Raw genomic sequence first — 57,671 nt, 5'->3', positions numbered from 1 at the left:
GTCAAGGTCACCGGCGGCACGGTCGCCAAGCGTGACCCGCGGCTCGACAAGGCCGTCGCCGCCTACCGCTCGTACGCGCAGGCACAGGCCGACGAGACGCTGCCCAAGGTCAAGGTCTTCACCGACGCCGTCAAGGCCGGCGATCTGGAGGCCGCGAAGAAAGCGTACGCGCCCTCGCGCATCGGCTGGGAGCGCACCGAGCCGGTCGCCGAGTCCTTCGGTGACATCGACCCGAAGGTCGACGTCCGCGCGAACGGCCTGGAGGACGGCCAGAAGTGGACCGGCTGGCACCGCCTGGAGAAGTCCCTCTGGCAGGACAAGAAGATCACCGCCGAGGACAAGACCCTCGCCGACCAGTTGGTCACGGACCTCACCGACTGGCAGAAGCGCGTCGGCAAGGCCGACATCACCCCGACCTCCATGGCCAACGGCGCCAAGGAACTCCTCGACGAGGTCGCCACCGGCAAGGTCACCGGCGAGGAGGAGCGCTACTCGCACACCGACCTGGTCGACTTCAAGGCCAACGTCGAGGGCGCGCAGGAGTCGTACACCCTCCTCAAGCCGGTCGCCACCGAGAACGACGCGGCGCTGACGAAGGAACTGGACAAGCAGTTCGCTGCGTTGAACACGCTGCTCGACAAGTACCGCGCGGACAAGACCTCCTACGAGTTCACCTCGTACGACAAGGTCGCCGACGCCGACCGCAAGGAGCTCTCGGACGCGGTCAACGCGCTCGCCGAGCCCCTGTCCAAGCTCGCCGCCGCCGTCGTCGTGAAGTAGTCGGGGGACCACCATGACGGACACCTCCACCGGTCCCACCCCCTCCCGGCGCTCGCTGATCGGCTGGGGCGGCGCGGGTCTCGCGCTCGGTGCCGCCGCTGCCGGTGGCGCGGTGGCGATGACCCGTACGGGCAGTGATGTGGAACCGGCCGCCGAGTCCGGCGCCGCGATCACCTTCCACGGAGCGAACCAGGCCGGCATCGCGACACCCGTGCAGGACCGGCTGCACTTCGCCGCGTTCGACGTGAAGACGGACGACCGCGCCGAGTTCGTCCAGCTCCTGAAGGACTGGACCGAGGCGGCGCGGCGGGTCACCACCGGGCAGGCGGTCGGCGAGGGTGCGTACGGCGGTCTCGCCGAGGCGCCGCCGGACGACACCGGTGAGGCGCTGGGCCTCAGTCCCTCGCGACTGACGCTGACGATCGGCTTCGGGCCTTCCCTGTTCGAGAAGTTCGACCTGGCGGACCAGCGTCCGGAAGCCCTCGTCGACCTGCCGAAGTTCGCGGGCGAGAACCTGGACAGGAACCGCAGCGGCGGCGACCTGTGTGTCCAGGCGTGCGCGGACGACCCGCAGGTCGCGGTGCACGCGATCCGCAACCTCGCCCGGATCGGCTTCGGCAAGGTCGTGATGCGCTGGTCCCAGCTGGGCTTCGGCAAGACCTCGTCGACGACGCCGGACGCGCAGACCCCTCGTAACCTCATGGGCTTCAAGGACGGCACCCGCAACATCGCGGGGACGGAGACCGACCGGCTGAAGAAGTTCGTGTGGGTGAGTGAGGGGGACGCGAAGGACGGTGCGGCCTGGATGACCGGGGGCTCGTACCTCGTCGCCCGGCGGATCCGGATGAACATCGAGACCTGGGACCGGACTTCGCTCCAGGAGCAGGAGGACATCTTCGGCCGCGACAAGGCCGAGGGCGCCCCCGTCGGCAAGGCGAAGGAGCGCGACGAGCCGTTCCTGAAGGCGATGAAGCCCGACGCGCACGTACGGCTCGCGCACCCCGACTCCAACCACGGGGCGACGCTCCTGCGCCGCGGCTACTCCTTCACCGACGGCACGGACAGCCTCGGCCGTCTGGAGGCGGGCCTGTTCTTCCTCGCGTACCAGCGCGATGTGCGCACCGGCTTCATCCCGGTGCAGCGCAGCCTGTCCATCGACACGCTCAACGAGTACATCCAGCACGTGGGTTCGGCGATCTTCGCGATCCCACCGGGCGTCCGGGACAAGGACGACTGGTGGGGCCGGGCGCTGTTCTCCAAGGAGGCGTAGCCGTGTTCGCGAACTATCTGATCGGCCTGCGCGAGGGTCTCGAAGCCAGCCTGGTCGTCTGCATCCTCATCGCCTACCTGGTGAAGACCGAGCACCGCGAGGCTCTGCGGCCGATCTGGATCGGCATCTCCGTCGCGGTGCTGATCTCGCTCGGCTTCGGCTTCGGCCTGGAGTTCGGCTCGCAGGAGATGACGTTCAAGGCGCAGGAGGCGCTCGGCGGTTCGCTGTCGATCGTGGCCGTGGGCCTGGTGACCTGGATGGTCTTCTGGATGCGCCGCACGGCACGGCATCTGAAGGCGGAGCTGCACGGCAAGCTGGACTCGGCGCTGCTCATGGGCACGGGGGCGCTGGTGGCCACGGCGTTCCTGGCGGTCGGCCGGGAGGGCCTGGAGACCTCGCTGTTCGTGTGGACGTCGGTGCACGCGGCCGGTTCCGAGGACGGCACGTTCAAGCCGCTGCTCGGCGCGCTGCTCGGTCTGGCCACGGCGGTGGTGCTCGGCTGGCTGTTCTACCGGGGCGCGCTGCGCATCAACCTGGCCAAGTTCTTCACCTGGACCGGCGGCATGCTGGTCGTCGTCGCCGCGGGCGTGCTGGCGTACGGCTTCCATGATCTCCAGGAGGCCGACTTCCTGCCGGGCCTGACGAACAAGGCGTTCGACATCAGCGGCGCCATCCCGCCGGACAGTTGGTACGGCACACTCCTCAAGGGAGTCTTCAACTTCCAGCCCGACCCGACCGTCCTCCAGGTCACGGTGTGGGCGCTGTATCTGATCCCGACGCTCGCGATTTTCCTTGCCCCGGTAGGGTTCGCCTCCGGGAAGGGGAAGGTGAAGACGCCTGATGAGCAGGGATCGCAGGGTTCGCGGGGATCGCAGCACTCGAAGACTCCGTAGTCGCAGTCAATTCGCCCTGGCAACGGGTGCGGTGACGGTTCTGTCCATGACGGCGAGCGGCTGCATGGTGGTGCACGGGGAGCGGGAGATCGTGCCGGCGGCGACCCGGACGGAGGCCGCCCGCGCGCTCAACGACTTCACCACCGCGTACAACAAGGCGGACAAGGCGTACGACCGCTCGCTGGACGCCGGCCTTGTCACCGGCCCGCTCGCCGACATCGACGGCGCGAAGCTGGACGCCGGGCACGAGAACAGCCCGGCCGGCAACCCGGCGCATGCTCCGCTGGAGCTGACCGACGCGAAGTTCACCATCCCCGAGAAGGCGGGCTGGCCGCGCTGGTTCCTGGCCGACGCCCAGGCCAACAAGGGCGCGGACGACACCCGTTGGCTGCTGGTGTTCACCCGGGGCAGCGCGAACGACGTGTGGGAGACCTCGTATCTGACCGTCCTCGCCACCGACGACGTACCGGAGTTCGAGACGGACAGGGACGGCTGGGCGCAGCCGGTCGGCGCGGACGACGCGGCCCTCGCGGTCGAGCCGGACAAACTGGGCCAGGCGTACACGACTTACCTGGCGAGCGGCGGCAACACCTTCGCGCCCGGTGCGCACACCACCGAGTGGCGGGCCCTGCGCGAGAAGAATGCCAGCAAGCCGGGCCTCGCCCGGCAGTACGTCGACGAGCCGCTCAACTCCGGCGACTACGCCCCCGTCGGGCTGCGCACCAAGGACGGCAACGCGCTGGTGTTCTTCACCACCCGCCACTACGAGAAGCAGACCGTCGCTCAGGGCGTCGACATCAACGTCACCGACGTGAACATCAAGGCCTTGATGACCGGCGAGGTGAAGCAGTCCCTCACGCTGGAGTTCGTCTCCAACGAGGCGGTCCTCGACCCGGCGAAGGGGTCGGGGGACCAGCAGGTGGAGTTCCTGAGCCGGGTGCAGGGGCTGACAGGGGCGAAGGGCGAGTAGTCCCAGTCCCTTGTGGGGGTTCAGCCCCGGTGGGGCCAGGCCGCCAACTGGTCCGAACCGTCTCCCACGTAGCGGGCACAGGCGTCGGTCAGCATTTCGAGGATGGTGAGCGGATCCGGCAGGGGATGCTCGGGGCCTCGTACCCAGTCGACCGTCAGGTCACCGGGGAGCTGGGCCGGCGGCACGAGGACGTACGACCCGCGACAGTGCCAGCGCAGTCCCGGGTGCTCGTCCATCGTCTCGGGGTGGCAGTCCAGCTCGCAGGGCCACCACTCGTCCGGGTCCTCGGGCGTGCCGCGGGTGGCCGTGAAGAAGAGCATGCGGTCGGCGCCGGACTGGGCGACGGGTCCGACCTCGATCCCGGAGGCCAGCAGCCGCTCCAGTGCCTCGCGGCCTGCTTCGAGCGGCACGTCGAGGACGTCGTGCACCATGCCGGTCGCGGTGATGAAGTTGGCCTGCGGCTGGTGCCGGGCCCATCGCTCGATCTGGGCGCGGTCGGTGGTGGACTGGGTCTGCCAGGCGAAGGAGATGGGGTGGCGCGCGGGGGTGGGACAGCCGACGCGGTCACAGGAACACCGGTACCCGGAGGGGTACGCGGCCTGCGCGAGCGGCAGTCCTGCGGCGGCAGCGGCGAGCAGCAGGGCCTCACGCCCGCTGCCGTCGTCGGCGGTCTCCTTGGGGCGGCGGCCACGCAGCCACTGGGAGATCCTGCCCTGCGCGCCGGAGCGGCTGCCGAACTCTGCGCTCATGTATCGCCTCGCCTAGCCGTAGTGGCCACATCTTGCGGCTCGCCCTATGGTCCCACCATCCTGCGCCCCGGGTGGCCAGAGCTGACATCCGGGGTGGGTGGGGGCGATGCGCCTGCGGCAGGAATCAGGGACCTTCGCGTATTTTGGTGTGATTTATCTCGCCGTCCCGGTGGCTGTTCAACGCGGAACTAGGCCATGGAGGGCGTATTCGACGAGGGCGTCCGTGTAGGCGTAGGTGATCGGGCCGGTGCGCTGGAGCCAGCGCTGGGCGAGCGGGGAGACCCAGAGTTCCAGGGCGATGCGCGGGTCGATGTCCTGGCGGACCTGACCGACGTCCTGGGCGGAGCGCAGCCGCTTCACGTACAGCTGGAGCTGGGGTTCGAGGAGCTTGGTCACGAACTCGACGCCCACCTCCTTGTTGACGACACCCTCGGCGGCCAGCGCGCGCGAGGGGATCTCGAACTTGGGGTCGAGGAGCTCGTCGACGGTGGCCCGCAGGACCAGCTTGAGGTCGGCCTCCAGATCACCGGTGTCCGGAATCTCGTACGCCGCCTGCTCCCCCAGGATCTCGGGCCGGGCCGCGGCCTCCGCCGCCTGGGCGCTGAGGTCGATGAACGCCTCGAGCAGCACCTCGGCCTTCGACGACCACCAGCGGTAGATCGTCTGCTTGCCGACGCCCGCGCGGGCGGCGATGCCCTCGATGGTGGTCTTCGGGTAACCGACCTCGCTGACGAGGGCGAGGGCGGCATCGTAGATCGCGCGGCGGGACCTCTCGCTGCGGCGGGTGGAGTCGGGGGTGGGCTTACCCGAGGGCGGGGTGGGCTTTCCCGGGGACCCGGGGGGCTTCTGGACCATGGGGCGAATTTACCAGGTTGACAAGACGATGCGTCTCGCTGGACAGTGGTAGGGGTATAGCGAGACGAATCGTCTCGCCGTGAACCGAAGAGGGAGACCCGAGATGAGCCGAGGCGGAAACATGCTGGGCGTCGGCGGAGGCCGCAGCAACCTGGGCCGCAAGGCGCTGCGCGGCGGAGGCCGCGGCAACCAGGTCGGCGTGGGCCAGGACCCGCAGGCCCAGAAGCGTGAACTGCTGCGCAAGCTGCAGGAAGACCGCCGCAGGGCGGAGGAGGAGGGGAGTTAGCCCTCCTGGGTCGCCGGCGAAGCGGAGTCAGTCCCCCTGGGACGGCGGCCAGGCGTCGCCCCAGTCCGCGTCGCGGGCCGCCTTGTACAGGAGCCCGTGGCGCTTGGTGACCGTTTCCCGGCGGAGGGCGGGCTCGGTCTCGCACAGGTCCAGAAGCACCTGCCCCTTGCGGATCTGCGGCTTGCGGACGACGCGGGACGGGGCCGGTACCGGCGGGAAGCGGGTCGCGGCGACATAGCTGAACTTCTCGTCCTCGTACGGCAGGGAGCCGCCCTTGACCTGGCGGTGCAGGGAGGAACGGCTGACCCGGGCCGAGAAGTGGCACCAGTCCTCGCCGGGGACGATGGGGCAGCCCGCGCTGTGCGGACAGGGTGCGGCGATCCGGAACCCGGCGCCGGTCAGGCGGTCGCGGGCCTCGATGACACGGGCGTAGCCGTCGGGGGTGCCCGGCTCGATGATCACGACGGCCTGGGCGGCGGACGCGGCGGCGTCGACGACGCGGGTCCGGTCGGCGTCGGTCAGTTCACCCAGGACATAGGAGACGGTGACGAGATCAGTGCTCTCGATGGTGAGCGCTGCTCCGATACGAGAGCGGTGCCACTCGGCGGACTTCAACTCCGGGTTCGCCGCGGCGATTTCCCGGCCCAGCGCGAGCGCCGGTTCCGCCCAGTCGAGCACCGTGACCGGACGCGTGCCCTCCCAGGTCGCGTTCACCGCCCAGGTCGCCGCGCCGGTGCCGCCGCCGACGTCCACGTGGCTGTTCGGCGCCCACCCCGGGGCCGCGTCCGCGAACGCGTCCAGGGCCGTGCGTACCGCCTCGAACGTCGCGGGCATCCGGTACGCGGCGTACGCGACCACGTCCGAGCGGTCGCGGAGGATCGGGGTGTGTGTCGGGGTGCGACCCCGGTAGTTCGCGATCAGTCGCTCCACCGACTGCGCGGCCACCTTCGGGGGGAGGCCGTCGAGAAGGCCGGCGAGGGCGGTGCGGAGGGTATCGGCGGGGGCGGTCACGTCGTGATTCTACGGTTGGCGGGGCAGGGGGTCGGTTTCTCGCCCCCTCCGCCCAGTTTCAGCCCGTCCGGCGTTTGAGGACGAGGCCGTTCAGGCCGAAGCGGGGGTCTGGGGGCGCAGCCCCCAGGAACGGGACGGGCAGGGGCGGAGGGGGCGAAGAACTACCCGCCCCCAGCCCCCCGAACCGCCCGGGCCACCCGGCTCCCCGCCGCCGCCCGCGGCCCGTTGTCGGCCGGCCGGCGCCGGGGATGGACCGTGTTCGCCAGCAGCACCAGGAAGGTGTCAGTCGCCTGGTCGAGTACCAGCGACGTCCCCGTGAACCCCGTATGGCCCGCGGCCCCGCGCCCCGCAAGGTCACCCATGAACCAGGACTGGTCGAGGGCGAAGCCGAGGCCGGGCGGCGTGAGCATGAGCTCGACGAAGTCGGGGCCGAGGATGCGGGCGGGGCCGTAGGAACCGCCCGCGAGGAGGGTCCGGCAGAAGATGGCGAGGTCGCGGCCCGTGGAGAAGAGGCCTGCGTGGCCCGCCACACCACCGAGGGCCCAGGCGTTCTCGTCGTGGACGACACCCCGCAGCATGCCCCGATCGGCCTTGGCCCACGGCCACCGCTGATCCTCGGTGGCCGCCGCGCCGGGACAGGGCCCGAAGCACGTGGACGTCATCCCGAGCGGCCGGGTGATCCCGTCGCGCACGAGGACGTCCAGCGTGCGCCCCGTGATGCGCTCAAGGACGTGCTGGAGGAGGAGCAGGTTCACGTCCGAGTAGACGTACTCCCCCGGCTCCGACTCGGGCGCCTCCGCACGGAGCATCGCGAGCCGCGCCCGGTCGTCCGCGCAGTCGTACAGCGGGACTTCGGGCCGCATCCCGGAGGTGTGGGTGAGCAACTGCCTTACGGTCACGCCGTGTTCGACGGCCGCCCGGAAGTCCGGCAGATACGCGCCGACGCGCGCGTCGATGCCGAGCGTGCCCCGCTCCAGCTGCTGCACGGCGGCGACCGCGGTGAACAGTTTGGTGAGGGAGGCCAGGTCGAAGGGTGTGTGGACGGTCGCGGGCACCCGTGTCCCGGGCGGCAGTTCGACCCCCGTCTCCGTCTCGCCGTCGTACGAGGCGTAGCGGACCGCCCACCCCGCCGCCTCCTCGACGGCGATGACCGGGCCGCGCCCGGCGACCAGGACGAGGCCCGCCGCCCAGGGGTCCGCCCCGCTGGTGAGCGCGCGGACCTCCCGTACGAGGTGCTTCAGTTCTCCGGAGTCGAGCCCGGCCCGTTCCGGTGAGTCGATGCGCAGTCTCGGCGCGCTCAGCTGTCCCCCGCCTTTCCGTCCGATGTACGTCATCCCCCGCTCTCGGCTCCGATCGAGCGGGGGGGCCGCCATTGCCAGGGACGGCACAGTCCCACGAAGCAGGCGGCGGCCACCAGTACCGCCGCCAGTTGGACGACGGCCATCGGGACGGCCGTGTGCTCCCCGGCGATGCCGACGAGGGGCGAGGCGATCGCGCCGATGAGGAAGGAGGAAGTACCCAGGAGCGCGGAAGCGGAACCCGCGGCGTGCCTGACCCGCATCAGGGCCATCGCCTGGGTGTTGGGCATGGCCACGCCCATCGCGGACATCAGCACGAACAGCGCGGCGGCGACCGGAACGAGCCCGGCCTCGCCGAAGACGCCCGTGGACATCAGCAGCAGCGCGGTCGCGGCGAGCGTGACGACCGCCAGGCCGACGGCGAGAACCTTTTCGAGACTGACGCGGCCGACCAGGATCCTGCCGTTGATCTGGCCGACGATCACCAGGCCGACGGAGTTGACGCCGAAGAGCAGGCTGAAGGTCTGCGGGGAGGCGCCGTAGATCTCCTGGATCACGAAGGGCGAGGCGGCGATGTACGCGAACAGCGCGGCGAAGGTGAACCCGCCCGTGAGCATGTAACCGGTGAAGACCCGGTCGGCCAGCAGTCCGCGCATCGCACGCAGCGCCTCGCCCACGCCGCCGCTGTGCCGCTCGGCGGGCGCGAGGGTCTCGGGCAGCCGGAACCAGACGACCGCCGTCAGCGCGATGCCGACCACCGTGAGGACCATGAAGACGCCCCGCCAGTCGGTGATCCGCAGGATCTGCCCGCCGATGAGCGGCGCGATGATCGGGGCGACGCCGGAGATCAGCATGAGCGAGGAGAAGAAGCGGGCCATCTCCACGCCGTCGTACAGATCGCGGACGACCGCCCGCGCGATGACGATTCCGGCCGCGCCCGCGAGGCCCTGGGCGAGGCGGAAGGTGACGAGGAGTTCGATGTTCGGGGCGGTGGCGCACACCGCGGTGGCCAGGATGTAGATGAGCAGGCCCACGAGCAGCGGCCTGCGCCGTCCCCACCGGTCGCTCATCGGACCGACGACCAGCTGCCCGAGCGCCATGCCCGCGAGGCAGGCGGTGAGGGTGAGCTGCACGGTCGCGGCCGGGGCGTGCAGGGACTTGGTGACCTCCGGCAGCGAGGGGAGGTACATGTCCATCGCCAGCGGGGGTGTGGCGGTGAGCCCGCCGAGGATCAGGGTGACGAGGAGTCCGGTGCGGCGGAGGGCGGCGGTGCCCCGTACGCCTGACGCCGCGGCGACGGGAGTCTTATCGGCGAGCGCTGTCTTCGCAGCGACCGCTGTGTTCGCGGCGACCGCTGTGTTCGGTATGTGCCCCGCCGGGCCTGCCTCGCGGCCCTCCCGGTCTTGCTGTCCCCGCGCGGTACGGCCACGCTCGGGCATGCGCCCCTCCCTCTCCGAGTGATCCGCCGCCTATGCTCTCAGTTCGAACAGCGTGTTCGGGGCCATAGAGGCCGCAGGGACCGCAGAGGTCGCAGAGGTCACAGAGCGAGGGGCCGGAGATGGCAGTGGATCGCGTGCGGTGGGGAATTCTGGCGACGGGCGGGATCGCCGCGGCGTTCACGGCGGACCTGGTGGACCTGCCGGACGCCGAGGTGGTGGCCGTGGCCTCGCGGACGGACGCCTCGGCGAAGGCGTTCGCGGAACGGTTCGGGATTCCGAAGGCGTACGGGGACTGGGCATCGCTCGCCGAGGACGCGGACGTGGACGTGGTGTACGTCGCCACTCCGCACTCGGCGCACCGGGCCGCGGCCGGGATGTGCCTGGAGGCGGGGCGCCATGTGCTGTGCGAGAAGGCGTTCACGCTGAACTCGCGGGAGGCGGAGGAGCTGGTCGCGCTCGCGCGTCGGCACGACCGTTTCCTGATGGAAGCCATGTGGACGTACTGCAATCCGCTGATCCGGCGCCTCAAGGCACTCGTCGAGGACGGTGTGGTCGGTGAAGTGCGCACCGTGCAGGCCGATTTCGGGATTTCCGGGCCCTTCCCGCCCTCGCACCGGCTGCGTGACCCGGCGCAGGGCGGTGGCGCGCTCCTCGATCTGGGTGTCTATCCGGTGTCGTTCGCGCAGCTGCTGCTCGGGGAGCCCTCGGATGTTGTCGCGAGTGCAGTGCTCTCCGACGAGGGCATTGATCTCCAGACCGGAGCAGTGCTCTCCTTCGAGAGCGGCGCTCTCGCTTCGGTGCACTGCTCTCTCACCGGCGGCACCCCCATCGCCGCCTCGGTCACCGGCTCCGAGGGCCGCATCGACATCCCGAACGGTTTCTTCTCCGCGGACCGCTTCGTCGTGCACCGCGACGGCCGCGACCCCGAGGAGTTCACGGCCGACCCGGCACACGGCCCCCGCAACAGCCTCAAGCACGAGGCCGCCGAGGTCATGCGCGCCCTGCGGGCCGGTGAGACCGAGTCCCCGCTGGTCCCCCTCGACGGCACCCTCGCCGTGATGCGGACGCTCGACGCGATCCGGGACCGCATCGGCGTCCGCTATCCCTCAGAGGCGAACTGACTCGGCACCGAGCCGAGCCGCAGCCGAACCGACCGGAGCCGAGCCGGCCGGATCCCAACCGACCGGAGATCAGGCGGGCTTCAACCCCTGCTCCCCCACCTCCGTGACGAACGAAGCGGCGGTGCCGATCGGCGCGCCCGGCGTCGTCACCGCGGACACCGTCTTGAAGTCCGCCCGCGCCGCGTCCCGCCCCAGCTCGACCGTCACATAGCCGCGCCGCCCGTTGTAGAACTTCATGTGCGGGTTCGCCCCGGTGTAGGTGTCCCAGGTGGACGGCTTGTCGGCGCCGTCCCTGCCGCTGGAGATCGACGTGGCGACGATCTCCGTGCCGAGCGTCGCCGACGCCGGGTCGTCGAAGTCGTCCTTGACGTCGTAGGCGTACGCCACGTGCACATCGCCGGTGAGCACCATCAGGTTCTCGATCCCGGCCGCCTTCGCCCCGTCGAGGATGCGCCGGCGTGAGGCGCGGTAGCCGTCCCAGGAGTCCATCGACAGTCTGGCGACCGGGGCGATGTCCAACTTCCGCTGGGCGAAGTTGACTTGCTGCGGGACGACGTTCCACAGCGCTCGCGAGCCGCGCCAGCCGTCGAGCAGCCACCGTTCCTGCGTCTCGCCGGTCATCGTGCGCGCCGGGTCGTCGATCTCGGGGCCGGGGAGGTCGAGTCCGTCGCCGTAGGCCTGGTCGGAGCGGTACTGGCGGGTGTCGAGGATGTCGAACTGGGCGAGCCGGCCCCAGTGCCGCCGCCGGTAGAGCTGCATGTCGGGCCCGGCCGGCTGCTGCGGGCGGCGCAGCGGCTGGTTCTCCCAGTAGGCGCGGTACGCGGCGGCGCGGCGCAGCAGGAACTCCTCCGGCGGTACGTCGTTCTCGGGGATGTCGTCGGCGTAGTTGTTCTCGGTCTCGTGGTCGTCCCAGGTGACGACGAAGGGGTGCGCGGCGTGCGCGGCGCGCAGGTCCGGGTCGGACTTGTAGAGGGCGTACCGCAGGCGGTAGTCCTCCAGAGTCAGGGTCTCGTGGTTGAAGACGGCGGGGACGACCCGGTCGGTGTAGTTGCGGTAGCCGCCGACGGAGTTGACCGCGTACTCGTACAGATAGTCGCCGAGGTGGAAGACCATATCGACGTCGTCCTCGGCGAGATGGCCGTACGCGGTGAAGTAGCCGTCGGTGTAGGCCTGGCAGGAGACGGCGGCGAACTTGAGGCCGGACACCTGGGCGTGGGTGGCGGGCGCCGTGCGTGTGCGGCCCGTCTCGCTGATCCAACTGCCGGTCCGGAAGCGGTAGTAGAAGACCCGGTCGGCGGCGAGGTTGCCGACCTCGACGTGCACGGTGTGGTCGAACTCGGGGTGTGCGGTGGCCGTGCCACGTCTGACGATCCGGCGGAAGCGGTCGTCGTGGGCCAACTCCCAGTGCACGGTGACGCGTTCGGCCGGCAGACCGCCGTCGGGCTGGTACGGGGCGGGTGCGAGCCGCGTCCACAGGAGGACGGAGCCGGGCAGCGGGTCGCCCGAGGCGACCCCGAGTGTGAAGGGGTCTTCGGTGATCTTCGACGCGTCGAGTTCGGCGGCGCTCGCCACGCCCGCGGTCGGCAGGTTGACGGCGAACGCGACGGCGGCGGCCGCCGCGGTGTGGGTGAGGAAGCGGCGGCGGCCGATGTGGCGGGCGACGGCGCGGAGTTCGGGGGCGTGCTGAGACGGATGCTTGTGGGCTGCGGATGTCATCTGGCCCTCCCCTGACAGTGGTTGCCTGCCATTGGAGTGGCCGCGATCAACGTCAGCTTGGCGCGTACACAACAGGAGAGTGGCGGACGCGTGAGTTCCGCATGACGGACGCCGTCCGAAGCCTCCCGTACGCTGCGGGGCCATGAACGCCATGCAAACGAAGATCGCGGTGGTCACCGGAGCAGGATCCGGCATCGGCCGCGCCGTGGCCGTGGAACTGCTGCGCACCGGCTGGTCCGTGTCGCTCGCCGGACGCCGGCCACAGACCCTGGAGGAGACGGCCGCCCTCGTCCCCGGGGCGCCCTCGATCGCCGTACGGACCGACGTCGCACGGCCCGACGACGTCGCGGCCCTCTTCGCCGCCGTGCACGACCGCTTCGGAAGGCTCGATCTGCTCTTCAACAACGCCGGTACGTTCGGGCCCGGCGGCGTGCCGTTCGAAGAGCTGCCGTACGAGGCCTGGAAGCACGTCGTGGACACCAACCTCAACGGTGCGTTCCTGTGCGCGCAGGCGGCGTACCGGCAGATGAAGGGGCAGGACCCGCAGGGCGGCCGGATCATCAACAACGGTTCGATCTCCGCCCACACACCGCGCCCGCAGTCGGCGGCGTACACCGCGACCAAGCACGCGCTGACCGGACTCACCAAGTCGCTGTCCCTGGACGGGCGTCCGTACCGGATCGCCTGCGGTCAGATCGACATCGGCAACGCGGCGACCGACATGACCGAGCGGATGCGAACCGGAACCCTCCAGGCGAACGGGGAGACGGCGGTCGAACCGGTGATGGACGTGGCCGATGTGGCACGCACCGTGCGGCACATGGCGGAGCTGCCCCTGGAGGCGAACGTGCAGTTCGCGACGGTACTGGCGACGGCGATGCCGTACGTGGGGCGTGGCTGAGACGGCCGCCCGAGCCCCGCGCCCGCCTCGTCACCTCCTCAACCTGCACAAGCGGAAGCTGAACCTCCGGCCCATAAAGGCCGGTGGCGGGCTTATGCTCAGCATCTCCTCCATCAGAGCTTCACACTTGGAGCGCAAGACTTCGGTACGACCACGGTGCACACCACGGTCCACACCGAGGGGGGAGGAGCAGCCGTCTGCGGCCCGGGTGGGGGCGGATCTCGCGCGGGACCGCGGGGTATGCACCGGGCCGCAGACGGCTGCACCGCACATACGCTGGTCAGCGGCGGCGGCTAGCGCCCCCGGATCGCACACGTGCCCGGTCAGCGGCAGTGGTCGCCACCCCCGACCACACATGTGCCGGTCAACGGCAGTGGTTACAGCCCCCGCACCGCACACGTGCCGATCAGCGACGGTGGTCGCCGCCCCCGGACCCGCGTCCACGGTTACGCAGGGCGAACGCGCCGCCCGCGAGCAGCACCACCGCTCCCCCGGCCTCGCCCGCCATCCCCCACGACGATTTTTTCGCGGCACCGGTACGGGAACCGGAAGCGCCTGCCGCCCCCTGCCGCGCGGGCGTCGCGCTCGCGCCGCCCGCGCCGAGCGGCTCGACCAGCGTCCCCACGGACTTGGCGTTCGCGCCCTCCCCGAACCCCCAGTCGAGCAGCGCGGCCGTCTCCTCGTAGACGCCACCGCCGCCGCTCTTCGGATGCAGAACGGTGACGAGGAGGGTCCGCCCGTCGCGGGTCGCCGCGCCGGTGAAGGTGTTTCCGGCGTTGCTCGTGTATCCGTTCTTGACACCGATCAGGCCGTCGTACGCCGCCACGCCGTCCGCGCCCGTCAGCAGCCGGTCGGTGTTCTGGATCTGGAAGGTCTTCTTGCCACCGGCCGGGAAGTCGGCGGTCTTCGTCGAGCAGTAGGCGCGGAAGTCGGCGTCGGCGAGGCCGTGCCGGGCGAAGAGCGTCAGGTCGTACGCCGACGACAGCTGACCCTCGTGGTCGAAGCCGTCGGGGCTGACCACCTTGGTGTCCAGGGCCTGCAGGTCCTCGGCCTTGGCCTGCATCTGCGCGACCGTCTCGTCGACGCCGCCGTTCATGTGGCTGAGCACGTGCACCGCGTCGTTGCCCGAGCGCAGGAAGACGCCGAGCCACAACTCCTCGACGGTGTACGTGATTCCGGCCCGGACGCCGACGAGGCTGGAGCCGGAGGGGATGCCCGCCAGGTCGGCGGCGGTCACCGTGTGCTTCTCGGTCCGCTCGAATCTGTCCAGCACCGTGCCGGCGAACAGCATCTTCAGGGTGGACGCGGGCGCGAGGCGCCGGTGCGCGTTGTACGAGGCGAGCACCTCGCCGCTGTCGTGGTCCGCGACGAGCCAGGCGCGGGCGGTGAGCCGCTCGGGCAGGCCCGAGGCGCCGCTCACCTGGACGCCGCCGCGGGCGAGCCGCTCACCGCCGATCGTGGTCGCGGCAGAAGCCGGGGCGGCCGCGGCAAGCGGGACGGCTGCCGCGGCGAGGCCGAGGGCGGCGCGACGGGAGAGCCGGGAGGAAGCACGCATCCTGGGACCGTACAAAGGCGGTCTGTGACACCGCACGGCGGGGTGACAAAGGAAATCCACCGCGCTTCCAAAGGGAGCGCAAAGGCGGCACGCGGGAGCGCGGCGGCGGCATGTGCGCGACATGCCGAAAAAGGCGCGGACCCGCCCCGTACACCCATCCACCGTCCCACCGGGAGATACATACCGGGCGGGCCCGCCGTTCTTCACCAAGAACCCACTCAACAGGCACTACCTGGCAGTGAGCCCTAGGGAACTTAGGAATCAGCTGTCTGATGAAATATTGATATCGGGCTTCATATTCTCAGCTCTTACACATCCCTTACTCAGCATGACTCAAAGCTTCCGTCCATAGCTTGTGGCCGCGCCCACAGCGGGCGCCAAGAACCTTTGAGGAACGGGATGTTTGGCATCTATCTCAAGCGTGAGCTGAGCCGGCGCAAGAAGGCGGCCATGGTCATCGCCCTGGGTCTGGCGCTCGGTATTGCGCTGGTCATCACCGTCAACTCGGTGTCGGCCGGCATGACGCAGGCCCAGGACAAGGTCCTGACGTCGCTGTACGGGCTCGGCACCGACATGACCGTCACCAAGGCCCAGGCAGCACCCACGGACAGCGCGTCGGGCAGGCCCCGGTTCGAGTTCGACGCGGGCTCCGACAGCAGCGACACCCAGAGTTCGGACCGCGTGATGCCGCAGGGCGGGCAGGCGCTCAAGGCCTCCCTCGTCACCGAGGTCGCCGGTCAGACAGGCGTGGCCGACGCGGTCGGCGCGCTCAGCCTGAACGTCACCAAGGTCGACGGCTCCTTCACCCAGGGCACGGCGGAGTCGGCAGCGCCGGCACCCTCGGGCCAGGGCCAGGGCGGCGGCGGGGGCGGCGGCACCGGCCGCGTCCAGGGCGGCGGCGCCAACTTCGACGTGAACTCGTACTCCGTCGCGGGCGTCGACGTCACCAACCAGGACCTCGGTCCGCTCGCCACGTCGAAGATCACCTCGGGCACCACCTTCACGACGGCGCAGACCAACTCGAAGGTCGCGGTGGTCAGCGCGTCGTACGCCAAGGAGAACGAGCTCACAACCGCCAAGACGATCACGATCTCCGACACCAAGTACGACATCATCGGCATCGCGACGCCTGACAGCAGCGAGAGCACGACCGACGTCTACCTGCCGCTGAAGCAGGCACAGACGCTGGGCGACTCGGCCGACGAGGTCACCACCATCTACGTCACCGCGACCGACTCGAAGCAGATCGACACGGTCAAGGCGACCATCCAGAAGAACATCTCGGGTACGACGGTCACCACCTCCGCCGACCTCGCGGACACCGTCTCGGGTTCGCTGTCCACGGCCTCCAACCTCGCGACCAGCGTGGGCAAGTGGCTCTCCATCGCGGTGCTCATCGCCGCGTTCCTGGTGGCGGCTCTGCTCACCTCCTCCGCCGTCTCCCGCCGGGTACGTGAGTTCGGCACCCTCAAGGCGCTCGGCTGGCCGTCCCGCAAGGTGACCCGGCAGGTCGTCGGCGAGTCCATCGTGAACGGTCTGATCGGCGGCGCGCTCGGCATCGCCATCGGCGTCGGCGCGGCGTACGCGGTGACGGCGATCAGCCCGACGCTGACCGCGGAGCTCGGCTCCACGGGCGGCGCGGGTGGCGGCGGTGGTCGCGGTGGCGGCGGCGCCCAGCAGGCGGCGTCCAACACCATGGAGATCGCGCTCTCCGCGCCGGTCTCGCTGACCACCATCGCGCTCGCGGCGGGCCTGGCCATCGCCGGCGGTCTGATCGCCGGTGCGATGGGCGGCTGGCGCGCCTCCCGGATGCGGCCGGCGGACGCGCTGCGCAGCGTTCAGTAACAGGCCCTCGGGCAACCGGCCTTCGGGTCGGCCCCCTAGGCCCTGTCGTCAAATTCCCTCCCCCACTGCCTTAAGGGCGTGGGAGGTGCCCCCAGCCTCGCGACGCCATGCACGCAACTCTCGCCGCACCGGGCACAGACCCAAGTACATCCAGTACGAGGGCCAATGCCCGGCACGCCGAGAGCACGCACCTGACGCCGCCAGGCCCGCCCTCCGGGCGGACGACGGGAATTTGACGACAGGACCTAGAGCTGGGGCGCCGCGTCCGTTCCCCCGGGTCGCGGCGCCCCGCCCCCCTTTCCTCACCTCACCTGGCTGCTTCATCTTCGGAGAACTCATGTACAAGCTCACTGGCGTCACCAAGCGCTACACGCGGGGCAAGGACACGGTGGAGGCGCTGCGTGGCATCGACCTCACCATCGAGGACGGCGACCAGCTCGTCATCCAGGGCCCCACGGGCGGCGGCAAGTCGACACTGCTGCAGATGATCGGCGGTCTTGACCGCCCCACCTCCGGCAGCGTCGAGCTGGACGGCGTGGACCTCGCCTCCATCAGCGAGGCCAAGCTGACCCGGCTGCGCGCCGAGAAGATCGGCATCATCTTCCAGTCGTTCAACCTCATCCCGACGCTGACCGCGCAGGAGAACGTCGAGACGGCGCTCGTGCCGCTCGGCGTGAAGCCCAAGGAGCGGCGCGAGCGGGCCGCCGAGGCACTGACCTCCGTCGGTCTCGGCGACCGTCTGGCCCATGCGCCGTCGGAGCTGTCCGGCGGCCAGCAGCAGCGTGTCGCCATCGCGCGCGCCCTGGTCAAGAAGCCGAAGGTGCTCCTCGCCGACGAGCCGACCGGCAACCTCGACGAGGGCACCCGCGACGACATCATGGGCCTGCTCGACGGGCTGTGGCACGAGTACGGGCTGACCTTCATCATGGTCACCCACGACTCCTCCATCGCCCGCCGCGCGCCGCGCCTGGCGATCATCAAGAAGGGGCAGATCTCGCTGAAGGAGCAGGGCGGAAAGGACCAGGCCGGAAAGGCCCGGCATGCTGCTCCGGCTCCCGCTCCCGCCCCTCAGCAGTTCGCCCAGTAACGGTAGCCATACGGCGGTTCCTGGGGCCGTTCACCGTCCGAGAACCCGGTCGACCTCGGTCAACTGCTCGGCGGTGAGCGGCCCTTCGGCGATCGCGCCCGCGTTCTCCTCGGCCTGGGCGACCGAGCGGAAACCGGGGATCGGGACGGTGTGCGGGCTGCGCGCCCAGATCCAGGCGAGGGCGCCCTGCGCGAGCGTACGGCCGTTGCTGGTGAGGATGTCCCTGAGGGCGTCGACCCTGGCGAGCCAGTCCGGGTCGGCGCCGCTGCTCTCGTTGAAGCCCGGCAGCCAGGCGGGAGGCGCGTTGCGGATGTCGCCCGCTTCGAGGGTGCGCCCCGGCGCGTGCTTCCCGGTCAGCAGACCCATCGCGAGCGGACTCCGGTTGATGCTCGCGAGGTTCAACTCCTCGCAGAGCGCCAGGAGTTCGGGGGCGTCCTGGAGGATGTTCAGACAGTGCTGCACGGCCGCACAGTGCTCGCCCGCCGCGAAGACGGCCGCCCGCTCGGGGTCGTCGGTGCTCCAGGCGTACGCGCGGATCAGCCCCTCCCTCACGAACTCCTCGCAGGTGTCGCGGAGTTGGGCGGCGCGGTCCGGGTCGGCGTCGGAGATGTGCAGTTGGTAGAGGTCGACGTAGTCGGTGTTCAGGCGGCGCAGTGAGGCGGTCAGCGCGCGGCGGGCGTACGCCGGGGAGTCGTCGCTCCCGAGGGCGAGGCGGCGTTCCTCGTCGATCACGTTGCCCCACTTGGTGGCGACGACCACATCGGCGCGGCGCTTGCCGAGAGCGCGCGCGAGAACCCGCTCGCTGTGCCCGGTGCCGTACGCGTCGGCGGTGTCGAAGAACGTCACGCCGAGGTCGAGGGCGCGGCGTACGGCCCGTACGGACTCCTCGTCGTCGACCTTGCCCCAGCCCAGGGGCTGCCCGTCAGGGGTCGCCCACTCGCCGCCGATGGCCCAGCAGCCGAAGCCGAGGGGGCTGACCTCGATACCGCTGCGGCCCAGTGTCCTGTACTCGGTGGTCTCCATACCTGTGGACGCTAGGAGTTGGAGTGCACGCGAAGGCAAGACCCGGGCCGTGGGTTGTGACGGTCAAGCCCCAGTCCGCGGGTTATGACTGGCCCGTGGGTAGTGACGGTCAGGGCCGGAGAGGCCCTACGCCTGGCCCGTCTCGAAGCGGGAGATCCTGCCGCCGTCGTCGACGGTGAAGCTCCACCTCGTCTTCATCTCGCCCCAGGTGTCGTTGCTGTAGCGGGCGATGAGGGAACGGCCGCCCTTGGACTCGTTGTCGACGTCCATGTGGCCGCGCGAGGAGAAGATCTCCCGGTCGGTCCAGTCGGCGAGGTCACGGTCGGAACCGTCGTCGGACATGGTGGCGCCCGGGGCGAGGAGGGCCTGGAAGGCGTCGCGGTCGTGGGCGTTCACAGCGGTGACGAACGCCCGGACGGCCGGGTCGCTGAGTTTGGCTACCTGAATCGTCATGGCAGCCAGACTCACACCGCTGTCCGGGGGCCGCCACCCGAACGGCGGCGCGGGCGCGTCGGGTGAACGTGATCGGTGCGACGGTGGAAGCCCCTTTCCGTACTTTCCGTCCGTTCCGCTCGTTCGTCCGTTCCGCTCGTTCGTCCGTTCCGCTCGTTCGTCCGTTCCGGGAGTCATCGTGACCTGTCTCGACCGACGTGATCTAGGACTGCTGCTGCTCCGCCTGGGCACGGGCGGCGTGCTGGCCGCGCACGGGGCGCAGAAGCTGTTCGGCTGGTTCGGCGGGGGCGGGCTCGAAGGCACCGGGGCAGCCATGGAGTCCATGGGCTACACGCCGGGGAAGACGAGTGCGACGGCGGCGGGCCTCGCCGAGGCGGGCGGCGGCACCCTGCTGGCGCTGGGCCTCGCGACACCCGCCGCGGGGGCGGCGGCGGCCGGCGCGATGGCGGGCGCGGCGGCGGTGCACATGCCGAACGGGTTCTTCGCGTACGGCGGCGGCTACGAGTACGCGGCGAGCCTCGGCCTGACGGCGGCGGGCCTGGCCGTGACAGGACCCGGCAGGCTCTCCCTCGACCATGTGCTGGGGCACGCGGTGAACCGCGGCTGGATGGTGCCGACCGCGCTGGGCGTGACGGCGGCGGTCACCGCGGTGATCGTGGGCGCGCGGAACCACCGGGTGCGGAAGGCCGCGGAGGGCGAGCAGGAGACGCTGTTCGACGAGTAGGGGTCCGGCCGCGGCTCCCAGGATGGGAGGCTGCTCGCATGGCTGACCGCGCTGCTGAAGATGAAGACGACGTCGTCTGGGACTCGATCGACCGCCTGCACACCTGGCTTGACACCAACCAGGCCCTCGCCGGGCGGGAGTCGCTGCTTCTGCGGATGCTGAAACTCTCGGAGGAGGTCGGCGAGGTCGCGCAGGCGGTGATCGGCGTGACCGGGCAGAACCCCCGCAAGGGCACGAGCCACACCTGGGACGACGTACGGTCCGAACTCTGCGACGTGGTCATCACGGCCTTGGTGGCCCTGCGCACCCTGGCTCCGGACGCCCGCGAGGTCTTCACCGCCCACCTGGCCGAGGTCACGGAGCGCTCACTCGGCCCGACCCGAACGCCCTGATCCACGCAGCAGACCGTGCGAACGGTGCCCTGCCCGTGCGGCACCCGTGCGGCACACTGAGCCCCGTGCTGATCATCCTCGGCGGCCTCCCCGCCACCGGAAAGACCACGCTCGCCCGGCTCCTCGCCCGCCGCACGGGCGCCGTCCACGTCCGCGTCGACACCATCGAACAGGCGCTGGTCCGCTCGGGGTTGACCGCCCATCCGGTCGGCCCGGCGGGCTACGTCATCGCGTACGCCCTCGCCGAGGAGCACCTCCGGCAGGGTCACACCGTGATCGCCGAGTCGGTGAACCCGTTGCCCGTCACCCGGGCCGCCTGGCGCGAGGCGGCCGAGCGGGCCGGCGTACCCGCCGTCGAGGTGGAGGTGGTCTGCTCGGACCGCGCCGAACACCGCTATCGCGCGACCACCCGCGTCACAGACATCCCCGGCCTCCCGCTGCCCGACTGGCAGCAGATCTCGCGCATCGCCTACGAGCCTTGGGACGACGGGCAGTTGACCGTCGACACGGCAGGGCGGACCGAGGAGGAATCCCTGGCGGCGCTGCTCCGCGGTCTGCCGGACATCACGGCTTGAACTCGCCCTCCGCGCTCACGGTCACCCGGAGAACGAGCGGCTCGGTGCGGTCGGCCAGCCCGGGGCACAGCGCGTCGAGTGTCTCGCACAGGTCCTCGTAGGCGTCGATCCTGTGGACCTGGCAGCCGAAGGACTCGGCGAGGCCGGCCACGTCGATCTCCTCGAAGGCCGGCCACGGCGGCTTGCCCCCCTGCTGCTCCGCGAGCCGGTCCATCACCGCGTAGCGGCCGTTGGCGAGGACGACGAAGACGGCGCCCACGCCGTAATGGGCGGCGGTCCACAGGGACTGGACCTGGTAGAGCGAGGATCCGTCACCGATGACGGCGACCACCGGGCGGCGAGGCTGTCCCATACGTACGCCGATCGCGGCGGGCATCGCGAACCCGAGCCCGCCCATGGCGGCACTGAGGAAGCCGAGCGGCCGCCGGGCGGGCAGCAGGGCGTGCAGGTCCGGGCGGGAGGAGGGGGTCTCCTCGACTATGACCGTGTCCGCGGGCAGCCGCTGCGCAAGCGCCGCGAGGACGTGGGAGGGGCTCAACAGCTCCCCGGCGGCGGGGGGTTCGGGGTGCGGGGCCCGCACCACCGGCTCCGACGTCGCGGGGCGGGACGGGGTGCGGCGGGCGAGCCGGTCACAGAAGTCCGGCAGCGCGGCGACCACCGCGAGTTCGGCGGGCGCGCGGTGCGCCTCGGCCGGGTCGTCGGTGACGACCACCACTCGGGCGCCGGTCAACTCGCCGGGCGCGTACGGGTATTGGCGCAGGAACGGCGCGCCCACACAGACCAGCAGATCGTACGGGTCGAGCGCGGCGCGCAGCCGGGGCCGGTCGGAGGGCAGGTGCCCGGCGAACAGCCTGTGGTCCTGCGGGAATCCGGCGCGCGCTCCGAAGGGCTCCTGCCACACCGGGCAGTCGAGCCGCTCGGCCAGCGAGGTGAGCGCGGTCCAGGTCCCGTCGTCGTCCGCGCCCGCCCCCACGACGATGGCCGGCATGGTGGCCCCGGTCAGCAGTGCGGCGACCTCGGCGACGACCGACACGTCCGCCGACGCCGCCCTGCGCAGCACGGTGGGCGCGGGAACGGGCAGGTCCTCGGCCGGCTCCGCCCAGTCGTTCATGGGTACGAGGACCAGCGCGGGGCCTCTTCCCTCGCGGGCGGCGTGCACGGCCCGCCCGATCGCGCCGGGCACGTCCTGGGCGCGTACCGGTGACTCCACCCGGACCGGGTAGTCCCCGGCCAGTCCGTCCAACCGCCCTGCGAGGAACGGCTCCTGGGCGAGGTGCCGACGGTCCTGCTGGCCCACCAGGACCACGAGGGGTGCCCGGTTCGCGCGGGCGGTGGCCAGCGCGCCCACCGCGTTGCCGAGGCCCGCCGTGGTGTGCAGCAGTACCAGCGCGGGCTGCTCGCGGGCAATGGCCCAGCCGGTGGCCGCACCGACCACCGAGCCCTCGTGCAGGGCGAGTACGAACTCCAGGTCCTCCGGCAGATCGGCGAGCAGGGACACCTCCGTCGAGCCCGGGTTGGCGAACAGTGTGGTCAGCCCGTGCAGCCGCAGGACGTCGAAGGCGGCGTCGCGGACGGTGCGGATCGCGACCGCGCCCACCTCGGCCGCGCCCACCTCGGCCGTACTCGCCTCGGCAGTACTCGTGCCGGCCGTGGTCGTTCCGGCAGTACTCGTTCCGGCCGTGGTCGTCCCAGCCGTGGTCGTCTCCACTACGTGTGTCACGACAGCGTGCTCCTTCGGTTCGAGACCTGCCCGCCCAGCCCGACGTTGGCTCTCAGCCACGCGGTGAGGGCCTCGGTGAGCCCGACGTCGGATCCGGCGGTCTCGTCGCCCTTGCGGACGGAGATGATCCGCCCCACCGCGCTCTGGTGGTAGTCGCGGACCGCGGACGCGGCGACGGCGGGATCACGGCTCGCGATGGCGTCCACGATGCTCAGGCGCTCCGCCTGGAGGGCCCCCGCGACCCGCCCCCAGTCCCTGCCCTCGCCGCCGGCCAGCTTGACCGCGAGCCCGATCTGGACCTCGGTGATGAACCGGCACAGCGCGGCCAGCAGCGGGTTGTGGGAGATCTCGGAGAGGGTGACGAAGAACTGCTGGAGCGTGGCAGCGGACTCCTCGACACCCTCGGCCGCCGCGCTCGCCTCAGCCGCGGCCCGCAGGCCCGCGATCTCCTCGTCGGAGGCTTGTTCGGCGGCGAGTTCGGCGGCGTACGAGTTGAGCGCGCCGAGCAGGCCGAACACCTCACGGGCGCCGACCTTCTCGAACTGGACGACGGAGGCGATGGACATGGCGAGCAGGGTGTCGCCCTGCGCGTTGACCGTCGCCCGGCTGCCGTTGCGGGTGGTGACCAGGCCCATCGCGGTGAGTACGCGGATCGCCTCGCGGATGGTGGGCGCGCTGACGTCGTACGACGCGGCCAGTTCCCGTTCGGAGGGCAGCCGCGCGCCGTCCGGGAGGGCGCCGCTGAGGATCTGCTCGCGGAGGTCCTCGACGATCTGGTCGGCCACCCGGCCGCGGTAGATCTTCGCGGGGGTATGAGGCACGGACATGACACTCCCAAAGGGGTTCCTGGACCTCGCTCCCCGGACTGGCGTGCCCCAGGAACTTCGATGTCCTATCCAACCAGCAAGTTAACCTACCAGGTAGGTTCTTTCAAGAATTTCACAGATTTCAAGCCCTGCAAGCCCTGCAAGCCCTGCAAGCCTTGAAATCCCTGCAAGCCTTGAAGTGTTGCTCAACGCTCCGACTCGCTGGGGCGGATGAGCAGTTGACTCACCGCGGCGTGCGCGGGGCGCGTCACGACGTACTCGACGGAGTCGGCGACGTCCATGGCGCTCAGCCGTTCATAGGAGCCGACCTGGGAGGCCATCGCCTCCCGTACCTCGCGTGGGAACAGTTCGGTGGTCACAGCGGAGGGTTCGAGGACCGAGACGCGGACCCGGCGGCCCGCCACCTCCTGACGCAGCGCCTCGCTGTACGCGTTGAGCCCGAACTTGCTCGCGTTGTACACGCTCGTGGTCTTGTGAACGACGTGCCCCGCCACCGAGCTGACGTTGACCAGGTCGGCGACCCGACGGGGCTCGCTCGCGGCCGCCTCGACCAGGTGCGGCAGGGCGGCGTGCGCGCAGTACATGCTGCCGAGCAGATTCACCCCCACCACCCGCTCGAACTCGGCGGGCGAGGAGTCCATCAGCGGGCCCCGCTGGGGCACACCGGCGTTGTTGACGAGGATGTCGAGCCGCCCCCACTCCTCCACGGCGCGCTCCACCGCCGCGCGGGCCTGTTCCGGGTCGGTCACGTCGGCCTCCACGGGCAGGGCCCGCCCGCCCGCCGCCGTCAGCTCCTCGGCCAGCGCGACGAGCCGGTCCTCGCGCCTGGCCACCAGGGCCACGGCCGAACCTCGTGCCGCCAGGACGCGTGCCACGGCAGCGCCTATCCCGCTGGAAGCCCCGGTCACCACGGTGACGGTTCCCTTCAGATCCATGTCGGCCATCTCAGACTCCTTGCCCTCGGCACTTCGGCGCCCCTCGGCGCTTCGGCTTCGATGAAAAGCTCACCACCTACCTTGACACAAACCTACCAAGAAGGTTTCGTGGATACAGCGACAACCGGATGTCATCCGGACGAGTGCGCCGCGGTGGGATCCGTGGCAACGCTGCCCGGCCGGTCGCGAACAGTCATCAGGCCCCTCGCGAGAAGGCCGACCGGACCGGGTCACCGGACGCGCCGGCCCCGCAAGGACCATGCACCCGAATCTACGGAGGACCGCGATGAAGATCGCACCGTTCGACGAGAACGCGTTCAAGATGGACCACCCCCGAGGGACGGTCTCGTTCAACTACCTGCTCATGGGCGACCGGAGCAAGCCCATGGAGAACTACCGCTACATCCTGGGCCGCCAGGAAGCCGACTTCCGCATGCCCCGGCACTGCCACACCTTCGAGCAGATCCGGCTGCCCCTGGTGGGCGACATGAACCTCGGCGAGCAGGGGATCCTGCGCGAGGGCGAGGTCGGCTACTTCCCCGAGGGGCAGACGTACGGCCCCCAGGACGACCCGCTGACCGACCCCAAGCAGATCCAGCTCGTGCTGCAGTTCGGTGGCGCTTCCGCCCTCGGTATGAGCGCCGGCCGAGGCCGTGGCCCGGACAACAAGGAGGCCCAGGCCGAGCGCCGTCCGCGTCGGGAGCACAAGTTCCCCAAGCCGCGCTACAACGGCGTCGTGATCAGCAACCCGGACCACCTGAACTGGCTGCCGGTGTCCGGTTCACCGGGCGTCAAGCGCAAGCCCATCGGCACGTACACCGAGCGCGAGTTCTGGATCGAGTTCGTCAAGATCGAGGCCGGCGCCGAGTGGGTCTCCACCAGCGAGGAGGCCCGCCGCCTGACGGTGGTCCTGTCCGGCGCCGGCACGGTCGAGGACACCGAGGTCGGCAAGCTCGGCGCGGTGGAGGCCGACCCCGGGGAGAAGGTCCGCTACGCGGCCACCGAGGAGCTGGTCCTGTTCACCGTGGGCCTGCCCCCGATCCAGCAGCCGGTCGAGCCCGACGACGACAAGTTCGTCACCGTCGTCACCGACGGCGGCATCAGCTTCGAGAACGCGAAGGACGCCGCCGGCGGCTGAGCGAAGCCGGAGCCGGAGCCGTGGGGCCGACGTGGGCCGAGCGAGGACGGCCTACGCCGACACCGGCCGGGGCAGTGGCCACGGGCCACGGGCCACGGGCCGACAGAGCAGGCAGAGCAGGCAGGGGCTGCACGGGCAGAACCGGATCGGCAACGGATCGACACACCGATCCGGCCGAGCGCCGGCCGTACGCCGACACCGGCTCAGCTCGCTCCGGACCGACACGGTCGGGACATGGCCGCAGGCATGGACATGGGCCGTGCGCGAGTACGGGCGGCTGATCAGCGCCGTGCGCCACTGCGGGTTGATCGTCTCCGTACACCAGTACGGACTGATCACCGCTGTACGCCAATACGGCCAGACCACCTCGGCACGCCAGTCCGAGCCAGTCACCGCCCTACGCCACTACGGGCCGTCACCGCCGTACGCCTGAACCGGCCGGCCCGCAGCCGCGCGACCCCGCCCGCCGAGCGCGGCAGCTCGGCCCGCTCCCCGGCCCACCGGCCGACAGCACCCCGAACGGTCGGCCTCCGGCCCGGGCGGCTCCCCCACAGGCAACCCCGCTGCCCCCGTCGCGTACGGCCCCCGGCCCGAGCGGCTCAGAGGACAGGCGGGGCTCGGGGTGGCCCCCTTCCCGAGTCCCGCCGCCGGACCACCCCCGTCCCCGCGACCTCCCGGTCCGGTCCGGCACGGTCCAGCCGTCCAAGTCACCCCGACCCCGGACGGATCACCCCGGTGGACCCCTCCCTGTAAAGGGAGTGATCCACCCGCACCCACGGAGAGCACTGTGAAAATCGCCTCCCGGCGGACCCCCTTCGGAGACCGGCTCTGCTTCGCCGAAGTGATTCCCCACCACCTCATCGACATCCAGGCAGCGTTCGTGCGACGGCTGGAGAGCCTGGGCGTCCACCGGGACGACGCGGTGGCCCGGTCCCGCCTCGACGTGCCCGGTGACCTGCCCGCGCTCCTCCAGGCGGATCCCGAACTCACCGCCGTCCGGACGGCGTTCGACTGGGCCGTCGACAATGCCGACACCGGCGAGCTGTACGAGGACTGCCTCTGGTCCGACAAGCCCGAACGGCTCGGCCCGGCGGTCGGACGGCCACAGACCATCTGGTGCATGCTCGCCAACTACCCCCGTTCACCCGGCACTTCCGCACCGCCGCAGCCCCGGCGAGGTCTCCAGGGCTGTCTGAAGCCTCCCGGTTCCCTCGCGGGCCCGTACGACGCGCTCCGGTATCCGGCGATCAGCGAGAAGGTCGACCCGGAGATGGAGCTGGCGGCGGTCATCGGCCCCCGCTCACGGTTCCTCACGCCGGAGAACGCGCTGCGGGCGGTGGCCGGTTACGTCGCCTTCTGCGACACCGGCTCGCGGGACGTCTCCGATCTCGACAACAACCGCATGGACCGTGCCAAGGGCTTCGACACGTACGGGATCACCGGCCCCTGGTTCGTCACCGCCGACGAGATCCCCGACCCGCACCAGCTGCGCATCCGCTCCTGGGTCAACGGTGAACTGCGCCAGGACGGCAGCACCGCCGACATGTTCCACACCCTCCCCGAGCAACTGGCCTGGCTCACCGAGGCGCTCACCCTGGCGCCCGGCGACGTGCTCTCGACCGGAACACCCCTCGGCCACGGCAACGTGCTGCCGGGCGACGTGGTCCGCGGCGAGGTCGAAGGACTCGGAGTCATCGAGAACAAGGTCGTCCTCGACGACTGAGCCACGGAGCCCAAAGAGCCCACGCCCGCAGAGCCGCTGAGCAACCGGAGGTCAGTCATGTCCGCTCCACACCTGCAGATCATCGTCGGCAGTACCCGCCCGGGCCGGCGCGGCCATGCCGTCGGCACCTGGTTCCACAGCCTCGCGGTCCAACACGAGGGCTTCGGCGTGGAGTTCGTCGATCTCGCCGAGGTCGGCCTGCCACTCCTCGACGAGCCGCGTCCACCCCAGCGCGGCCAGTACGACCACGACCACACCCGGCGCTGGAGCGAGACCGTGCGCGCCGCCGACGCCTTTGTGTTCGTCGTCCCCGAGTACAACCACAGCTACAACGCGGCGACCAAGAACGCCCTGGACTTCCTGGCGAAGGAGTGGGCCGGCAAACCGGCCGCTTTCGTCGCCTACGGCGGTGTCTCCGCCGGCGCCAGAGCCGTCACCGCGCTGATCCCGGTCGTGTCCGCGCTGAAGATGGTGCCGCTCTCGCACTCCGTGCACATCCCGTCCATCCGGACGGCGGTGACACCCGGCGGGACCTTCGAGTCCTCCGCCGGGCTGGACGCGGACGCGTCGAGCATGCTGGACGAACTGCTCCGACTGACCGCCGCGCTCTCCGCCCTCCGGCTCGGCGACCCGGTCGGGTGAGCGGGGACCCGGTCGCGCAGTCCACCGGTGGCGAGCCGGACGGGCGGCGCGGCCCCCGGATCGTCATCAGCCAGAAGGTGGCCGTAGGCGTCGTCTACGTGGCCGGGCTCTTCCTGAGCACGCTGGACATGACCATCGTCAATGTCGCGCTGCCGTCGATCGGCCGTGCCTTCTCGGTGCCGTCCACCGGCGTCGACACGGTCTCGATCTCCTATCTGGTGAGCCTGGCCGTCTTCGTCCCGGCCTCCGGCTGGCTCGGCGACCGTTTCGGCGGCAAGCGCACCCTGCTGACCGCGGTCGGCGTCTTCACGCTCGGCTCGGCCCTTTGTGGGATGGCGACAAGCCTCGGCGAACTGGTCGCGTTCCGGATCCTGCAGGGCGCGGGCGGCGGCATGCTCGCCTCGGTCGGCATGGCGATGCTGCTGCGCGCCTTCGCCCCCGGGGAACGGGTGCGGGCCTCGGCGATCCTGAGCATCGCCAACGGCCTCGCACCGACTCTCGGCCCGGTGGTCGGCGGTCTGCTGGTCACCTCGGTCTCCTGGCGGGCGATCTTCTACGTCAATGTGCCGGTCGGCGTCTTCGCGACCGTGTTCGGCCTGCTGTACCTGCGCAACGAGCCCGCGCGGCCCGCCGAACACTTCGACCTCACCGGGTTCCTGCTGTCGGCGACCGGCCTCGGTCTGCTGATGTACGGCGTCTCTGAGGGGCCCGAGCGGGGCTGGACCTCGGCTCCCATCGCCGCCTGCGTGGCAAGTGGCGCCGCGCTGCTCGCCGCGATGATCGTCGTGGAACTCCGCAAGGCGTCCCCGATGATGGACGTACGCCTGCTGACGAACCGTCTGTTCGCCTCCGGCACCGCGGTCATGACCGTGCAGTCGGTGGCCTTCCTCGGCACCCTTTTCACCCTCACGCTCTACCTCCAGGACGAGCGGGGAATGACCCCGCTGGCCGCGGGACTGACCATCTTCGCCGAGGCCATGGGCGTGGTCATCGGCTCGCAGCTGGCCAGCCGGTTCCTCTACCGCAGGCTCCGCCCCCGCCGGCACCTGATGCTCGGCGCGGCGGGAACGAGCACGGCCATCGCGCTGATGAGCCTGTGGCACGAGGACACCGGCCTGTGGTGGATCCGGCTGCTGCTCTTCTGCATGGGGCTCGCCGTCGGCCAGGTGTTCGTGGGCACCCAGTCCGCGTCCTTCGCCACGGTCACCTCGGCCTCCTCCGGCCGGGCCTCGACCCTGTTCAACGTCGGCCGCAGGCTCGGCGGCGCCACCGGCGTCGCGGTGGCCACCAGCGTCCTCGTGTCGGCCACCGGCAGCGCGTCCGGCGCCGGGAGCGCCCCGGACATGTCCGGCTACCGGGCCGCCTTCCTCACCGCCGCCGCGCTCAATCTGCTGGGCCTTTACGCGGCCACGCGGGTCAGCGACGCCGACGCGGCGAGCACGATCCCCGCTGCCCGCACCGGTCGGCGGAAGCATCAACTCCGCCACAGAAGGAGACCGCCTGCCGTCACCCGACCCGTTGACCACACTCCAGAAAACGCATAACACCCTGAACAGCAAGAAAGCAGAGGAGCCACAGACATGACCGGTCTGAGCCTGACCCAGGCATCCGAGATCGTCGACGCCGCGCTGAGCCACGCACGCGAGCTGGGACTGCGACCGCTGACGATCACCGTGCTCGACCCGGGCGGCCACCCCCAGGTCGTCAAGCGTGAGGACGGCGCGGGCATCCTGCGCCCGCAGATCGCGCACGCCAAGGCATGGGGCTGCCTCGGCACCGGCTCGGGCGGCGCGGCCGGGGCCCGGCACGCGACCCGTGACCCCGCCTTCTTCGCCGCCCTGGCCGCCATCTCCGAGGGCCGCGTCGCCTCTTCCCGGGGCGGTGTGCTCGTACGGGACAAGGAGGGCGTGCTGCTCGGTTCGGTGGGCGTCAGTGGAGAGAGGCCCGAGAACGACGAGATCGTCGCCGTCTTCGGAGTGGAACAGGTCGGACTGGTGGCCGACGTGGGCTGACCCGGATCCAGACAGCCGTGGCCCGCTCCCGGGACGGAGCGGGCCACGGCATCACCACCGGAGACGGATGTACTCCCACGTCGGAGCCGCATTCCCGGCGGGCGCCGCCGCGCCCTCCACGGCATCGAAGGCCGCTACAGATAGCCGATGGGAATCTGAGGTGCACCATGGCAAAGACGCCTGAAGACCTCGTAACAGCCGCTGTACCCACACCGCCCTACCTGACTTCGAAGCGACGCACGCAGGCCCTGCTCATCTGCATAGCGGCCGCGTTCCTGACCCTCCTCGACGTGAGCATCGTGACCGTCGCGCTGCCCTCGATGGAGGAGCACCTGCACCTGACGCCCGCCGACGTCACCTGGTCGCTCGCCGGATACACCCTGACCTTCGGCCTGATGCTGGTTCCGGCGGGCCGGCTCGGGGACGAGTTCGGCCGCCGGAAGATCTTCGTCATCGGAATGGTGCTGTTCATCATCACCGGCGTGCTGTGCGGAATCGCACCCGACGCCACCTTCCTGGACGCGTCACGGCTCGCCAGGGGGCTCGCGGCCGGCCTGATCGCCCCCCAGGTCGTCGGCATGCTGCACCAGATGTATCCGGCGCGCGAACGGGGCCGGGCCTTCGGCTACTACGGCGCGACGGTGAGCCTGTCGACGGCGATCGGACCACTCTTCGGCGGCATCATCCTGCACATCTTCGGCACGGGCGAGGGCTGGCGCTGGGTCTTCCTGGCCTTCATCCCGCTCGATGTCGTCGTCCTCTTCCTCGCCCTGCGTCTGCTGCCGGAGGGCCGGCGTGTCGAGGCGCGCCGGCCACTCGACCTGGTCGGTGTCCTGCTGCTCGGGCTCGCCGTCACGGCCGTGATGCTGCCGCTGCTGCAGAGCGGGGACTGGGTCGACCGCCGGTGGTGGCTGACGTGGTCCGGCCTCGCACTGCTGGTCGTCTTCGTCCTGTACGAGCGCGCTGTCGCCCGGCAGGGCCGGCAGCCACTGGTCGACCTGAACCTGTTCCGTGAGCGCCACTACTGGGTGGGCACGCTCGTCGCGGCCTCCCTGTACGGCGGGTTCACCGGCATCTTCCTGGTGCTCACCCAGTTCCTCCAGCAGGGCCTTGGCTACACGGCGCTGCACGCGGCGCTGTCCATCGTGGCCTTCACCGTCGGTTCGGCGGTCTGCGGCGTGATCAGCGGCCGTATCGTGCACCGCGTCGGCCCTCCGCTGGTGATCGTCGGCACCGCCGTGACCGCCCTCGGCCTTGCCGGCACGGCCCTGGTCGTCGACACCTCCTCGGGCGCTCCCATGGCGCTGCTGCTCGCCGGACCGCTGCTGGTGGCCGGCTGCGGCGCCGGTCTCGTCATCGCGGCCAACCAGACGCTCGCCCTGCACCGCGTACCGCGCAAGGAGGGCAGCACCGCCGCCGGGATCTACCAGACCGGTATGAAGATCGGCACCTCGCTCGGCACGGCGCTGGCGACCTCGTTGTACTTCAGCGAGATCGCCTCCACACACGGCGACTTCGCCGCCGCCGCCCGGGTCGGCCTCATCGGCGGGGCCGCCCTCGCCGCCGTCGCCTTCCTGGTGGCGCTGCCGGGCCTTACGCTCGGCGGGCGCCGGAGCACACCGGCCGCCCTGGGTCAGGAAGAGGCGGAGATGGTGGCCAGGTGAGGTGATCCGTGCAAGGGGCGGCCGCCGGATCCCCGACGGCCGCCCCTTGTGGTGCCCGGAGCCGGTCGCCCCGAAATCGGCCCCGGCTCAGCACGGCCGGCGCCACGCGTCCAGGGAGAGCCGCTTCAGCATCGAGTCGAGGCCAAGCCGGTCGGCGGTGGGACAGAACTTCCCGGTGGGCACGTCGTACTCCACATGGAAGACCGCTTTGCGTGCCTTGACGAACGGTGTCAGCAACGCGCATTCGCTGTACTCCGCACACTGTTCGTTCACCGCGAAGTCGAAGTCCCCGACCAGCTGCGGGATCTGCTCCAGGTCGTTCTTCAGTCCGACGGCCAGGCCCCGGTCGTGTGCCAGATCCGCGATCATGCGGTTGTACGCGAGCTGGTGCGCGGCGGTGAGGGGGAAGCCGGTCTTGTTGGTGTAGCCGTCGAGGAGGTCGGGCTCGACGGCGTCGAATCCCTTCGAGCGGCACATGTCCATGCGCTTGGCCATGATGGGGCGCAGCACGTCGAGTTGGCGGATGTCGAGCCACCGCTCGCCCTCCCAGCCGTTGCCCTGGCCGAGCACGGAGGCGGGGAAGGCCTTCTGGTCGGGGCGATAGTTCTCCCAGGAACCGGCGTTGATGTAGCAGATCACCTTGCGTCCGTCGGCGTGCAGGGACTTGACCACGGCGGCGCTGCTCTCGAAGCCGTCGATGTCGTACACCGGGACTTGAACGGAGGTGTCGATCGGGCCGCTGAGCTGCCACTGCCAGTCGGTACCGGGACGCGGCTGCCAACGGCGCGGCGCGTCGGGGGTGTTGGTCGAGCAGCCCGCAAGGAGCAGAGCAAGCAGCATGAGGGTGAGGGCGGTTGCGGGTCCCGGCCGTGCGGCATGCTTCAAGAGGCCTCCCTCTCCACGGTCGGCGGCAGGCCGCTCCACGGGTTCGCGCCGCTGCCGGGGACGGCGCAGTGCACGGCCGCTCCGCGCATCCGGGCGGTGCGCGCCGCGAGCGGGCAGAGCCCGTCCGGGACGCCGTGCACCAGGTGGCAGAACCGCTCGGGCGGATGGGCGCCGGTCCAGGCGGGCACGGTGAAGTCGGTGTGGCGGTACGTCTTCCAGGTGCCCTCGAAGGTGACCAGCAGGTCGGCGAAGTCGGCGTAGCCCGGGGCCGGATGGACGCCCGGGTTGAGGACGACGGTGCGTGCACCGCAGACGCGGGCGGCGCGCGTCAGCCTGCGGTAGTGGCGCAGCGGCCCGGCGGCGGAGGCCGTCCGGTCCAGGAAGGCGCCGTCGGTGTCGTACCAGCGGCGGTGCCTGCGCAGGTCGCCGACGACCGCGCGGGCCGACCGCTCTCCGTAGGCCGTGTCCACGTATCCGAGCACCCGCACGCCCGCCTCCCGTAGTTGGGCGGCGGCCGTGACGAAGGCCGGGTCGGGTGTGTCGCCGGGTCCGTCGGCGATGTTGAGGACGACGCCGTACAGCTGTGGACCGGCGTGGATCAGGGCGCGCCAGGCGGCCGGGTCCACGGCGGGGTGCACGTAGAGCGGGACGAGCAGCCGGCCGCGGCCGGGGTCCGTCGCCTCGTCGGTCACGCCGAAACCCTGGTGTGCTCGGCCCACAGGCCGGCGAGCGAGTCGGCCAGCGTCCGTTCGGGCCGCCAGTCGAGGGCGTCCGCGGCGGCGGTCACGTCGGCCCGCTGCCAGGACACGGCCGACGAGCGCTGCGATCCGGCGCCGCGCTCCTCGATCGGGCCCCGGTATCCGGCGGCCCGCGCCAGTTCCTCGGCGAGGTCCCGGGCACGGGTGGCCGTGCCGCTGGCGATGTTGAGGACGGCCGGCAGGGGGCCGGGGGTGGTCGCCGCGAGCACAGCGGCCCGTGCCACGTCCCGTGCGTCGACGAAGTCCCGGTAGGCCGAGAGGTCGCCGACGGTGACCGTGCCGTCGGGCAGCGCGCGCCGCAGTTCGTCGGCGAGCCGTCCGGACAGGCTGGAGGCGGGCGCGCCAGGGCCGACCGGGTTGAACACCCGCAGGACGACGCTGTCCAGGCCGGTCCTGCCGGCTTCGGTCACCGCGTACGACCCGGCCAGTTTGGTGGCTCCGTAGGTGCCCTGCGGGCTGACCGGCGAGCTCTCGGTGAGGGTCTGCCCGGCGGGCGTCGGCCCGTACTCGGCGGCCGACCCCAGGTGGACAAGACGGGCGCCGGGCGCCGCCTCGCGCAGGGCCTCGCACAGTACGGCGGGTCCGCGCGCGTTGGTCTCGGCCATGCGTACGGGGTCGCCGCTGACGGCGCCCGCGCAGTTGACGACCGCGTCGGGGGCGAGGGCGCGCAGGGACCGTGCGAGTCCGGCGACGGAGACGGCGGCGAGGTCGACGGGGAGGTTCACGGGCAGCCCGGGGTCCACCGAGCGGCCGCCGCCGAGCACCCGCACACCCGGGAGGGTGCGCAGCTGCCCGGCGATGTGACCGCCCAGGAATCCGGTGGAGCCCAGGACGAGGATGCGCATGATGCCGGGTCACACTCCCTTGAGCAGGGCGGGGCGGCGCGTGGTGAACTCCGCGTTGGCCCTGTCGTAGTCGTCCGGGCGCCCGATGTCGAGCCAGTAGCCGTCGAACTCGTAGGCGGCGGGCGGGGTTTCGGCGCGCAGCAGGTCCAGGACCAGTTCGTCGAAGCCGAGCGGCAGACCGGGGGTGTAGCCGTTGAGGGTGGAGCGGGAGAGTCCGTAGACGCCCATGGAGACCCGGTAGTCCATGCTCGGCTTCTCGGCGAAGCCGACGACCTTGCCGCCTTCGGTGGTGAGTACCCCGAAGTCGATCGAGACCGTACGCGCGTAGGTGGCGATGGTGAGCGGCGAGTCGGATTCCTCGTGACTGCGCAGTACGGCGCTGAAGTCGAGGTCGGTGAGGATGTCGCCGTTCATGACGAGGAAGTGCTCGGGCAACCGGTCGAGCATGGTCAGCAGCGGCCCCATGGTGCCCAGCGGGCTGTCCTCGGTGGCGTAGCCGACGCGCAGGCCCCACTGGGAGCCGTTGCCGACATAGGCCCGGATGATGTGGCCGAGGTGCCCGATGGCGATGGTGCAGGTGGTGAAGCCGGCGCCGGCGAGCTGGCGCATCACGATCTCCAGGATCGCGTGCTGGTCGCCGATGGGGACGAGCGGCTTGGGCAGGGCGGTCGTGTAGGGCCGCAACCGTACGCCTTTGCCTCCGGCCAGTATGACTGCATGCATCGTGGGGGTTTCCTTCCGACTGTCGTCAGGTGTCGCCGATTCGGCGTCGCCGATTTCCTGGGTTCAGGGACTCGGTAGGTCTGGTGCCGGGGAGCCGTCAGAGTGTTGTCGACGGTGGTCCTGGAGCCGGGGAGCCGTCAGATGTTGTAGACGGACGTCTTGGAGCCGCGAAGCCGTCAGATGTTGTAGACGTTCGTCTTGTAGCGGGCGAGGTTCGCCGGGTCGCGGAAGAAGGCGATGGTCGCCTCAAGCCCCTCTTCGAGGCTGTGGGCGGGCGCCCAGCCGGTGGCGGCGCGCAGCCGTGACGCGTCGCAGACCAGCCGCATCACCTCCGATCCGGCCGGGCGGATGCGCTGCGGGTCCTCACGAACCTCCAGGTCGGCGGCCATCAGCTTGCCGATCAGGGTGACCAGGTCGCCGACCGAGATCTCGCCGCCGGTACCGGCGTTGAAGGTGTGGCCGACGACGGCTTCGGCGGGCGCGGTGCCCACCGCGAGGAAGGCCTGGGCGGTGTCCTTGGCGAAGGTGAAGTCGCGGGTGGGCCGCAGATCGCCGAGGGTGATGGTCCGTTCCCCGGCCGCGACCTGCCCGATGACGGTCGGGATCACCGCCCGCATGGACTGGCGCGGCCCGAAGGTGTTGAACGGCCGCAGGGTGACCACCTGGGTGCCGAAGCTCGCGTGATAGCTGTCGGCCAGCCGGTCGCCGCCCGCCTTCGAAGCCGCGTACGGGGACTGGGTGTTGATGGGGTGGTCCTCGGTGATCGGCACCGTCTGGGCCGTGCCGTACGTCTCGCTGGTTGACGTGTGCACCAGCCTCGGGATGTCGAGCCGGCGGACGGTCTCCAGGACGTTGAGGGTGCCGGTGACGTTGGTGTCCACGTAACTGTGCGGCGCCTGGTAGGAGTACGGGATCGCGATCAGCGCCGCCAGGTGGTAGACGGCCTCCGTGCCGGCCAGCAGCCGGTCCACCGAGCCGGGGTCGCGTACGTCGCCGAGCACGACCTCGACGCTGTCCATCACGTCGTCGGGCAGCGTCTCCAACCAGCCGTAGGAGGAGAAGGAGTTGTACTGGGCCATCGCGCGCACCCGGTGCCCGGCGGCGACGAGCGCCTCCACCAGGTGGGAGCCGATGAATCCCTCCGCTCCGGTGACGGCTACGGGTCCGGCTACGGGTCCGGCTACGGGTCCGGCTACGGGTCCGGCTTCGGTCACGGGTCTGTCTCCTCTGGTGTCAGGGGTGATGCGGATGATGGAGATGGTCGAGATGGTGGAGATGGGTCAGCGGTGAGCCGTGGCCCGGCCGAGCAGGGCGTACGAGATGACCACCAGCGCGGCGGCGGCACAGCCGCAGACGAGCGGACGGACGGCGGCGGAGCCCAGGGCCGCGCCCGCGGCGGCGGCCAGGCACACCGCGGCGGGTGGCCAGGCCGTGCCGAAGGCCTGGAGCAGCAGAGCGGTCCACAGGACGGCTCCCAGCGCCAGCAGCGGCGCAGGCGAGTCGCCGCGGATCAGGGCGGGCGTGGCCAGCAGTGCCAGGTATCCGGCGAGACACAGCAACAGTGCGCGCCCGGCCCGGAGTTGGAAGCCCCTGGGTGTGGTGCTGTGCCGCAGTGCGGCGAGGCCCAGGCTCCGGTAGCGGTAGAGCAGCCACTCGGCGACGCCCATGCTCAGGGTGAGCACGACCACGGCGGGCCCGTCGGCGGACGCGGCCATCAGCGTCAGCGACCCTGCCGCGAGGCCGAACAGCCCGTAGGGAAGGGAAGCGGCGAGCGGTGGCCCGTTGCCGGGGGCCGCCGTGCTGTCGGTGCGCAGCGACCGTACGATCTCGCGGGCCGCCAGCAGCACCGCCGCCGCGACGGTGACAAGGAGCAGCGCGGTGACGGCCAACGGGCCGGGGTGCCACAGGAGCAGTGAGGCCGCTCCGGCGACCGTCGGGGTGAGCGCGAGCAGCAGATCCCGTTCGCGGCCCAGCACCAGGAGCACGGTGCCCGCCGCGAGGTAGAGCGCCTGCCCGGCGGCGAACGCGGCCATGGTGCCCGGCCCCGACAGCAGGAGGCCGGCCGACAGCGCGCCCAGCGCCCCGACCGGGGCCCCGGCGCGCAGGGTGCGCGCGGCGCCGCGACGGCCGCCCGCCGCGAGCCGTACGTAGGCGCGGTGAGCCAGGCCCTGGTTCCACGCCCAGGCGACCAGCGCCGAGGCGGCAAGACCGGCGATCGCGCCGGTACCGCTCGCGAGGAGGCCGGCGCCCAACACGTATGCCAGTCCGGGGAGTCCGAAGACCGCCCCGCGCAGCACGCACCGCCAGGGGCTGGTCCGCCAGGGGTCGGGCGGCGGTTCCGGGTCGGGGAAGCGGCGCGGTACCCGCTCGTACAGTTCCTCGGCGACCTCGAACAGGTCCCGCCGTCCGTAGCGGCCGGTGATCTGTTCCTGCGTCAGCCCGTCCGACTCCAGTACGGCAGCGATCTCGTCCGGGTGGACGGCCGCGCCGCACACGTCCGCCAGCCGTTCGGCGAGCTCGTCGAACGGGTCCTCGGCCCAGGATGGCCGACGGCGACGGACCTGGCGCGGGCCGAGAGCGGGCAGCGCGTCGGTGCCACGGCGCCCGGCAGGGCCGGCCTGGCCCGCCTGACGGGCCCGACCGCCTTGACCGGCAACCGTGTTGCCCGGCCATCCCGCCGGGAACCGCCGCCGCTCACCACGTTCCTGATCGATGCCACCGTCCCCCGGCAGCAGCCGCAACGGCCCGCTCACCCCACCTCACCCGCCTGCGGTACGGCGCCCGAGCGAGCCTCTTGGTGCCGCTGACCCACCGCGGCAGACCGAACGGCGTACCGCTCCCGCCCGGCAGCAGACCCGGCGGCGTACCACTGCCGCTCGCTCACCCCGCCTCACCTGCCTGCCGTACGCCGTGCAGCGCGAGTTCCTGCTGTCGCTCATGCCTGTCGACGGACACCTCGGCGTACTCCTGTGCGTACTCCTCGGCGTACCTCTCTCGCCCGGTGGCGGCGTGCGTGGCGAGTTCGCCGTAGATTCCGCGGAAGGTGTCGATGGTCTGGCGGAGGGTGAACTGCTCGATCACCCTCAGTCGGGCGGCCTCGCCCATCAGGGCGCGCCGTGCCGGGTCGCGCAGGAGTTCCAGTGCCGCGCGCGCCATCGCCCGCGGCTCGCGGGGCGGTACGACGAGGCCGGTGTCGCCGACCGCCTCGTGCACTCCGCCCACGTCGGTGGAGACGGTGGCCCGCCCGCAGGACATGGCCTCGATGAGGGTGAAGGGAAAGCCCTCGCTGATGCTGGACAGCATCACCACGTTGCCGGCCGCGTACGCGTCGCGAATGTCCTCCACCCGGCCCTCGAAGACCACCGCGTCGCCGGCCCCCAACTCCGCGGCGAGCGCCTGGCAGCGTTCCCGGTAGGCCTCTCCGCCGCGCGGTGTGCCGCCGAACAGCCGCAGCCGCGCCTGCGGCAACTCCTCGCGTACGAGGACGAAGGCGCGGATCAGCGTCTCCAGGTCCTTGATCGGGTCGACCCGTCCGGCCCAGGTGAGGGTGGGCAGTTCGGGTTCAGGACCGGCGGGCGGGAAGGCGCCGGGGTCGACCCCGTTGTAGACGGTGCGTATGCGGTCAGGGGCCGTGCCGCCGTGCTCCTCCCAGCGCCGGTTGTAGCGGTTGCCCGGGGTGACTAGCGCGGCGCGGGCGTAGGTCTCCCGGGCCAGCAGCCGGAAGAAGCCGAGGAGCAGCGACTTCACCGGCCAGCGGTAACCACCCGTGCGGTAGCCGAGGTAGCGCTCGCGGAGGTAGACGCCGTGCTCGGTCAACAGCAGTGGTGTTCCGTGCAGTTGATGGGCCATCAGTCCGGGCAGTGCCGCAAGACCCCCGCTGACGGCGTGCGCGACTCCGCCCTCCGGCGGCATGACCGCGAGCGGCCGCAGCGCGTGCTCAAGGAGTTCGGTGGCGGTCAGCGCGTCGTGCAGGGTCGGCCGTGCCGCGGCCACGGGTAAGTGCGGCCGGTTCCACACCTCGGTCAGGGTGCGCAGCGCCTCCTCGGTGCGCATGGCCGCCGACAGCTCCCCCTTGCGGGCCCGGGCCGCGAGCGCGTACAGGCCGTCGGCGAAGTCAGCCCCGGCCGTCGGCGAGCCGGGCTCAAGGAGCGAGAGCAGGAACCGCTCGTAGGTGCCGAGGAAGCGGCGCAGCCGCCGGCCCCGGGGCGCGCGGCCGTCCGGAACGGGTCCCCACAGCGGGACGGAGACCAGTCCGCTGACGTTCGGGGGCAGGTCCCAGGCGAGCGACTCCTGCCCGGTCCCGGTGATCGCGACGATCCGGAAGCCGACGTCGGGCATCCCCTGCACCAACTGGTCGCACCACACGCTCACGCCGCCGTGCTGGTGCGGATACGTTCCTTCGGTGAGCAGTGTGACCACCGCCCGGTCGTTCGTGCCCGGCGGCGGCACGGCGTGCAGGATCTCTCGCGTGGACATGCGTCTCATTCCCCCCAAGGAACGGTTGGTTCAGGCCGCGGCCGTGGTCAGGGGCGCGGTCGGGCCCCGGCGGCCGATGCCGCCGGGGCGTGGCGTGCGGCTAACCGGCCGTCGCCGATGCCGCCGCCTCCAGCGAGCCGTCGGCGGTCCATCCCGACCTCGCTCCGGCGTACGGGCTGCCGAAGCCGTCCGTACCGGCGGGCAGGGTCACCGGGGCCTGCACCCCGCCGGGCGCGCTGATGGTGACGGTGTTTCCGATCCGGTAGGCGGTGACCTGTCCGCCGTCGACAGCGGCGTCCCAGGCGGCCCGGTGCGCCAGTTCGGCGCTGGTCTCACTCATCCCCTGGTTGACCAGCGGGGTGTTGTCGGCGAAGAGGCCCGCGTAGTCGCTCAGCACCTTCTCCAGGACCGGGTACGCGATCCGCTCCTCGGCCAGGTTCGACTGGTGGATGTAGTGCGGGCGCGGGTTGTTCGACAGCGCGTGGCCGAGTGCGATCCGGCTCTCGGTCGGCACGAGGTACGAGGTGTAGCCGGTCGCGGTGTCCAGCGGGGCGTCCAGGCAGGTGGTCGTCGTGGAGTTGTCGCAGATGCCGCTGCCGCCGTCGGCGGCGCTGGTGTAGATCCAGTTGTACTCGTCGACCTGCTCGGCCTGCTTGCCCGCGTTGTAGAAGATGTTGATCGGGAAGCGCGGCACCGTCAGCGCCGCGCCGACCTGCCGCTGCTGCGGGTCACGGGAGTTGTCGCTGCCCAGCGCGGTCACGCCGGTGGCGGCGAGCGCGGGCGCCAGGTTCGGGTTGTCGTCGACCTGCTGCGGAAGCACCCTCATGCCCGAGTGCTCACCCGTGACGAGCTCCGTGTTGTCGAGGTCAAGACCCTTCGTGGCGGCCCAGGTCCGGTTGTCCACGATCTGCGCGGTGATCTCCGCCTGGCTGACCCACTGCACGTTCCCTGCCGCGTCGGTGGAGCACACCCACGGCACCACGGTCACGTTCTGCACACAGCCCAGGAACGGGTGGTCGTAGGTGTGGTTGACCCACCGGAAGGCGTCCTTGTCCGCGACCAGTTGGTCGGTCAGCGCGTCCGCCCCGCCGTTCTCCTCCTTGTAGGTCTCGCTGCCCGCGCCGTTGAACATGAAGTCGAGCGTCAGACCGTGCTCCTGCGACCACTGCTTCGCGTACTGCGCGTCCGCGACCGTCATCCGGATCGGGTCCTCCGTGCCCTGGCCCTCGGGGCAGTCCACGTCTCCGGGGGTGCAGTTCAGCACGGTGTCCCACCGGTCGTCCGCGCCGAAGACGTCGTCCACGTGCACCGCGAAGTAGTTCCGGTCGGCGCCGAGATGGACGCCCTGCGTCATCCACTCCACGATTCCACGCGCGAGCAGCCGGTACTGCTGCTGGGCCTCGTTGTAGACGAACGTCACGACCAGTTCCCGGCGGCCGTCGTGCGCGTACTCCCCGATGAGCGATCCGTTGACCGCGGTGCCGGGAATGGGCGCCTCCACGTAACTCGTGAACGTGGCTCCCGCCGCCTGCTGGGCGAGCGGCACGGCCAGGTATCCGTAACTCTCGGACACATCGGCCGCGTTGTCCTCGAACGGAACCGCACCGTCGAGATACCCGAAGGGCCCCGCGAGGCCGGCGGCGGTCACCTGCGCCGTCACGCCGTCCAACGACCCCATGTACCCAGGGTTCTCGGCCCAGTTCAGCCCGACGGCCGGCTGGGCGTAGGTGTAGGCGTCGACCTGCCGGATTCCGTACGTCTGCTCGTACGCCGTCAGCGCCGTCATCTCCGCCGAGCCCGCCCCGAAGGGGTTGTCGTTCGGCAGCACCACGGCCTGGAACTTCGCCCTCGGCCGCCCGTCGACGGTGTCACTCAGGAACGCCGCGTCGATCTGCGGTCTACCCGCGTCATTAAGATCGACTTCGGTGTACGGCGTCCCCGCCCCGTCCAGCTCGGCAGCGACGGCCCCCGTGGCCGCGCCGCCGTCATCGACCACCAGCACTCTGAGGTCGATTCTCGGTTCCGTGTCGTCGGCTCTCGCCCCGGTTACCGGCGCCAAGAACGTGAGTAACAAGGACGCCGCGCAGACCGCGGCCCTACGCGAAAAACCCTGCATGATGTGCCCCCCATGGGCTGCGGCACGAATTGCCGCATGACGAGAACCGAACCAGGACAGCGAAGAACCCTCTTGCGTACCTACGCCGAGGCGAAGCAAAAAACCCTGGCAGCGAGCAGCCCCCGGCCCGTGCCGCACACATCCTCCGACGAGGTGAGGAGGTTTCGTGGGCAATTCGAAAAAGTTTCTCAGCCACCCCGCGCTTGTTAACCTTGCGTACACAAACGTTCACTCCGCGCACAGGTACTCCCCACCGAACTCCCAGGAACTGGCGGCGAGAGGAGGGCTGTTGGCGGTCGCCGGGAAGCCCGACCCTCGGGGCAGAAGGGGATGAGCTTCGGCCAATTCGGCCTCCTTCGCGGGACTCTCCGAGAAAGCCGTCGGCCGCTCCGGAAGTCACCCCCCTCCCTTTCTGCCAGCGGAAACAGGAAGTTGCCGGTGGAGTAGAGGGCGTCCGTCAGGCCCTCTCGATCCCGCCAGCGGGGCCGGTGACACGGAATACCCCTGGCCGGCACCCCGTTACCGCCGGACGACTGAGTGGATCATCGATCCCGCCCGGAGCCGTGTCCAAGGAACCGCGCCCGCGCTGCTGTCATTGCTGGTTCTGGTGGCGGTGGGTGAGGGGAACACAGCACGGGAGGCGCCGGGAGCCCCCCGGCGGTCGGCCCAACTGGCCGAGTCCCGTGGGTCCCTGCGTTAACCGGGCGGCGGAGCACCACTCCATGCCGGGCATCTCCGGCAGCGGTCCGGCGGTGACCCTCGCCCAACCGGCGGCCCACGCCGAAGGACTGCGACCGGTTCACCGCCGTTCCACCTCACGTCGCGGACGAGGTGCCGACGAGAGGACCGGCCGGGGTGTTCCAGACAGACATCGCCATGTCCACCAGGTCGTGCAGCTGCGCGCGATCCGCCCCGTCGCGCGCCTGGAGCGAGAGGCCGTTGAGGAAGGTGGTGTAGAAGGCGGCGATCTTGTCGGTGTCCGTGCCCGCGGCCAGCTCCCCGGCGTCCACCGCGGTGTCCAGGCGCGCCTTGATGGTGGTCTTGGTACGGGCACGGCACCGCAGTGCGAAGTCCCGCACGGACTCGTGGTCGGCGGTCAGGTTGGTGGCGGTGAGCACGATCATGCACCCGCGCGGCTTGCCCTCGGTGGTGAACCGGTCGACGCTCTCATGCAGCAGCGCCGCGACGGCCGCGCGGGCGGTGGGGGCCTCGTCCATGGCCCGCCGCGAGGCGTCGGCCTCGGTGCGCTCGTAGAGCCCGATGGCCTCCCGGAACAGATGTTCCTTGTTCTTGAACGCGGCATACAGGCTGGGCGGGTTGATACCCATGGCGGCACTCAGGTCGGTGGTCGAGGTGGTCGCGTAACCACGCTCCCAGAAGACCAGCATGGCCGTGTGCAGAGCCGCGTCGCGATCGAAGGCTCGGGGGCGTCCGGTGCGGGCCACATGACCTCCTTGACGGCGGATCAGCCGGTCGATAACTTCTTGTGTATAGGTTAGTACATAAGTCCTCCCGTCCACTCCCCACCGGGGTGGCGAACGAGCGGCGACGGTCAGCAACAGACTTCCCGATCCCCGGCCCCGCTCCGACCACCACTGCTGTCGGCACCATCAACTCCCTTGCACATACGGATCATTACGTGCTGGAGAGTACGTCCACGGCGGGGGCGGGGACATCCTTGTTCGGATGCGGGACCCCCGTAAGAGGGAGGGGTGAACACGCGGCGTGTCCGGCTGAGGGACGCGGGTGCTCGCTGACTCGAATGGTTCCGACGTGGTGTGACGCCGCGCAGATGCTCTCCAAGCCCGCAGAAGACGGCGATCCCCTCTCGGATCCACGGGTATCAGTCACGTATACGGAAAGGATCCATGCAGCGAATCGGTACTTACCTACACAGGGGCGGAGGGTGCGAGTGCCGAGGGACGGGCGTGAGTCCCACAACGAGTTGAGTGGCACCGTGCACGGCGCCGTCATCCAGGCAGGTGCCGTGCACGGTGGCATCCACATTCGTTCGGAGGGAAGTTCCCTCGCGCGGACTCCCTGGCAGCTTCCGCCGCTCGTGCGGGTGATCGACCGGTCAGTGGAGCTGGAGGCGCTGGAGCGGCATCGTGCCCGTGCCGCGCGGGAGGGCCGGTCGGCACTGGCCGCGGTGAGCGGACTGGGCGGAGTCGGTAAGACCACTGTCGCGCTGAGGTGGCTGCACACGCTGCGCCCGCATTTTCCGGCGGGCCAACTCCACGCGGATCTCGGGGCTCAGTCGCCGGAGGGACCGGAGCACCCGGGAGAGATACTCGCCCGCTTCCTACGGGCCTTGGGCGTCCCCGCCCAGGAGGTCCCCGCGATGCTCGCCGAACGGACAGCGCTGTATCGGTCGTTGACCGCGAACCAACGCCTGGTGGTGCTGCTTGACGACGCCGCGACCGCGGCCCAGGTACGGCCGTTGCTGCCTGCGGGCGGAAGCGTTACCGCGGTGACCAGCCGCAGGCGGCTGCCGGGGCTGACGGTCGACGGCTGCTATCCCGTCCACTTGGAACCACTCGCCCCCGAGGCGGCGGTCGAACTGCTCGCGGACACCCTTTCGGACGGGCGGGTGACCGAGCAGCCCGAAGACGCCCGCGCCCTGGTCGAGTTGTGCGCCGGGCTGCCGTTGGCCGTTCGTGTCGCCGGTGCCCGGCTCGCGGCGCGCCCCGAGCGGGGTATCACCACGATGGTCCGCGCGCTCGCGAAGGAGCATCAACGACTGGAGGCACTGGCCATCGACGGCGACCACAACGTCCGTGCGGCGCTGGATCTGTCGTATCAGGCGTTGCCTCCTTCAGCTGCCCGGCTCTACCGGCTGCTGGGGCTGCACCCCGGTCGGGAGTTCGACGGCTCGGTGGTCGCGGCGTTGTCCGGCGCGGAGCAGGATGCCGCCGAGCAGGATGCCCAGGAACGGGATACCGAGGAACGGGATGCCACGGAGTTGCTGGAAGTGCTCCATGACGCAAGCCTGCTCGTCGATGCCGCTGGAGAACGTCATCGCTTTCACGATCTCGTACGGCTGCACGCCACCGCGAAGGCGAGGGAAGACGAATCGCCTCAGGAACGCACGAAGGCGATGCGCCGCATCGCCGATCACTACCTTGCGAGCGCCACTCGCGCCGAGGAGATCATCGACCCCCAGCACCGGACCATGGCCCGGGACTACGGGACCGCTCGGGTGATCATCGCGGATGTGGGCCCCGACTCCGAAGCCGCTCTGGACTGGATGGAGCGTGAGTTACCCACGCTGATGGCCGTGATCCACCAGGCTCGTTCCGCCGGATTCCCGACCGTCTGCTGGCAGCTTGCCGATGCCATGTGGCCGCTCTTCCTGCGGCGGAAGTTCTACGACGACTGGTGCGCCGCGCATCAGGAAGGGCTGGCGGCAGCACGGGAACTGGGAGACGCGGCCGCTGAATGCCGGATGCTCACCTCCGGCGGAGTGGGGGAACTCGGTGCCGGGAACCCCGACCGCGCCTTGGAGATGTTCGAGCAGGCGGCGCAACTGTTTCTGAACAGCGGCGATCGGCTCGGTCAGGCCCGCACACTCAACTACCGCGGCCTCGCCCTCCACCGGCTCGGGCGTCCGAACGAGGCCGCAGAGTTCTTCCTGCGCGCCACCACAGAACTGCCGGCGAACGGAGACCAGCGAGCCGGCGGGTTGGCCAGGCTCAACCTCGCCGATGTCGCGCTCGCCACAGGGCAGGCCGAGGAGGCAGTCCACCATGCCGGTGTCGCTCGCACCACACTTCGAGGAACGGGCGACACCTACAACGCAGCGCGCGCGGCCACGCTCCTGGGCCGTGCGCATCTCGTTCTGAACCGACTCGACCAGGCAGGGGAACTGCTGTCCTCAGCACTGGCGGCGCTGCGTGGCATGTCAGCGAACTACGAGACGGCCCGCACCCTCGGGAGCCTGGCCGAGGTCGCCGAGCGACGCGGGCAGACGCACCTCGCCCGGGACCGCTACCAAGAGGCGCTGGACCTCTACTCCTCAGTCGGCCGGTCGCTATCGGACGAGGCCGAGGCAACTCGACACCGGCTCCGACAACTGGAGAGCGGCGAGCCCGGGGTCTGAGTCCCCAGGAGGCACACCGCAGCGGAACCCAGAGCATCAGCGGGCAGCCCGGCCACCAGACAGGAATGAGCCAGTGAGGCGGCGGTTTCCCACACCCCGTCCGCCTGTCTCGGTCCGCCGGCCTCGAGCTCAAGTACGTGGCCATCCGAGCCGAGTTGTATCCAGCAGTGGGGGCCATGGTGCACCGCCACCACCAGAGCACCTGGATGGGCCGCGGCCAGCTGAGCGGCCTTCCACGCTCCCACGCCGTGCTCGATCAGCACGTCGCCGAAAACGGGCCACCGTTCCTGCACGGAGAGTTCCTGTGCAGAGAATTCCTGTGCGGAAGGTTCCTGTGCGGAAGGTTCCTGTGCGGAAAGCCGGACTCTGACGTGCTCGTCCAGCGACAGAGTCCCGGAAGCCGAGTTCAGCAGCACGGTCCGGATCCGGTGTGCGGGACTCCGAACACCTGTGGTCATGGTCACCACCGTCTGGGACACCACAGCAAGAAGAGTCATCGTGGCATCACGCTGCCGGGTTCGTCGTAGCGCACCGCCAGCGGGAGCCGCGCGGGTTCCGTGGTCGTCCGGGCGGCAGGTGCTCGCAGGTGCAGCTTCCGGTAGAGCAACGCGCGCATCCTTCGCGCGAACCGGCCGGGTTCAGAGGTGATCCGGGCTGCAACTCGCTCGTACTGATGCGAACGACGTGTCACGGAACTCCGCTTGAGCTGCGGGCACACCGGACGATCTCCGTGCAGCCGTGGTGCGAAGGACATGAGTTCAGCCATCGGCGAGCCTGGATCCACGTCGGCTTCGGAGCGGCCCGCCATCAGCACCGGCACACCGGTCATCGCCCCGTAGAGCGAAACCGAGCCGTGATCGCCCACTATGTGATCGGCGGCGACGACCGTTCCGGCCCAGTCCCCGTGGGGGCTGACCAGGATCAGGCCCGAGCGGGCCAACTCTGCGAGCCAGGCACGGACCTGCCAGTCGCCATGCGCGTTCCACACATGAGGATGGAGGAGCGCGGCGATCCGGTAGTCATCTGCGGGCAGTTCGGTGACCAGCCTCTCCAGCGTGCCCCACCCCTGCCCCAGAAGTGAGTCGGGCCCCCAGGTGGAACAGACGAGGACCAGCTGCTGCCGGGCCCTGACCCCCAATGCCTCCCGGTACAAAGCCCGGGAAGGGAGACTCGCGGCGATACGATCGAAACACGGGTCGCCCACCACTTCCGCCACCGGCAGAGCCTCGGGACATTCGCGGCCAAGCCTGGCCAACTCCTCGTGATGGGCCAGAACGATCACTTCGGGCACCACCGCACCGTCCCGCACCAACCCCTGCCTGCTGAGCCCGTACACACCCCGCTGCGCAACCGGACGGCCACGCTGCACGACTGGGGTGAACTTGTTGTGTCCGGCCCCGTGCGGAAGTACGACGACAGGTGCCTGCAGGTCGTGCAGGCTGCCGTGACTGGCGGCCAGCGCAAGGTCGAAGTTCGTCTGTACCGCCTGGCTCCAAGGCAGCACGAGACCGCCCAGCCGTTCGAGAAACTCACTCACCCCGTTGCTGAACACGTCGGGTGCCTGGGTGAAGAAGGTCTGCACCCTGACGTCACCTTCCAGCAGGCGTATCGCGTCGAGTAATCGCTGGCCCGATATCACGGTGTGCACCACGACCAGAACTCTTCTGCGAGTCCGGCGAGTGGCCCAGCGTTCGACATCCAGCCGCACCGGCACATGCCGCCAGTGCGGCTCCGGCACTGTCACGCTCATCGTTGAGATCCCCCGGTTCTTCCTTCATGGTCTTCGCGGCCGCGCCCTTTCGCGGCCGATGACAGGGGGATGCCCGGAGGGTTGGATGGTGGGCTTGCAGGAATCCTGCACTCCTGGGCGAACTCCTGAGGAACGGCGATCGCGCAACCACGTCTGTGCGCCCGTCGCGCTTCAGTGCGCCTGCGACTCCACCCCTGCCCCCATGCAACATCCATAGAACAGTGGTACGAGTCACACAGATTTACGGACGTTGCCGAAGGCCGTGGGAAGAAGCGCACCCGTCGGGGGTGATGGTGGAACTTCTTGCTCTGGGACCTCTTGAACTCTGGCACGACCAGCAGCAGTGCGATCTCGGATCGCTGAAGGAACGCTGTGTGCTGGCCGTACTGATCCACGCCCGCGGTGAGCCGGTCCCGGCGGACACGCTGATGGACCGGGTCTGGGACGGCGATCCACCTCCGACTGCCATGGCCACACTGCACAGTTACCTCTCCAGGCTCCGCGGGCGGCTGCGCCGGGCCGTCGGCGACAGGGCGCGACTGGAACGGCCTTCTCCCCGGCTGTACCAACTGCGTGCCGATCCGGAGGACATCGACCTGCTGCGCTTCCAACGGCTGCGATCGGACGCTGTGGCCGCGGCCGCACGGGGCGAACGCGAGCTGGCCATCGGGCTGTTGCGTACCGCCGAAGCTCTGTGGCGGAGCGAGCCGTTGACCGAGTTCACCGACAGCTCCTGGGCGCAATCGGCACGTGCCCGGCTGATCGAGGACCATCGCCGAGTGCGCGAGGAACGGATCAGCCTGGAAATGGAGTTGGGCCGGCACGCGGACCTCGTCGGCGAACTCCAGGAACTCGCCTCGCAGAATCCTTTCGCTCAGAAGGTGATCGGCTCCTTGATGCTGGTTCTGTACCGCTCCGGACGTCACGACGAAGCACTTGCCGTCTATCGGAACGCGCGCGGCCGATTACATGAGAGCCAGGGCATCGAGCCGACCGCGGAGCTCCAGCAGCTTCACCTCCGCATGCTCGAACAGGACCGCGGCCTGCTGCAAACAGAGACCGGACCCCCGGCTCCGGCCCCCACCCCGGAGCCCCGCAACTGCCTGCCGCGCGACATCCGGGATTTCACCGGCCGGGTCGGCGAGCTGCGCATCCTGCTCGCCGAATCCGCAGCCGAGGACGACGCGACGACCGCTCTACCGGTCACCGTCATCCACGGAATGCCCGGTATCGGCAAGACATCCCTGGCCGTGCACGCCGGGCACAAGTTGTCCACGGCCTATCCGGACAGCCAGTTCTACGTGGACATGCGGGGCTACAGCGGTCAGCAGCCACTCGATCCGGCGGACGCCCTGGCCAACCTGCTGCACGCGGCCGGATGGCCCGGCGAACTGCCCACCACACTGGACGAACGAGCGACCAGATGGCGCGAGTGGACTGCTCGACGCCGCGCGCTCGTGATCCTCGACAACGTGCGGGACGCCGCTCAGATCAGCCCCTTGTTGCCCGGCTCCCCCACCTGCCGCGTCCTCGTGACCACCCGGAGCCGGCTGGCCGGACTGGACGGCGCCACGTCCCTGTTCGTGGACACCCTGTCCAGGGCGGAGGCAGCGGCCCTCTTCACCCGGATCGTCGGCGCGTCACGAGTGTCCACCGAGCCCGGCGGCCTGCAGCAGATCGTGGACGCCTGTGCGTGTCACCCCTTGGCCCTCCAGGTCCTGGCGAGCCGTTTCCGCCACCGGGACTCGTGGGACCTGCAACACCTGCTCGACCGGCTGGCACAGGCGACCGACCCGCTCCAGGAGTTCGACACCCTGATCAGCGCGGTCTTCCAGTTCTCGTACACGGAACTCAGCGGTCCGGCGCGAGAACTGTTCCGCCTCCTCGCCCTGCACACCGGCCCCGACATCGCTCTCCAGGCAGCAGCCGCGCTGGCCGGCCCGGACTTCGGGACAGCACCGGAGCTGTTGGAGCGATGCGTCGAGGAACTGCTCGACTCCAGCCTGCTGGAGGAGCCGGTACGCGGGCGGTACCGGCTGCACGATCTGACCCGGGCCTTCGCCCTGCAGGTCTGCTTCCACACGGATTCGGAGACGGTCCGGCAAGCCGCGGTCGGCCGTCTCATCGCCCACTACGTCACCACCGCGCACCGGGCCGACCGGCTTGCCCATCCCCATCGACGTGCACTGCCCCTGCCCCTGCCCCTGCCCTTTCCCCTGAAAGAGGAGTCCCTCTGCCCGCTGATGTTCTCCAGCGCGGACGAGGCCTCGGTGTGGCTGACCGTGGAGCGCGCCAATCTCGTTGCGGTCGCGCGTACGGCCGCCGCCGAACACCCGGAGTACGCCGCGCTGTTCCCGAGCGTCCTGGCGAGATCCCTCAAGCTGTGGGGCGCATGGGACATCGCGGCCGAACTCTTCGAAGCGGCCGTACCGGCCCTCCGTGCGTCCGCCGACCGTTCAGCACTCGCCCAGACCCTGACGGACCACGCGGATCTACTGGCCCAGCGAAACCACGGTGAGGCCCTGCGTCGTGCGACCGAGGCACTCTCGATCTATGAGGACCTGCACGACACGCAAGGCAGTGCCGACGCCCTTTTCCAGATGGGCCGTGCCCACCTCGCGGCGGGCCACGGCGACACGGCGTTGCGTGTCCTGGAACAGTCACTGGCTCTGTACCGCGAGGCCGGAGACCGCTCCGGAGAGGCCGACTGCCTCAATGTCGAGGGGATGGTGCTGTACTACGCCGGGCAGTACGGCGAGGCCCTCCACAGGGTCCAGTTGATGGAGACGATCTACGAAGAGCTGCCCGATCCGTACGGATTGGCACAAGCTCTGAACAACCGGGGCGAACTTCACTATCTCCAGCGTCGCTACGCCGACGCCCGTGACTGCTACGAACGGTCCCTGATCCTGATGCGGCAGCACGGCGGGCGCCCTGACCTGGCCATTCTCGATGTCAACCTCGGTGCTGTGCACCAAGCCGTCGGCGAGACGGACCGGGCACTCGCCTACTTCCAGAGGGCGCTCGCCGCCCATCGAGCCAGCGGCGACGCGTTGGGGGAAGCCGACGTTCTGATCAGCCTGGGGACGACCTACGCCCAGTCAGGACGCCGAGGCGAAGCCTTGCTGCATCTGACCATGGCGGAACGGGTTGCCACCAGCATCGACAATCCGTACGAGAGATTACGCGCGTTGATCGCCGGCGCCGACGTCCAGCGTGAATCGGGGCGGCTCGATATCGCGTCCAAGGGCTACGAGCAGGCTCTTGAGGTGGCCGGGCGTATCAACTTCCCCATGGGATCAGCCCATGCGCTCGCGGGACTCGCTCGGACCGCTTCCCTGTCCCGTCGCCCCGCCGAGCGGACCGGCGAGTACGGCGAACAAGCCGTAGCTCTCTATCGACGTCTCGGCGCGGAGGCGGAAGCGGCGAAGCTGCTCCAGTTCCTGACGAGGCACAAATCGACCGGCTCCTGAGCCCCCTCCCAGGAGCCGGCACTTCCACTCTCCATGCCTTGGTCAGCCGAGAACCCGGCTGCCGACGTCTACGCCGGTGTCCCCCACATCCACCGGAGCACCACCGGCGTCATGTAGGCGACGGCCAAGACCGAGATGGAGACAACGTACGTCTTGTGCAGCTTCAATTCGCTTCCTTGCGACTCGTGCTGGGCCAGGTCCGACGCGAACGATCACGCCGACGTACAGAAGCTAGCCATGATCGGCAGCCCAGCGCGACAAGTTTGCGGAAGTCGCTCATATGCGCTAGAAGCTCACCGCAAGCGCGTGTGTTCCACACCGGGAGGAGCTGCAGCACCGACGCCCCTTCGGGGCGGCCATGAGCAGAGGCCAGGGAGGCGGACGACCCGTACGCCTCTGCCCCGCGATCGGCAGAACCACCGCTCAGCGCGCTGCCCCCGTACCCCGCTCGGGGGGTACCGAGTCCGAGCCGTTGAAGGTCAGCCCGAAGAATCGCTCGCCCTGGAGCACTGGCCCGTTCTGCACACCTCCGCTGATGGTGTTGTGCACCGTGCCGGACGGTTCCCTGCTGTCGTCCGGGGCAATCTCCGCCAACAGAGACCTCAGTTCCTCCACGGCTCCGGGATCGGCCTGCAGCGCCCGCCTCAAACGCGTCCGCCAGGCCGCCTCGATGTCCGCGGCAGCGTCTTCATCTTCCGCTGCACGAGCCGCCGACAACTCGCGCTGCGACAGGCGCAGTTCCTCGTCAACAGCACGTTCATCGCCGTCGCGGGCAAAGAACCGCGTCAGCCGGTCCCGCGTCTGGGCCCAGCCCTCCGACACCATGAGCCCCACCAGCGTGGTGGCCCCGGACGCCGCCAGCGCCGCCAACTCAGCTTCCATCGAAACCCCCTGCATCCATGCGCTGTTGAACCCGTATAGCCACGGTAGAGAGACCTCAAAGGCTTGAGTAGTCCAACGCTCCGGGATGCGCTTTGCAGTGATCCGAGTCTGATGCAGGCTCCGGACGGCACCGAGTTGGGCGGAGCCCACGGCCTGTACCGAGTCGGGTTACGACGGCGGCACATCACCGTCCGGGCAGTACACATCGGCCTGTTCAGGACTCAAGATTGACGCTCGCTGTCCATCAGCCTCAACTGAAACGGCGAGGCTGGGTACTGGCGGCTGGCGCTTGGCCGGTCTCCCCGCCCAGAGGCTCGCCGACCAGCGTTGCCGCCACGATCGCGTAGCTGAGCAAGCGGTCATGCGGGATCTCGCGGGCGCTGAAGGCGGCTCGCAGCTTCAAGTACAGGGCATTGAAGGTCAGCGGCTGCTCCGGATCGCACAGGGCGCCGATGTTTCCCTTCGGCACGCCCCACGTCCGCAGCGCCCCCGCCGGATCACCCTCAGCGGCGAGCCGGGCGCCGTCCGCGAGCCAGGGCTCGCCGAGCTCGTGGCCCGCCTGGTCGAAGAGGCTCAGGTACCACTCCCGCGAGCGGCACTGGAGCGCGTCGCAGACCTCGATGGTCCTCAGATACGAGGGGTCGAGCGGGGTGTGGATGGGGGCCGACCCGAACATCGCGGGGGTGAAAGAGACGGCTCCCTCCCCGATGCCGGAGGCGGCCTCGGTCACTGCCAGGGCCAGGTCGAGGGCTTCCTGGGCGAGTTTGCGCTCCTTGGGGTTCATCTCCCGCAGTAGCGCGGCCGCCCGCTGCCGGGCGGGCGGATGGCTCGCGCCCCGGCGGACGAAGAGCGCCCGCTCGGTAACGTGCACGGCCAGCATCCCGATGGCGGCTCCGGCCGCCCCGAGAGCAGCCTCCCCGCCCTCTGGCGGCAATTCGTCGAAGAGCCGCTCGCACGCTCGCCGGACGGCCCGCAGCGCGTGCAGGTCGGCCTCCGTCTCAAGCTGGTGGCTTTCCGAACAGACGGGCAGGTACTCGTCGGGTGCGAAGGCGCTCACCGAGGACGCGTGCGCCAGGACGTAGTGCGCGAGTTCGTGGGCCAGGACGAACTGTGCGGCCAGGTACTGAAAAAGGGCGGCCTGCTGCGCAGCCACCGGTTCCAGCCGGATCTCCATTTTCCCCGCGATCCCGAACACCCGCTGCTGCGTGCTGTAGTAACGCAGCAGTCCGGCCAGCACCTGCGGCTCGGGGCCGCGCTGCCCGACGAGCCCCAGGGCCTGGGCGTACAAGCCGCACAGGCTGAGGGTGGCATCCGAGACGGTGACGAGTCCCGAGCCGTCGGTGAAGCGTGTCATCCGGGCAGAGAACGTGTCGCGTTTGAGGGCTACGACCCACACGTCGTCCAGGGTCGTGCGGCTCGCCCCGAGGTCGACCAGGGCGTCCTTCATCTCCCGGGTCAGCTCCGCCAGCATCTCGCCGATGGGGTCGTCCGGGGATCGGGGTCCGGTCGCGCCGAACTCGGCCATCATCGTGTCGAGCTCTCGCAGCCCATGGTCGTCGCCCAGCTCCGTCAACCGCTCGCGCATCTGACCGAACTGCCGGGCCCGGTTGACCTTCAGCTTCTCGTACTGCCGGAAAGCGAGGCTCCCGCCGCTCACGCGGAGAGCTCCGGCGCCGGGGCGTTACGGCAGAACACGCCGAGCCCGACCCTGCCCACGAGTACCGCGATCAGGACGGCGGTCTTGGCGTCGCCCGCGAAGTCGGCAATCAGTTCCTGCACGGTGAACGCGTCGATGAGCCGGTCCGTCGACGTCGTACCGAGAAACGCCTGCGCCTTCTCGTGGTGGCAGATTCGGCGCTGGAGTTCGGTGTGCTTGTCCGCGAACCACTCCTTGCCGAACTCCCGGTGGCTCTCCTCGTCCTCCGGCGACAGGCCAAGACCCTCGCCCAGAAGTTCCGCCCCCAGCAAGGCATACAGCTCGTCGTCGGTCTTGTCCCAGTAGCTCTCGACCGTGATCATGAGTCCCGCCTCCGCACGCTCGCACGACTACCGACCGGCGGCACGCTACTCGTCCCGGCCACCGCCTGAGGGTTGATCGACGCAATGACCATCCTCGGGCAACCGTGCCTGTGAGCCGGCCGGTGACGGTGTGGTCAGTGCAGACGAGTCGGGCTGTACGCCGGGTCTATCCGAGACATCCTTTTTTGACCTGTGCCTTGCGAGCCGGATCGGCTGTGACCTGCTAGGTCGGGTTGCAGAGGCAATCGGAGGCAGTCAGAGGAAAACGCTCTGATTCGACTCCGGTTCGAACCGAGCTGCTCGGAGTCAGTCAGAGGCAATCGCGCTCTGATCTGGCTCCGAGTCGGCCCAGGTCGGACGGTGTTGATCAGGCTGTGAACCTGCTGACGGCACTTCGAATCGACCTCGGTCGAGCCGTGATGGGGATGCCTGCCTCCGGCATCGGAGCGAGGTATACGAATGCCTCCAGGATGGCCACCTGGAGGCTTCGGTGGCACCGATTGGAGGTCGGTACCGGACACCACCCGTGGTTCTAGCAGGCCGGGTGGCGTATCCGTCCTTGCGGGACGGCTTCGCAGTGCCACACAGCACCTACCAGGCAGATTCTTCCCGACGGCCATTTCACCCATGCGAGCGACTGGGCCTTCACAAGCTGCCTAACGCCGTACCCGTTCGGCGCACCGGCCCTTGGAAACCTGCGCTCACGACGCGAACTCGCGGGCCGCCCGCAGAATGTCATCAGAAGCCATCCCGCACCGGGCCCATGCGATGCCGACACCTGCGTGCATGCGCACGGCCTGGTCGCCCAGGGAGATCGGCAGGTGGATCTGGGACTGCAGCCACACCGCGACAGTCTGTGCGTTGGAGGGGCCGAGGTCAGCAGCGAGAACGACGAATTCGTCACCGCCGTACCGGGCGACCGTGTCGCCGTCGCGTACGGCTTGACTGAGCCGCCGGGCGACCTCGACGAGGACGGCGTCCCCTGCGTCGTGCCCGAAACTGGTGTTGATCGCCTTGAAGTCGCGGAGGGCGAAGAAGATCACGGTCAAGCCACGAGTGTTGTCGTCCACGGGGGCCAGTACGTGGTCGGCATGGCCGAGGTAGAGGCGGTCAACTCCCTCTGCGGCCGTGTCCGACCCCTCCTCCCGGAGCGTGCACAGCTGGGCGTCGATACGGGCGTGCAACTCGGCGGAGTTCGGCAGGCCGGTAAGGGCGTCGTGCGAGGCGCGGTGGGCAAGATCGAACTCGCGGTGCTTGCGCTCCTCGATGTTCTCGACGTGAGTGAGCAGGAAGCGGGGGCCGTCGTGGGCATCCGCGACCACGCTGTTGCGCAGTGAGACCCACAGGTAGGTTCCGTCGCGGCGCCCCAGGCGCACTTCGGCGTGCCCGCCCTCTGCGCTGGTGCGGAGAAAGGTTTCTAGGTCTTCGGGGTGGATGAGGTCGGAGAACGCGTAGCGGCGCATGGCGGAGGCCGGGCGGCCCACCAAGCGGCACAGCGCGTCGTTCGTCCGGATGATGCGGCCGTGCTCGTCGCCGCCCATCGCGGCGATGGCCATGCCGGCGGGGGCGTACTCGAAGGCCTGCCGGAAGCTCTCCTCGCTGGCGCGCAGGGTCTGTTGCTCCAGTTCCAACCGGACAAGTGCGCGCTGCATATTCGCGCGCAGACCCGCGTTACTGATCGCTATGCCGGCCTGGAAGGCATACTCCTCCAGATCCCGGCGCTCGTCCGGCCTGGGACGGCGACGGGTGAGGGGCCAGTCCACGGAGATCACACCGACCAGCTCATCGCGGGAGGTGCCTGAAGCACTACGGTTGTACATGGGTGCGAAGAGGCGGTCGGCGGGGTGCCACTCGTCCTCGAAGCGGGGCTCGGGACCGTCGGTGTACCACTGCGGTACGTCGTCCTCGTCGAGGACCCAGCCCTCGGTGTGGGGTATGAAGCGCAGGTCGCCCCAGGCCTCGCCCATGGTCAGCCGACGGTCCCAGGAGGCGCGGGAGCCGACGCGGCCGGCGATGAGGGCCTCGGCGGCGGAGTTACCGGCGAACGCGGCGCACACGAGGTCGCCGTCCGGGCGTACGAGGTTGACACACGCAAGCTCGTAGCCGAGACCGGTCACCACTCCGTCCGCGACGGTCTGCAGCGTGTCCGCCAGACTGCGGGCGAGATGGAGATCTTGGACCGCGGCCTGCAGGTTGTGACTCTTGTCGATGGCGAGTGCGCTGCGGATGGCGAACTCAGCGGCGACTGACAGATCGGCTTCCTGGAATGCTTGCCCGGAGGGGTAACGCAGGAGGACCGCTGCGCCGATGATCCGCCTGCGACCGTGCAGGGGCACGAGGACGGTGCGGGCTCCGCCGGGTTTATGCCCCTCACCGAGCAGTTCCGGCAGCGCGGCGCCACCGACCGGCGCGTCGGTGGCGACCGGCAGTGCTCCGTTCAGTACTTCGAGGAGCGCGCTGCCGGGGCGTACCTCGCACGACGCGGCACCGCCTCCGGCGTGAAGCGGGTGCACTTGTTGCAGCCGCAGCACCAGCGGACCCACCTGATTCTCGTCGCCCACTGGGATCGGGTCCCGCAGATAGACCATGACCGCATCGGCGATGGTGGGGACGACGGCTCGGCACAGCCGCGTCACGATGTCCTCCGGGTCTCTTCCCTCCGTGATCCGGCGGACCGCCTCGGAGATGTCCCCTTGGGCGTCGGCGACCGGAGGCCGTGGGGATTCGAGTGCAGGGAAGGATGCCTCCTGGTTGGTCGGTGGGTTGTTCGGGGTTGTTCCAGACAACTTGAAGGCCTGTCCGGGCACGGAGACCCCGACTTCCGCCGCAGAAGTCGAGGGAATCGAGGACGACCAGTAACCCACCTTGTCAGCGGCCTGCTGAACTGCCTCGTGCCCCTCGTCAAGGACGGCGCGCGCCTTCTCCAGCGCCCGGTCCACGTCGTTGAGCGCGGCATCGTCGGGGCTGAGTGTGTACAGATCGGGCCCGGGCAGGAGCGGCTCTGGCTCCTGCATCCGGGAGGGCCCGTCCTCGCCCATGCGGAGCCTCAACTCGGCCAGCTCGGCCTCCAGCTCGTGGATGCGCCGCGCCGCGTGGTCAGCGACCTGCTGGGCTATGCCCCGCTCCCGCTCGGCGCGAACCAACTGTTCGCGTAGTTCCGTCTCCTGCCGGTGCGCACGGGACAGTAGCTCCACCACCCCCTGCCCGCCGGGGAGTTCGACCGTCACCGGCTCCAGCGAGTCGAGCCGGCGCCTCAGTTCGACGACCTTTGCCTGGGCCTGACCGAGCATGACGAACAACAACGTGGCGATTGACAGGGCCTGTTGCCGACCGTGCTCGCCGGCCTCATAGGCCTGCCGAGCGCGCTGCATCTCCTGGAGGACCTCGATGGTGCGGTCCTTGGCCGCCAGCAACTCCCGGGCGGGTACAAGCTCTTGTGCCTCCGTGATCGCCGTGGGGTTCGTGCCCGCTCGGTCCCACAGCGCCCTCGCCTCCCCGAGGCGTCGCCGGGAAAGGTCGGCCTGTTCGTGGGGAAAACACACATCGGCGACGGCCTCGACAAGATCCCACGCCAGCGACTCGCCGGACAGCTGGTCACGTAACCGGCGCAACTCGGGCACCGCCCTGGCGACGAAGTGCTCGGGAGTGAGCCGTGCATGCAACTCCCGAACAGACACAACCGATTCATCGAGCCAGGACCGCACCACCGCGACCAGCTGGTTGATCTCGACGCACAAGCCTCGCGCCGGTCCCCACGGCCGCCCCGCCCGCTTCCTCTCGCTGGCCACTCGATCTCCCCCATGGTTTGTTCGCCGGACAACCCCCTGTTGTCACTGGAGAAACATCCAACCGTCCCACCTGCGGTTCCGCCCGGGGATCGTCGTAACTCGTCATCGACACCACACGACCCAGGCGGTGCCCTCATGAAACACACCTTCCCGGCGTTCCTGCTCCTCGCGCTGGCGGTGGCCGTCCTCTTTTCCATCGTCGTCGCGGCGATCGCCTTCGCCCTCGCCCGTTGGGAGGGAGCCGCGGTGCCGA

General features: G+C 70.1%; 48 protein-coding genes (2 of these 48 only partly in view). 22 read left to right on the top strand and 26 right to left on the bottom strand.

Going from position 1 to position 57,671, the window contains the following annotated elements:
- The 4 genes in view from efeO to AB0N66_RS27120 are tightly spaced (at most 13 nt apart) and all read left to right on the top strand, a layout consistent with a single transcriptional unit that may run on beyond the window.
- Positions 1–780, top strand: partial view of an iron uptake system protein EfeO gene (gene efeO / locus AB0N66_RS27135; protein WP_365439754.1) — the 3' portion only. Its footprint begins 363 nt before the window's first position; the window shows 780 of its 1,143 coding nt (coding positions 364–1,143); the start codon falls outside the window, past its left edge; it ends in the stop codon at positions 778–780.
- 13 nt (positions 781–793) lie between these two features.
- Positions 794–2,050, top strand: coding sequence for an iron uptake transporter deferrochelatase/peroxidase subunit (gene efeB / locus AB0N66_RS27130; RefSeq protein ID WP_365439752.1), 1,257 nt, complete (start codon positions 794–796; stop codon positions 2,048–2,050).
- 2 nt (positions 2,051–2,052) lie between these two features.
- Complete coding sequence (gene efeU, locus AB0N66_RS27125) at positions 2,053–2,943, top strand: iron uptake transporter permease EfeU (protein WP_365439750.1); 891 nt, start codon at positions 2,053–2,055, stop codon at positions 2,941–2,943.
- Positions 2,891–3,913 (top strand): hypothetical protein, encoded by a 1,023-nt coding sequence (locus tag AB0N66_RS27120; protein ID WP_365439748.1) that lies wholly within the window; start codon positions 2,891–2,893, stop codon positions 3,911–3,913. The genes efeU and AB0N66_RS27120 overlap by 53 nt, the downstream gene beginning before the upstream one ends.
- 20 nt (positions 3,914–3,933) lie before the next feature.
- Here the strand turns inward: AB0N66_RS27120 and AB0N66_RS27115 are convergent, their stop codons facing one another.
- Entirely contained in the window at positions 3,934–4,662 is a 729-nt protein-coding gene (locus AB0N66_RS27115; protein WP_365439746.1) for a bifunctional DNA primase/polymerase, read from the bottom strand.
- Between the two features lie 177 nt (positions 4,663–4,839).
- The gene (locus AB0N66_RS27110; RefSeq protein ID WP_365439744.1) at positions 4,840–5,517 is read right to left on the bottom strand and encodes a TetR/AcrR family transcriptional regulator; all 678 of its coding nucleotides are present in this window, start codon (positions 5,515–5,517) and stop codon (positions 4,840–4,842) included.
- A gap of 103 nt (positions 5,518–5,620) precedes the next feature.
- On the opposite strand from AB0N66_RS27110, the gene AB0N66_RS27105 reads away from it, so the two are divergent.
- The gene (locus AB0N66_RS27105; RefSeq protein ID WP_365439742.1) at positions 5,621–5,803 is read left to right on the top strand and encodes a DUF6243 family protein; all 183 of its coding nucleotides are present in this window, start codon (positions 5,621–5,623) and stop codon (positions 5,801–5,803) included.
- A 27-nt stretch (positions 5,804–5,830) separates the two neighbouring features.
- Here AB0N66_RS27105 and AB0N66_RS27100 read toward each other — a convergent pair whose 3' ends face one another.
- The 3 genes from AB0N66_RS27100 to AB0N66_RS27090 form a co-directional block, all read right to left on the bottom strand.
- On the bottom strand, positions 5,831–6,814 hold the full coding sequence (locus AB0N66_RS27100; RefSeq protein WP_365439740.1) for a small ribosomal subunit Rsm22 family protein: 984 nt from the start codon (positions 6,812–6,814) through the stop codon (positions 5,831–5,833).
- Positions 6,815–6,975: 161 nt separating this feature from the next.
- Positions 6,976–8,148: a serine hydrolase domain-containing protein gene (locus AB0N66_RS27095; RefSeq protein WP_365439738.1), complete on the bottom strand. Its 1,173-nt coding sequence runs from the start codon at positions 8,146–8,148 to the stop codon at positions 6,976–6,978.
- The gene (locus AB0N66_RS27090; RefSeq protein ID WP_365439736.1) at positions 8,145–9,551 is read right to left on the bottom strand and encodes a multidrug effflux MFS transporter; all 1,407 of its coding nucleotides are present in this window, start codon (positions 9,549–9,551) and stop codon (positions 8,145–8,147) included. Before AB0N66_RS27090 ends, AB0N66_RS27095 begins: the two co-directional genes overlap by 4 nt.
- 119 nt (positions 9,552–9,670) lie before the next feature.
- Here AB0N66_RS27090 and AB0N66_RS27085 point away from each other — a divergent pair, with 119 nt between their 5' ends.
- On the top strand, positions 9,671–10,672 hold the full coding sequence (locus AB0N66_RS27085; protein ID WP_365439735.1) for a Gfo/Idh/MocA family oxidoreductase: 1,002 nt from the start codon (positions 9,671–9,673) through the stop codon (positions 10,670–10,672).
- A gap of 69 nt (positions 10,673–10,741) precedes the next feature.
- On the opposite strand, the gene AB0N66_RS27080 is transcribed toward AB0N66_RS27085, so the two are convergent.
- Positions 10,742–12,388, bottom strand: a complete 1,647-nt coding sequence (locus AB0N66_RS27080) for an alkaline phosphatase D family protein (protein WP_365439734.1) — start codon at positions 12,386–12,388, stop codon at positions 10,742–10,744.
- A 142-nt stretch (positions 12,389–12,530) separates the two neighbouring features.
- Here AB0N66_RS27080 and AB0N66_RS27075 point away from each other — a divergent pair, with 142 nt between their 5' ends.
- Positions 12,531–13,289 carry an SDR family oxidoreductase gene (locus AB0N66_RS27075; protein ID WP_365439732.1) on the top strand — a complete coding sequence of 253 codons (759 nt, stop codon included), beginning with the start codon at positions 12,531–12,533 and terminating at the stop codon, positions 13,287–13,289.
- A gap of 406 nt (positions 13,290–13,695) precedes the next feature.
- Here the strand turns inward: AB0N66_RS27075 and AB0N66_RS27070 are convergent, their stop codons facing one another.
- Entirely contained in the window at positions 13,696–14,844 is a 1,149-nt protein-coding gene (locus AB0N66_RS27070; RefSeq protein WP_365439730.1) for a serine hydrolase, read from the bottom strand.
- Positions 14,845–15,243: 399 nt separating this feature from the next.
- Between AB0N66_RS27070 and AB0N66_RS27065 the strand changes: the two genes are divergently transcribed.
- Positions 15,244–16,689, top strand: a complete 1,446-nt coding sequence (locus tag AB0N66_RS27065; protein WP_365439728.1) for an ABC transporter permease — start codon at positions 15,244–15,246, stop codon at positions 16,687–16,689.
- A 337-nt stretch (positions 16,690–17,026) separates the two neighbouring features.
- Positions 17,027–17,776, top strand: coding sequence for an ABC transporter ATP-binding protein (locus AB0N66_RS27060; protein WP_365439726.1), 750 nt, complete (start codon positions 17,027–17,029; stop codon positions 17,774–17,776).
- A gap of 30 nt (positions 17,777–17,806) precedes the next feature.
- Here the strand turns inward: AB0N66_RS27060 and AB0N66_RS27055 are convergent, their stop codons facing one another.
- Both AB0N66_RS27055 and AB0N66_RS27050 read right to left on the bottom strand, forming a co-directional pair.
- Positions 17,807–18,799: an aldo/keto reductase gene (locus tag AB0N66_RS27055; RefSeq protein ID WP_365439724.1), complete on the bottom strand. Its 993-nt coding sequence runs from the start codon at positions 18,797–18,799 to the stop codon at positions 17,807–17,809.
- Between the two features lie 126 nt (positions 18,800–18,925).
- On the bottom strand, positions 18,926–19,252 hold the full coding sequence (locus AB0N66_RS27050; protein WP_365439722.1) for a nuclear transport factor 2 family protein: 327 nt from the start codon (positions 19,250–19,252) through the stop codon (positions 18,926–18,928).
- A gap of 178 nt (positions 19,253–19,430) precedes the next feature.
- Here AB0N66_RS27050 and AB0N66_RS27045 point away from each other — a divergent pair, with 178 nt between their 5' ends.
- From AB0N66_RS27045 to AB0N66_RS27035, 3 genes are all read left to right on the top strand, one after another.
- Positions 19,431–19,976, top strand: a complete 546-nt coding sequence (locus tag AB0N66_RS27045; protein WP_365439720.1) for a DoxX family membrane protein — start codon at positions 19,431–19,433, stop codon at positions 19,974–19,976.
- 38 nt (positions 19,977–20,014) lie between these two features.
- Positions 20,015–20,368 carry a MazG-like family protein gene (locus tag AB0N66_RS27040; RefSeq protein WP_365439718.1) on the top strand — a complete coding sequence of 118 codons (354 nt, stop codon included), beginning with the start codon at positions 20,015–20,017 and terminating at the stop codon, positions 20,366–20,368.
- A 65-nt stretch (positions 20,369–20,433) separates the two neighbouring features.
- Positions 20,434–20,943: an AAA family ATPase gene (locus tag AB0N66_RS27035; protein ID WP_365439716.1), complete on the top strand. Its 510-nt coding sequence runs from the start codon at positions 20,434–20,436 to the stop codon at positions 20,941–20,943.
- On the opposite strand, the gene AB0N66_RS27030 is transcribed toward AB0N66_RS27035, so the two are convergent.
- The 3 genes from AB0N66_RS27030 to AB0N66_RS27020 form a co-directional block, all read right to left on the bottom strand.
- Positions 20,933–22,663 (bottom strand): thiamine pyrophosphate-dependent enzyme, encoded by a 1,731-nt coding sequence (locus tag AB0N66_RS27030; protein ID WP_365439714.1) that lies wholly within the window; start codon positions 22,661–22,663, stop codon positions 20,933–20,935. The two genes, AB0N66_RS27035 and AB0N66_RS27030, sit on opposite strands and share 11 nt — an antisense overlap.
- Entirely contained in the window at positions 22,660–23,490 is an 831-nt protein-coding gene (locus AB0N66_RS27025) for a GntR family transcriptional regulator (RefSeq protein ID WP_365439712.1), read from the bottom strand. Before AB0N66_RS27025 ends, AB0N66_RS27030 begins: the two co-directional genes overlap by 4 nt.
- 185 nt (positions 23,491–23,675) lie before the next feature.
- Positions 23,676–24,434, bottom strand: coding sequence for an SDR family NAD(P)-dependent oxidoreductase (locus tag AB0N66_RS27020; protein ID WP_365439710.1), 759 nt, complete (start codon positions 24,432–24,434; stop codon positions 23,676–23,678).
- A 277-nt stretch (positions 24,435–24,711) separates the two neighbouring features.
- On the opposite strand from AB0N66_RS27020, the gene AB0N66_RS27015 reads away from it, so the two are divergent.
- The 7 genes from AB0N66_RS27015 to AB0N66_RS26985 all read left to right on the top strand — a co-directional run bounded on the left by AB0N66_RS27015 (position 24,712) and on the right by AB0N66_RS26985 (position 31,604).
- Positions 24,712–25,563, top strand: coding sequence for a hypothetical protein (locus tag AB0N66_RS27015; RefSeq protein ID WP_365439708.1), 852 nt, complete (start codon positions 24,712–24,714; stop codon positions 25,561–25,563).
- 259 nt (positions 25,564–25,822) lie between these two features.
- Positions 25,823–25,996: a hypothetical protein gene (locus AB0N66_RS27010; RefSeq protein WP_365439706.1), complete on the top strand. Its 174-nt coding sequence runs from the start codon at positions 25,823–25,825 to the stop codon at positions 25,994–25,996.
- 354 nt (positions 25,997–26,350) lie between these two features.
- Positions 26,351–27,286: a fumarylacetoacetate hydrolase family protein gene (locus AB0N66_RS27005; RefSeq protein ID WP_365439704.1), complete on the top strand. Its 936-nt coding sequence runs from the start codon at positions 26,351–26,353 to the stop codon at positions 27,284–27,286.
- A 57-nt stretch (positions 27,287–27,343) separates the two neighbouring features.
- Complete coding sequence (locus AB0N66_RS27000) at positions 27,344–27,928, top strand: NAD(P)H-dependent oxidoreductase (RefSeq protein ID WP_365439702.1); 585 nt, start codon at positions 27,344–27,346, stop codon at positions 27,926–27,928.
- Positions 27,925–29,472, top strand: a complete 1,548-nt coding sequence (locus AB0N66_RS26995; protein WP_365439700.1) for an MDR family MFS transporter — start codon at positions 27,925–27,927, stop codon at positions 29,470–29,472. Before AB0N66_RS27000 ends, AB0N66_RS26995 begins: the two co-directional genes overlap by 4 nt.
- A gap of 36 nt (positions 29,473–29,508) precedes the next feature.
- Positions 29,509–29,940 carry a heme-binding protein gene (locus AB0N66_RS26990; RefSeq protein ID WP_365439698.1) on the top strand — a complete coding sequence of 144 codons (432 nt, stop codon included), beginning with the start codon at positions 29,509–29,511 and terminating at the stop codon, positions 29,938–29,940.
- 167 nt (positions 29,941–30,107) lie between these two features.
- Positions 30,108–31,604, top strand: coding sequence for an MFS transporter (locus AB0N66_RS26985; protein ID WP_365439696.1), 1,497 nt, complete (start codon positions 30,108–30,110; stop codon positions 31,602–31,604).
- A gap of 87 nt (positions 31,605–31,691) precedes the next feature.
- Here AB0N66_RS26985 and AB0N66_RS26980 read toward each other — a convergent pair whose 3' ends face one another.
- The 9 genes from AB0N66_RS26980 to AB0N66_RS26940 form a co-directional block, all read right to left on the bottom strand.
- Positions 31,692–32,444, bottom strand: coding sequence for an endo alpha-1,4 polygalactosaminidase (locus tag AB0N66_RS26980; protein ID WP_365439843.1), 753 nt, complete (start codon positions 32,442–32,444; stop codon positions 31,692–31,694).
- 41 nt (positions 32,445–32,485) lie between these two features.
- Positions 32,486–33,181 carry a spherulation-specific family 4 protein gene (locus AB0N66_RS26975; RefSeq protein WP_365439694.1) on the bottom strand — a complete coding sequence of 232 codons (696 nt, stop codon included), beginning with the start codon at positions 33,179–33,181 and terminating at the stop codon, positions 32,486–32,488.
- A complete protein-coding gene (locus AB0N66_RS26970) occupies positions 33,178–34,092 on the bottom strand; it encodes an NAD(P)-dependent oxidoreductase (RefSeq protein WP_365439692.1) in 915 nt (304 codons plus the stop codon). The genes AB0N66_RS26975 and AB0N66_RS26970 overlap by 4 nt, the downstream gene beginning before the upstream one ends.
- Before the next feature lie 9 nt (positions 34,093–34,101).
- Positions 34,102–34,815, bottom strand: a complete 714-nt coding sequence (locus AB0N66_RS26965; RefSeq protein ID WP_365439690.1) for a sugar phosphate nucleotidyltransferase — start codon at positions 34,813–34,815, stop codon at positions 34,102–34,104.
- Between the two features lie 176 nt (positions 34,816–34,991).
- Positions 34,992–36,029, bottom strand: a complete 1,038-nt coding sequence (locus tag AB0N66_RS26960) for an SDR family NAD(P)-dependent oxidoreductase (RefSeq protein ID WP_365439688.1) — start codon at positions 36,027–36,029, stop codon at positions 34,992–34,994.
- 66 nt (positions 36,030–36,095) lie between these two features.
- Entirely contained in the window at positions 36,096–37,568 is a 1,473-nt protein-coding gene (locus AB0N66_RS26955; protein ID WP_365439686.1) for a hypothetical protein, read from the bottom strand.
- Positions 37,569–37,695: 127 nt separating this feature from the next.
- Positions 37,696–39,291 (bottom strand): GT4 family glycosyltransferase PelF, encoded by a 1,596-nt coding sequence (gene pelF, locus AB0N66_RS26950; protein WP_365439684.1) that lies wholly within the window; start codon positions 39,289–39,291, stop codon positions 37,696–37,698.
- Between the two features lie 100 nt (positions 39,292–39,391).
- Positions 39,392–41,407, bottom strand: a complete 2,016-nt coding sequence (locus AB0N66_RS26945) for a hypothetical protein (protein ID WP_365439682.1) — start codon at positions 41,405–41,407, stop codon at positions 39,392–39,394.
- A gap of 815 nt (positions 41,408–42,222) precedes the next feature.
- Positions 42,223–42,852 carry a TetR/AcrR family transcriptional regulator gene (locus AB0N66_RS26940; protein WP_365439680.1) on the bottom strand — a complete coding sequence of 210 codons (630 nt, stop codon included), beginning with the start codon at positions 42,850–42,852 and terminating at the stop codon, positions 42,223–42,225.
- 461 nt (positions 42,853–43,313) lie between these two features.
- On the opposite strand from AB0N66_RS26940, the gene AB0N66_RS26935 reads away from it, so the two are divergent.
- On the top strand, positions 43,314–45,506 hold the full coding sequence (locus AB0N66_RS26935; protein ID WP_365439678.1) for a tetratricopeptide repeat protein: 2,193 nt from the start codon (positions 43,314–43,316) through the stop codon (positions 45,504–45,506).
- 493 nt (positions 45,507–45,999) lie between these two features.
- Here AB0N66_RS26935 and AB0N66_RS26930 read toward each other — a convergent pair whose 3' ends face one another.
- Positions 46,000–47,256: a hypothetical protein gene (locus AB0N66_RS26930; protein ID WP_365439676.1), complete on the bottom strand. Its 1,257-nt coding sequence runs from the start codon at positions 47,254–47,256 to the stop codon at positions 46,000–46,002.
- 290 nt (positions 47,257–47,546) lie between these two features.
- Between AB0N66_RS26930 and AB0N66_RS26925 the strand changes: the two genes are divergently transcribed.
- A complete protein-coding gene (locus AB0N66_RS26925) occupies positions 47,547–50,729 on the top strand; it encodes a BTAD domain-containing putative transcriptional regulator (protein WP_365439674.1) in 3,183 nt (1,060 codons plus the stop codon).
- 423 nt (positions 50,730–51,152) lie between these two features.
- Here the strand turns inward: AB0N66_RS26925 and AB0N66_RS26920 are convergent, their stop codons facing one another.
- The 4 genes from AB0N66_RS26920 to cdgB all read right to left on the bottom strand — a co-directional run bounded on the left by AB0N66_RS26920 (position 51,153) and on the right by cdgB (position 55,858).
- Positions 51,153–51,761 carry a hypothetical protein gene (locus AB0N66_RS26920; RefSeq protein WP_365439673.1) on the bottom strand — a complete coding sequence of 203 codons (609 nt, stop codon included), beginning with the start codon at positions 51,759–51,761 and terminating at the stop codon, positions 51,153–51,155.
- Between the two features lie 100 nt (positions 51,762–51,861).
- Positions 51,862–53,268: a hypothetical protein gene (locus AB0N66_RS26915; RefSeq protein WP_365439671.1), complete on the bottom strand. Its 1,407-nt coding sequence runs from the start codon at positions 53,266–53,268 to the stop codon at positions 51,862–51,864.
- Positions 53,265–53,630, bottom strand: coding sequence for a hypothetical protein (locus AB0N66_RS26910; protein ID WP_365439669.1), 366 nt, complete (start codon positions 53,628–53,630; stop codon positions 53,265–53,267). Before AB0N66_RS26910 ends, AB0N66_RS26915 begins: the two co-directional genes overlap by 4 nt.
- Before the next feature lie 701 nt (positions 53,631–54,331).
- The gene (gene cdgB, locus AB0N66_RS26905) at positions 54,332–55,858 is read right to left on the bottom strand and encodes a diguanylate cyclase CdgB (protein ID WP_365439841.1); all 1,527 of its coding nucleotides are present in this window, start codon (positions 55,856–55,858) and stop codon (positions 54,332–54,334) included.
- 1,695 nt (positions 55,859–57,553) lie between these two features.
- Here cdgB and AB0N66_RS26900 point away from each other — a divergent pair.
- Positions 57,554–57,671, top strand: partial view of a hypothetical protein gene (locus AB0N66_RS26900; protein WP_365439667.1) — the 5' portion only. It continues 83 nt past the right edge of the window; only the first 118 of its 201 coding nucleotides appear in the window; the start codon lies at positions 57,554–57,556; its stop codon lies beyond the right edge, outside the window.

This window comes from Streptomyces sp. NPDC093544 (assembly GCF_040683495.1).
In the GTDB taxonomy this organism is placed as follows: Bacteria; Actinomycetota; Actinomycetes; order Streptomycetales; family Streptomycetaceae; genus Streptomyces.
Note: the sequence above shows the minus strand (reverse complement) of the source record. Positions and strands in the feature narration are given on the sequence as shown.

Coding starts and splice junctions, on each gene's coding strand:
- AB0N66_RS27055 (WP_365439724.1), bottom strand. CDS start 18,799: ATGGAGACCACCGAGTACAGGACACTGGGCCGCAGCGGTATCGAGGTC.
- AB0N66_RS27115 (WP_365439746.1), bottom strand. CDS start 4,662: ATGAGCGCAGAGTTCGGCAGCCGCTCCGGCGCGCAGGGCAGGATCTCC.
- AB0N66_RS26990 (WP_365439698.1), top strand. CDS start 29,509: ATGACCGGTCTGAGCCTGACCCAGGCATCCGAGATCGTCGACGCCGCG.
- AB0N66_RS26945 (WP_365439682.1), bottom strand. CDS start 41,407: ATGCAGGGTTTTTCGCGTAGGGCCGCGGTCTGCGCGGCGTCCTTGTTA.
- AB0N66_RS27080 (WP_365439734.1), bottom strand. CDS start 12,388: ATGACATCCGCAGCCCACAAGCATCCGTCTCAGCACGCCCCCGAACTC.
- AB0N66_RS27040 (WP_365439718.1), top strand. CDS start 20,015: ATGGCTGACCGCGCTGCTGAAGATGAAGACGACGTCGTCTGGGACTCG.
- AB0N66_RS27000 (WP_365439702.1), top strand. CDS start 27,344: ATGTCCGCTCCACACCTGCAGATCATCGTCGGCAGTACCCGCCCGGGC.
- AB0N66_RS27015 (WP_365439708.1), top strand. CDS start 24,712: ATGAAGATCGCACCGTTCGACGAGAACGCGTTCAAGATGGACCACCCC.
- AB0N66_RS26930 (WP_365439676.1), bottom strand. CDS start 47,256: ATGAGCGTGACAGTGCCGGAGCCGCACTGGCGGCATGTGCCGGTGCGG.
- AB0N66_RS27120 (WP_365439748.1), top strand. CDS start 2,891: ATGAGCAGGGATCGCAGGGTTCGCGGGGATCGCAGCACTCGAAGACTC.
- AB0N66_RS27065 (WP_365439728.1), top strand. CDS start 15,244: ATGTTTGGCATCTATCTCAAGCGTGAGCTGAGCCGGCGCAAGAAGGCG.
- AB0N66_RS27105 (WP_365439742.1), top strand. CDS start 5,621: ATGAGCCGAGGCGGAAACATGCTGGGCGTCGGCGGAGGCCGCAGCAAC.
- AB0N66_RS27110 (WP_365439744.1), bottom strand. CDS start 5,517: ATGGTCCAGAAGCCCCCCGGGTCCCCGGGAAAGCCCACCCCGCCCTCG.
- AB0N66_RS26970 (WP_365439692.1), bottom strand. CDS start 34,092: ATGCGCATCCTCGTCCTGGGCTCCACCGGATTCCTGGGCGGTCACATC.
- AB0N66_RS27020 (WP_365439710.1), bottom strand. CDS start 24,434: ATGGCCGACATGGATCTGAAGGGAACCGTCACCGTGGTGACCGGGGCT.
- AB0N66_RS26980 (WP_365439843.1), bottom strand. CDS start 32,444: ATGCTGCTTGCTCTGCTCCTTGCGGGCTGCTCGACCAACACCCCCGAC.
- AB0N66_RS26965 (WP_365439690.1), bottom strand. CDS start 34,815: ATGCATGCAGTCATACTGGCCGGAGGCAAAGGCGTACGGTTGCGGCCC.
- AB0N66_RS27060 (WP_365439726.1), top strand. CDS start 17,027: ATGTACAAGCTCACTGGCGTCACCAAGCGCTACACGCGGGGCAAGGAC.
- AB0N66_RS26925 (WP_365439674.1), top strand. CDS start 47,547: ATGGTGGAACTTCTTGCTCTGGGACCTCTTGAACTCTGGCACGACCAG.
- AB0N66_RS27075 (WP_365439732.1), top strand. CDS start 12,531: ATGAACGCCATGCAAACGAAGATCGCGGTGGTCACCGGAGCAGGATCC.
- efeB (WP_365439752.1), top strand. CDS start 794: ATGACGGACACCTCCACCGGTCCCACCCCCTCCCGGCGCTCGCTGATC.
- AB0N66_RS27090 (WP_365439736.1), bottom strand. CDS start 9,551: ATGCCCGAGCGTGGCCGTACCGCGCGGGGACAGCAAGACCGGGAGGGC.
- AB0N66_RS26985 (WP_365439696.1), top strand. CDS start 30,108: ATGGCAAAGACGCCTGAAGACCTCGTAACAGCCGCTGTACCCACACCG.
- pelF (WP_365439684.1), bottom strand. CDS start 39,291: ATGTCCACGCGAGAGATCCTGCACGCCGTGCCGCCGCCGGGCACGAAC.
- AB0N66_RS27050 (WP_365439722.1), bottom strand. CDS start 19,252: ATGACGATTCAGGTAGCCAAACTCAGCGACCCGGCCGTCCGGGCGTTC.
- AB0N66_RS27025 (WP_365439712.1), bottom strand. CDS start 23,490: ATGTCCGTGCCTCATACCCCCGCGAAGATCTACCGCGGCCGGGTGGCC.
- AB0N66_RS27095 (WP_365439738.1), bottom strand. CDS start 8,148: ATGACGTACATCGGACGGAAAGGCGGGGGACAGCTGAGCGCGCCGAGA.
- AB0N66_RS26910 (WP_365439669.1), bottom strand. CDS start 53,630: ATGATCACGGTCGAGAGCTACTGGGACAAGACCGACGACGAGCTGTAT.
- AB0N66_RS27070 (WP_365439730.1), bottom strand. CDS start 14,844: ATGCGTGCTTCCTCCCGGCTCTCCCGTCGCGCCGCCCTCGGCCTCGCC.
- AB0N66_RS27085 (WP_365439735.1), top strand. CDS start 9,671: ATGGCAGTGGATCGCGTGCGGTGGGGAATTCTGGCGACGGGCGGGATC.